At 58.9% G+C, this 47,584-nt stretch carries 44 protein-coding genes, 1 other RNA gene and 1 riboswitch (1 of these 46 only partly in view); of the genes, 25 read left to right on the plus strand and 20 right to left on the minus strand.

What is annotated here, in order from left to right; all coding sequences use genetic code 11:
* Nucleotides 1-107, plus strand: partial view of a dipeptidase gene (locus DXT96_RS14750; protein ID WP_153515325.1) — the 3' portion only. The gene continues 1,285 nt to the left of window position 1, outside the view; the window shows 107 of its 1,392 coding nt (coding positions 1,286-1,392); its start codon lies beyond the left edge, outside the window; the stop codon is at nt 105-107.
* Between the two features lie 408 nt (nt 108-515).
* Here DXT96_RS14750 and DXT96_RS14760 read toward each other — a convergent pair whose 3' ends face one another.
* Nucleotides 516-725 (minus strand): cold-shock protein, encoded by a 210-nt coding sequence (locus DXT96_RS14760; RefSeq protein ID WP_153515326.1) that lies wholly within the window; start codon nt 723-725, stop codon nt 516-518.
* A gap of 477 nt (nt 726-1,202) precedes the next feature.
* On the opposite strand from DXT96_RS14760, the gene DXT96_RS14770 reads away from it, so the two are divergent.
* The 3 genes from DXT96_RS14770 (at nt 1,203) to DXT96_RS14780 (ending at nt 5,130) form a co-directional block, all read left to right on the plus strand.
* Complete coding sequence (locus DXT96_RS14770; RefSeq protein ID WP_153515327.1) at nt 1,203-1,661, plus strand: YbaK/EbsC family protein; 459 nt, start codon at nt 1,203-1,205, stop codon at nt 1,659-1,661.
* 145 nt (nt 1,662-1,806) lie between these two features.
* Nucleotides 1,807-4,110 (plus strand): transglycosylase domain-containing protein, encoded by a 2,304-nt coding sequence (locus DXT96_RS14775; protein WP_153515328.1) that lies wholly within the window; start codon nt 1,807-1,809, stop codon nt 4,108-4,110.
* A 291-nt stretch (nt 4,111-4,401) separates the two neighbouring features.
* Nucleotides 4,402-5,130, plus strand: coding sequence for a sugar transferase (locus tag DXT96_RS14780; protein ID WP_153515329.1), 729 nt, complete (start codon nt 4,402-4,404; stop codon nt 5,128-5,130).
* A 78-nt stretch (nt 5,131-5,208) separates the two neighbouring features.
* Here the strand turns inward: DXT96_RS14780 and DXT96_RS14785 are convergent, their stop codons facing one another.
* Entirely contained in the window at nt 5,209-5,784 is a 576-nt protein-coding gene (locus DXT96_RS14785; RefSeq protein WP_153515330.1) for a cytochrome c family protein, read from the minus strand.
* 150 nt (nt 5,785-5,934) lie between these two features.
* On the opposite strand from DXT96_RS14785, the gene DXT96_RS14790 reads away from it, so the two are divergent.
* Together DXT96_RS14790 and DXT96_RS14795 are read left to right on the plus strand one after the other, a co-directional pair.
* A complete protein-coding gene (locus DXT96_RS14790) occupies nt 5,935-6,690 on the plus strand; it encodes a 3-deoxy-manno-octulosonate cytidylyltransferase (RefSeq protein WP_153515331.1) in 756 nt (251 codons plus the stop codon).
* Nucleotides 6,691-6,701: 11 nt separating this feature from the next.
* Complete coding sequence (locus DXT96_RS14795; RefSeq protein WP_153515332.1) at nt 6,702-7,577, plus strand: prephenate dehydratase; 876 nt, start codon at nt 6,702-6,704, stop codon at nt 7,575-7,577.
* A 17-nt stretch (nt 7,578-7,594) separates the two neighbouring features.
* Here DXT96_RS14795 and nudC read toward each other — a convergent pair whose 3' ends face one another.
* Nucleotides 7,595-8,554 carry an NAD(+) diphosphatase gene (gene nudC / locus DXT96_RS14800; protein ID WP_174374190.1) on the minus strand — a complete coding sequence of 320 codons (960 nt, stop codon included), beginning with the start codon at nt 8,552-8,554 and terminating at the stop codon, nt 7,595-7,597.
* Between the two features lie 2 nt (nt 8,555-8,556).
* Nucleotides 8,557-8,985, minus strand: coding sequence for an HIT domain-containing protein (locus DXT96_RS14805; protein ID WP_188355931.1), 429 nt, complete (start codon nt 8,983-8,985; stop codon nt 8,557-8,559).
* Between the two features lie 65 nt (nt 8,986-9,050).
* Between DXT96_RS14805 and ffs the strand changes: the two genes are divergently transcribed.
* The 3 genes from ffs to DXT96_RS14820 all read left to right on the plus strand — a co-directional run bounded on the left by ffs (nt 9,051) and on the right by DXT96_RS14820 (nt 11,450).
* Nucleotides 9,051-9,147, plus strand: an RNA gene (gene ffs / locus DXT96_RS14810) — signal recognition particle sRNA small type.
* A gap of 77 nt (nt 9,148-9,224) precedes the next feature.
* The gene (locus tag DXT96_RS14815) at nt 9,225-11,099 is read left to right on the plus strand and encodes a DNA polymerase III subunit gamma/tau (RefSeq protein ID WP_153515333.1); all 1,875 of its coding nucleotides are present in this window, start codon (nt 9,225-9,227) and stop codon (nt 11,097-11,099) included.
* Nucleotides 11,100-11,126: 27 nt separating this feature from the next.
* Nucleotides 11,127-11,450 (plus strand): YbaB/EbfC family nucleoid-associated protein, encoded by a 324-nt coding sequence (locus DXT96_RS14820; protein ID WP_149898194.1) that lies wholly within the window; start codon nt 11,127-11,129, stop codon nt 11,448-11,450.
* A 9-nt stretch (nt 11,451-11,459) separates the two neighbouring features.
* On the opposite strand, the gene DXT96_RS14825 is transcribed toward DXT96_RS14820, so the two are convergent.
* Nucleotides 11,460-12,095, minus strand: coding sequence for an MOSC domain-containing protein (locus DXT96_RS14825; RefSeq protein ID WP_188355930.1), 636 nt, complete (start codon nt 12,093-12,095; stop codon nt 11,460-11,462).
* Between the two features lie 37 nt (nt 12,096-12,132).
* On the opposite strand from DXT96_RS14825, the gene recR reads away from it, so the two are divergent.
* Both recR and DXT96_RS14835 read left to right on the plus strand, forming a co-directional pair.
* Nucleotides 12,133-12,738, plus strand: a complete 606-nt coding sequence (gene recR / locus DXT96_RS14830; protein ID WP_149898193.1) for a recombination mediator RecR — start codon at nt 12,133-12,135, stop codon at nt 12,736-12,738.
* A 38-nt stretch (nt 12,739-12,776) separates the two neighbouring features.
* On the plus strand, nt 12,777-14,045 hold the full coding sequence (locus tag DXT96_RS14835; RefSeq protein ID WP_153515334.1) for a lytic murein transglycosylase: 1,269 nt from the start codon (nt 12,777-12,779) through the stop codon (nt 14,043-14,045).
* 21 nt (nt 14,046-14,066) lie between these two features.
* Here DXT96_RS14835 and DXT96_RS14840 read toward each other — a convergent pair whose 3' ends face one another.
* Nucleotides 14,067-15,695 carry an MFS transporter gene (locus DXT96_RS14840; RefSeq protein ID WP_149898191.1) on the minus strand — a complete coding sequence of 543 codons (1,629 nt, stop codon included), beginning with the start codon at nt 15,693-15,695 and terminating at the stop codon, nt 14,067-14,069.
* Nucleotides 15,696-15,981: 286 nt separating this feature from the next.
* Here DXT96_RS14840 and rimP point away from each other — a divergent pair, with 286 nt between their 5' ends.
* From rimP to DXT96_RS14885, 9 genes are all read left to right on the plus strand, one after another.
* The gene (rimP, locus tag DXT96_RS14845) at nt 15,982-16,578 is read left to right on the plus strand and encodes a ribosome maturation factor RimP (RefSeq protein WP_149898190.1); all 597 of its coding nucleotides are present in this window, start codon (nt 15,982-15,984) and stop codon (nt 16,576-16,578) included.
* A 65-nt stretch (nt 16,579-16,643) separates the two neighbouring features.
* Nucleotides 16,644-18,260, plus strand: coding sequence for a transcription termination factor NusA (gene nusA / locus DXT96_RS14850; protein ID WP_153515336.1), 1,617 nt, complete (start codon nt 16,644-16,646; stop codon nt 18,258-18,260).
* Entirely contained in the window at nt 18,257-18,958 is a 702-nt protein-coding gene (locus DXT96_RS14855) for an RNA-binding protein (protein ID WP_149898188.1), read from the plus strand. Before nusA ends, DXT96_RS14855 begins: the two co-directional genes overlap by 4 nt.
* A gap of 101 nt (nt 18,959-19,059) precedes the next feature.
* Nucleotides 19,060-21,822 carry a translation initiation factor IF-2 gene (infB, locus tag DXT96_RS14860; protein WP_153515337.1) on the plus strand — a complete coding sequence of 921 codons (2,763 nt, stop codon included), beginning with the start codon at nt 19,060-19,062 and terminating at the stop codon, nt 21,820-21,822.
* A gap of 75 nt (nt 21,823-21,897) precedes the next feature.
* Entirely contained in the window at nt 21,898-22,314 is a 417-nt protein-coding gene (gene rbfA, locus DXT96_RS14865; protein WP_149898186.1) for a 30S ribosome-binding factor RbfA, read from the plus strand.
* A 3-nt stretch (nt 22,315-22,317) separates the two neighbouring features.
* Nucleotides 22,318-23,265 (plus strand): tRNA pseudouridine(55) synthase TruB, encoded by a 948-nt coding sequence (truB, locus tag DXT96_RS14870; RefSeq protein ID WP_153515338.1) that lies wholly within the window; start codon nt 22,318-22,320, stop codon nt 23,263-23,265.
* 154 nt (nt 23,266-23,419) lie between these two features.
* Nucleotides 23,420-23,689: a 30S ribosomal protein S15 gene (gene rpsO, locus DXT96_RS14875; RefSeq protein WP_149898184.1), complete on the plus strand. Its 270-nt coding sequence runs from the start codon at nt 23,420-23,422 to the stop codon at nt 23,687-23,689.
* Nucleotides 23,690-23,955: 266 nt separating this feature from the next.
* The gene (pnp, locus tag DXT96_RS14880) at nt 23,956-26,103 is read left to right on the plus strand and encodes a polyribonucleotide nucleotidyltransferase (RefSeq protein ID WP_153515339.1); all 2,148 of its coding nucleotides are present in this window, start codon (nt 23,956-23,958) and stop codon (nt 26,101-26,103) included.
* A 75-nt stretch (nt 26,104-26,178) separates the two neighbouring features.
* Nucleotides 26,179-27,195 carry a class I SAM-dependent methyltransferase gene (locus DXT96_RS14885; protein WP_153515340.1) on the plus strand — a complete coding sequence of 339 codons (1,017 nt, stop codon included), beginning with the start codon at nt 26,179-26,181 and terminating at the stop codon, nt 27,193-27,195.
* Nucleotides 27,196-27,212: 17 nt separating this feature from the next.
* On the opposite strand, the gene DXT96_RS14890 is transcribed toward DXT96_RS14885, so the two are convergent.
* The gene (locus DXT96_RS14890; protein ID WP_153515341.1) at nt 27,213-28,157 is read right to left on the minus strand and encodes an AEC family transporter; all 945 of its coding nucleotides are present in this window, start codon (nt 28,155-28,157) and stop codon (nt 27,213-27,215) included.
* A gap of 488 nt (nt 28,158-28,645) precedes the next feature.
* Between DXT96_RS14890 and DXT96_RS14895 the strand changes: the two genes are divergently transcribed.
* Nucleotides 28,646-29,638 (plus strand): adenosine kinase, encoded by a 993-nt coding sequence (locus DXT96_RS14895; protein ID WP_046799104.1) that lies wholly within the window; start codon nt 28,646-28,648, stop codon nt 29,636-29,638.
* Here the strand turns inward: DXT96_RS14895 and DXT96_RS14900 are convergent.
* Entirely contained in the window at nt 29,631-30,164 is a 534-nt protein-coding gene (locus DXT96_RS14900) for an SH3 domain-containing protein (protein WP_174374029.1), read from the minus strand. The two genes, DXT96_RS14895 and DXT96_RS14900, sit on opposite strands and share 8 nt — an antisense overlap.
* Nucleotides 30,165-30,345: 181 nt before the next feature.
* Here DXT96_RS14900 and DXT96_RS14905 point away from each other — a divergent pair, with 181 nt between their 5' ends.
* Both DXT96_RS14905 and DXT96_RS14910 read left to right on the plus strand, forming a co-directional pair.
* Complete coding sequence (locus tag DXT96_RS14905; protein WP_149898179.1) at nt 30,346-31,350, plus strand: D-glycerate dehydrogenase; 1,005 nt, start codon at nt 30,346-30,348, stop codon at nt 31,348-31,350.
* Between the two features lie 49 nt (nt 31,351-31,399).
* Entirely contained in the window at nt 31,400-32,089 is a 690-nt protein-coding gene (locus DXT96_RS14910; RefSeq protein WP_153515343.1) for a hypothetical protein, read from the plus strand.
* Nucleotides 32,090-32,163: 74 nt separating this feature from the next.
* Here the strand turns inward: DXT96_RS14910 and DXT96_RS14915 are convergent, their stop codons facing one another.
* The 3 genes from DXT96_RS14915 to recF are packed head-to-tail and all read right to left on the minus strand — an operon-like array spanning nt 32,164 to nt 34,551.
* The gene (locus DXT96_RS14915) at nt 32,164-32,640 is read right to left on the minus strand and encodes a GNAT family N-acetyltransferase (protein ID WP_153515344.1); all 477 of its coding nucleotides are present in this window, start codon (nt 32,638-32,640) and stop codon (nt 32,164-32,166) included.
* A complete protein-coding gene (locus DXT96_RS14920) occupies nt 32,637-33,404 on the minus strand; it encodes a molybdopterin-synthase adenylyltransferase MoeB (RefSeq protein ID WP_153515345.1) in 768 nt (255 codons plus the stop codon). Before DXT96_RS14920 ends, DXT96_RS14915 begins: the two co-directional genes overlap by 4 nt.
* Nucleotides 33,405-33,426: 22 nt before the next feature.
* Entirely contained in the window at nt 33,427-34,551 is a 1,125-nt protein-coding gene (gene recF, locus DXT96_RS14925; protein WP_153515346.1) for a DNA replication/repair protein RecF, read from the minus strand.
* 152 nt (nt 34,552-34,703) lie between these two features.
* Between recF and DXT96_RS14930 the strand changes: the two genes are divergently transcribed.
* The gene (locus DXT96_RS14930; protein ID WP_153515347.1) at nt 34,704-35,807 is read left to right on the plus strand and encodes an alpha/beta hydrolase; all 1,104 of its coding nucleotides are present in this window, start codon (nt 34,704-34,706) and stop codon (nt 35,805-35,807) included.
* Between the two features lie 29 nt (nt 35,808-35,836).
* Here DXT96_RS14930 and nrdF read toward each other — a convergent pair whose 3' ends face one another.
* From nrdF to DXT96_RS14970, 8 genes are all read right to left on the minus strand, one after another.
* Complete coding sequence (gene nrdF, locus DXT96_RS14935; protein WP_153515348.1) at nt 35,837-36,811, minus strand: class 1b ribonucleoside-diphosphate reductase subunit beta; 975 nt, start codon at nt 36,809-36,811, stop codon at nt 35,837-35,839.
* Between the two features lie 16 nt (nt 36,812-36,827).
* Nucleotides 36,828-39,017, minus strand: a complete 2,190-nt coding sequence (gene nrdE / locus DXT96_RS14940) for a class 1b ribonucleoside-diphosphate reductase subunit alpha (protein WP_153515349.1) — start codon at nt 39,015-39,017, stop codon at nt 36,828-36,830.
* Complete coding sequence (gene nrdI, locus DXT96_RS14945) at nt 39,005-39,403, minus strand: class Ib ribonucleoside-diphosphate reductase assembly flavoprotein NrdI (RefSeq protein WP_153515350.1); 399 nt, start codon at nt 39,401-39,403, stop codon at nt 39,005-39,007. The genes nrdE and nrdI overlap by 13 nt, the downstream gene beginning before the upstream one ends.
* Before the next feature lie 12 nt (nt 39,404-39,415).
* Complete coding sequence (gene nrdH, locus DXT96_RS14950) at nt 39,416-39,637, minus strand: glutaredoxin-like protein NrdH (protein ID WP_046799096.1); 222 nt, start codon at nt 39,635-39,637, stop codon at nt 39,416-39,418.
* 258 nt (nt 39,638-39,895) lie between these two features.
* A riboswitch (cobalamin riboswitch) is annotated at nt 39,896-40,120 on the minus strand.
* 133 nt (nt 40,121-40,253) lie between these two features.
* The gene (locus DXT96_RS14955; protein WP_153515351.1) at nt 40,254-40,883 is read right to left on the minus strand and encodes a nucleoside triphosphate hydrolase; all 630 of its coding nucleotides are present in this window, start codon (nt 40,881-40,883) and stop codon (nt 40,254-40,256) included.
* Nucleotides 40,880-41,662, minus strand: coding sequence for an ATP-binding cassette domain-containing protein (locus DXT96_RS14960; protein WP_149898169.1), 783 nt, complete (start codon nt 41,660-41,662; stop codon nt 40,880-40,882). The genes DXT96_RS14955 and DXT96_RS14960 overlap by 4 nt, the downstream gene beginning before the upstream one ends.
* Complete coding sequence (locus DXT96_RS14965) at nt 41,662-42,744, minus strand: ABC transporter permease (RefSeq protein ID WP_153515352.1); 1,083 nt, start codon at nt 42,742-42,744, stop codon at nt 41,662-41,664. The genes DXT96_RS14960 and DXT96_RS14965 overlap by 1 nt, the downstream gene beginning before the upstream one ends.
* A 224-nt stretch (nt 42,745-42,968) precedes the next feature.
* Nucleotides 42,969-43,991 (minus strand): sugar ABC transporter substrate-binding protein, encoded by a 1,023-nt coding sequence (locus DXT96_RS14970; protein ID WP_149898167.1) that lies wholly within the window; start codon nt 43,989-43,991, stop codon nt 42,969-42,971.
* Nucleotides 43,992-44,256: 265 nt separating this feature from the next.
* On the opposite strand from DXT96_RS14970, the gene DXT96_RS14975 reads away from it, so the two are divergent.
* Complete coding sequence (locus DXT96_RS14975; RefSeq protein WP_149898166.1) at nt 44,257-45,489, plus strand: ROK family transcriptional regulator; 1,233 nt, start codon at nt 44,257-44,259, stop codon at nt 45,487-45,489.
* Between the two features lie 57 nt (nt 45,490-45,546).
* On the opposite strand, the gene recQ is transcribed toward DXT96_RS14975, so the two are convergent.
* Complete coding sequence (gene recQ / locus DXT96_RS14980; protein ID WP_371418870.1) at nt 45,547-47,355, minus strand: DNA helicase RecQ; 1,809 nt, start codon at nt 47,353-47,355, stop codon at nt 45,547-45,549.
* Nucleotides 47,356-47,584 lie beyond the last annotated feature (229 nt).

The raw sequence follows: 47,584 nt of genomic DNA on the forward strand, positions 1-47,584 counted from the left end.
TTACCGACGACCGCATTCATTCGCCCAATGAAAAATACGACCTGCAGTCCTTCCACAAGGGCATCCGCTCCTGGGTCCGCATTCTCGACGCGCTGGCGGCGAAATAATCAAAAAAAGAGGAGGCGTCGGCTACCCGGCTCCTCCCCCCTTTTGTTTGGTGCTCAAAAACAAAAAGGCCGGGGCAAGCCCGACCTTTCCATCCGTTTTCGTCAATGCCAGTACATCCGTGGTCAAAGCGTTCAACGGTCTGATGCTTCAGAGCGCGTCGATCATGTCGACGCTGCTTTCACGATCAGGATCAGCTGTTTCGGTTAATCTTTGGTTAACACGACAACAACGGCACTATTAAAATGCCCGCCTGACAGTTTTCATCCGAAACACTGTTGAACGCTATATTGGTATGCGATCCGTTCTTTTCAAGGCCGGCCCGTTCAGGACCATCCTTCAAAAGAAAAAGGCCGGAAGAATCCGGCCTTTCCATTCATGTCAGTGGCCCGTGGGGGCCAGAGCGCTTATCAGGAAACGACGAGATCGCTTGCGGACATCTTGCCCGAGCGGCGATCCTGCATCAGCTCGTAGGAGAGCTTCTGACCGTCGTTGAGGGCGGTCAGACCAGCGCGCTCAACAGCGGAGATGTGCACGAATACGTCCTGCGAACCGTCGTCAGGCTGAATGAAGCCGTAGCCCTTGGTTGCGTTGAACCACTTTACTGTACCAGTCGCCATAACGATTTCCTTCCGTTGGCAAATTGTATTTGCACTGCAGGCAGTGCGGTCTTGGGTCGAATTTGAAGGAAAGATCGTCGTGTGCACCCGAAAAGGCGCCGAAGCTCTGGTCGTCAAACAAATATCGATGCGCGAACACCTAGGTTGGCAAGGGCTAAAAGTCAAGTTTCTTTGAAAACAGCGTGATCTTTGTGAAGCACGAGCACACCGAAGCCGCTGAAAACAGGGCCTGAAACAGCAAAAACCCGGCGCGGGAGGAGGTGCGCCGGGTTCTTGAAACTGACTGACAATTGGGAGGAGGAGTATTGTCAGTCCAATCGGGCGACGCTGGGAGGAGGAGTGCGTCGCTTCGATGGTTTGAACATACAGGATATCAGCTCAAAAAACAGACACTTCATCGCAGCGCAGCATTGCATAAAATGCATAGCTATCTCCTGGTGTCTTGAAGCTCGCTCGGTTACCGCCTAATAAATACGCATGACTATCGAATCCGTGAGAGCCTTCTTCACCGAGAAATTGCCGGAAGTGACCGTTATCGAAACGGAGGCCAGTTCGGCAACCGTCGCGCTGGCCGCCGAAGCACATGGCGTCGCCCCCGACCAGATCGCCAAAACTATATGCCTGAAGGCTGGCGACACCATTCTTCTCGTCGTCGCCGCGGGTACGAAGCGGCTCGATAACCGGAAATTCCGCGATCATTTCGGCACCAAGCCGCGCATGCTGGGGCCGGAAGAGGTCGTTGCGGTGACCAGCCATCCCGTCGGCGGCGTATGCCCTTTCGGGCTGCCCTCACCTCTTCCGGTGTTTTGCGACATATCGCTGAAAAATTATGATGAAGTGGTGCCGGCGGCCGGCGCCACCAATGCGGCGGTGCGGATTTCGCCCGATGCCATGGCTGAATTGACGGGAGCGAAATGGGTCGACGTCTGCCAATGACGGCGATTTGATCCCGTCTGAACTTAACCCCGCCTTAAATTGCCGCATTTAAACTCTTCATCCTGGATTAAGGATCGCGCCGGCATAGAAGCCTGAAGGTCATATGGGTGCGCGGCGTCGTGAATTAAGGAGCAATTTCGGCTGGATGGCAGGCAAGGGCAAATCACGCGATCGGGTAGAACCTTCCTTCGGGGATTTCCACGAGTCCGGTGATGATCTGCGCCTCGATGCGAGCGAGCGCATCAGCGGGACCGCAAAACAGCCCGCCAGAAAACCAAAGGCCACCGCTGGGCGCGCCAAATCGCAGAAAAAAGAAAAGCGCATCCGCAATTCCTCCGGCCGCGGCGCGACGGGCATTGTCCGTTCGTTGGTTTACTGGTGCGTCGTACTCGGCATCTGGGGCGGTATCGGCGTTGCCGGCCTTGTCCTTTATTATGGCGCACGCATGCCCAGCGCCAGCAGCTGGTCCATTCCCGAACGCCCGCCGAATGTGAAGATCGTTTCGGTCAATGGCAGCGTGCTTGCCAATCGCGGCACGACAGGCGGCGAGGCGCTCGCGCTGGAAGACATGTCGCCTTATATTCCGCAGGCCGTCATGGCGATCGAGGACCGGCGGTTTTATTCGCATTTCGGCATTGATCCGCTCGGTCTCGGCCGTGCGATCGTGACGAATGTGCTGACGGGGCGAACCGTGCAGGGCGGCTCGACGCTGACGCAGCAGCTGGCGAAAAACCTGTTCCTCTCTCCCGACCGGACGCTGGAGCGCAAGGTTCAGGAAGTGCTTTTGTCCTTCTGGCTGGAACATGAATTCACCAAGGACCAGATTCTCGCGATGTATCTCAATCGCGTCTATTTCGGGTCCAACGCCTATGGCGTCGAGGCGGCTTCCCGGCGTTACTTCAACAAATCCGCGCGTGACGTCAATCTGGGCGAAGCGGCGATGCTTGCCGGGCTTCTTAAAGCGCCCTCGCGCCTTTCACCGGCACGGGATCCGCAGGCGGCGGAAGAGCGGGCGCAGGTGGTGCTGCAATCGATGCGCGATGTCGGCTTCATCACCGACGATGAAATCAAGACGGCCATGTCGCAGCCGCCGACCAAAGCCAAACGTTTCTGGTCCGGGGCCGAACATTACGCTGCCGATATGGTTCTGGAGGAGGTGCGTAGCCTGGTTGGCGACGTCAAGCAGGATATCGTTGTCGATACGACCATCGACCCCAATCTCGAGCGTGACGCCGAAAAGGCGCTGACCCATGTGTTAAAGGGTGATGGCAAGAAGCAGGGCGCATCGCAGGCGGCGCTGGTTTCCATCGACGGCACGGGCGCGATCCGGGCCGTGGTGGGCGGGGCGGATTATGCCGAAAGCCAGTTCAACCGTGCCGCCAAGGCGAAACGGCAACCCGGGTCGGCATTCAAACCCTTCGTATACGTGGCCGCGCTTGAATCGGGGCTTACCCCCTACACCATCCGCAATGACGGGCCGGTCCGGATTGGAAACTGGACCCCGGAAAACTACGAGAAGAAATATCGCGGCGAAGTCACGCTTGCCACCGCGCTTGCCAACTCTCTGAACACGATCGCCGCGCAACTGGTTATGGAAGTTGGCCCTGACCGTGTGACGCAGGTGGCGCATCGCATGGGCATCGAATCGGAGTTGCAGAACAACGCCTCCATCGCTCTCGGCACCTCGGAAGTGTCTCTGATGGAGCTGACCGCTTCCTACGCACCCTTCATGAATGGCGGCTACAAGGCGACGCCGCATATCGTCAAGCGTATTACAGACGCCGACGGGAAGGTGCTTTACGAAAACAAATACGACAATCCGCCACGTGTGCTGAGTGAGGAAATCGCCGCGATGATGAACGGCATGCTGTCGCGCGTCATCACCGAAGGCACGGGCAAGGCCGCACGCCTGCAAGGCTGGCAGGCGGCGGGAAAATCCGGCACCACCCAATCCTTCCGCGACGCACTTTTTGTCGGCTATACAAGCAATCTGACCACGGGCGTCTGGTTCGGCAATGACGACGGCACCTCGATGAAAAAGGTGACCGGCGGCGGGCTTCCGGCAAGGGCCTGGAAAGATTTCATGACCGCCGCCCATTCCGGGCTTTCGCCTTCGCCGCTCTTCGGCCTTGGCGCGGGTGCCGTGCCGCCGCTTGGGGAAATGCAGCAACCGGCGCCCGAAAACGCACCTTCCTCCATCGGCGACATCATATCCAATGCGCTCGGCGGCGGCGCAACGAACACCCGAGCCTATCCCGAAGCGCCGGTTTCACCGAACCCTGCTCAGCCGGGCGTCGCTATGCCGCCCGCAAATATCCCGTCCCGCGACATCGAACCCGGCTATGCGGCCGGCAACGGACCCGTTCCACCTGCCGATATCGGTGGTGAGGCGTCTCCGAATTCCAGGCCAAAACAGACGACCCTGCTTGATATTCTGATGGGTAATTAATCGCCTTTTTGGTAGCCGTCCGATCAGTTAGGTGGCGAACGGTAGGGCGCGTCGATCCTGCTATCTTCTCCACGACGCCATCCGTTTTCCAGCCGCTTAATCACCTGCTTTCCACAGCCGGCAGCGGACGTGGCATTGGCGCCGCAACATATGCGTGCATCTGCGTTAACCGTAGATTGCTATTTGCGCAGTGATAGCTAAATTTCAGATGACTTTTACGGTAAATGAATTATTAATCGATCATATAAATTAATTTTCTTGTTTCAAAATAACTTTTCAGGGTTCCATATTATGCTGGGTACTAAAGGCTCATCGCATGCCGTTTTTTACGGTGCTCCCTATCCTGCGACCGCCAGTTTCGAACCGGCGGAAATGCAAACTTTCATTTCGGAAAAAAGCCCATCAACGCTGCAGCGCGGCCAGTTCGCGCTCAAAAGAACAATCGACATTGCAGGGGCGTCCATCGCCCTTGTCGCGCTCGCTCCCGTATTGCTGACGGTTGCGGCGCTGGTCAAATTCGATAGCAAGGGGCCAGTCCTGTTCTCGCAGGTCCGCTGGGGCATGAACGGGCGTAAAATCCGCGTCTATAAATTTCGCTCCATGCAGACCGAACTGGGCGACGCCACCGGCGTGGCGCAAACAGTGAAGAACGACCCGCGCATAACCCGTATCGGCGCAGTTCTGCGCCGCACGAACATCGATGAATTGCCACAGCTTATCAATGTACTGAAGGGCGACATGTCGCTTGTCGGCCCGCGCTGCCATGCCATCGGCATGCTGGCGGCCGGCCGACCTTACGAAGAGCTGGTTCCTCATTATCATATGCGGCATCAGATGCGGCCGGGTATTACCGGCCTTGCACAGATGCGAGGGCTGCGCGGCCCGACGGATCGTAGTGACAAGGCGCGGGCGCGGATTGTCTCCGATCTTTATTACGTCGACAATTTCTCGGTCTGGCTGGATATCAGGATCATGGTCGGAACCGTGATTTCCGAATTGCGCGGCGGCAAGGGCTTCTGATCTTTTAAGAGCGGACATGCCGTAGAATGAAAAAGCCCGGCATCACTGCCGGGCTTTTTCATGAATCAGATTTTTTCTTCAGTTCGTCGGCGCGGGAGCAGCTGTCGGATCCGGCAGCGGCGCAGGGTTCGCCGACAGCGTGCGCAGATAAGCGATCAGATCGGCTCTTTCCGTTTCTTTCTTCACACCCGCAAAGCCCATGGCCGTTCCGGGAACGTGTTTCTTGGGAGATTCGAGGAAGAAGCTGAGATGATCGTAATCCCAGTTCACGGAACCGCCCTTGGAGAAATCCTTCATGCCCGCGGAATAGCTGAAACCTGCATGGCTGGCGATCGGCCGGTTGACGATATCGAAGAGATTGGGGCCGACCTTGTTTGCACCACCACTCTCTCCGGTATGACAGCTCGTACACTTCTTGAAGACCGTTTCGCCCTTGGCAGCGTCGGCGCTCGCAAGCAATTGCGCGATTGGTGTCGCTGCGGCAGCGGCTTCTCCGCCGGCTGCTTCACCGCCGCTTTCTGCAGCAGCAATAGCATAACCTTCCTTCTCGGGCGTGGGCGCATGAAAAATGCCCTCAGACGCAATTGACACCGACATCAGGACAAAAACCGTACCCAGCAACGCCCCAACGCCCATATTTACATAAGAATTCATCTATATGCGCTCCCTCGCATCCGCTCCATATAACCGGGCATCTTGAAATTACTCGAAAGCTATGGCTTTTGCACAGCCTGCGCAACTTGAATAATGGTCCCCACTCCGTGACGTTTTGACACTTTTCGGAGGGGATTTGAAGGGTGTCGGATGAAGAATCGGGATTTCGAGAAAGCTGTCGTCCTCATACCGGCACGGATGGCATCCACACGCCTGCCGGGCAAGCCGCTTGCGGATATTGGCGGCAAGCCGATGATCGTTCAGGTGGCGTTGCGTGCACGAGAAGCAGGTGCGGAACGAATCGTCGTTGCGGTGGATGACGAACAGGTTTTTTCGGCCGTTCAAACCGCCGGTTTCGACGTGATGATGACGCGGGACGACCACCAGTCCGGCTCGGACCGCATTTTCGAAGCGCTGCAAAAGGCCGATCCTTACGGCAACGCCGAATACGTCATCAATGTGCAGGGCGATCTTCCGACCATCGAGGCGGAGACGATCCGCGCCTCTCTGCGCCCGCTCGAGAACCCCGCCGTCGACATCGCCACTCTAACGGTGGAAATCACTGACGAAGACGAAAAAACCAATCCGAACGTCGTGAAAGTCGTGGGCAGCCCGCTCTCCGAAACTCGGCTGCGCGCCCTTTATTTTACGCGTGCGACCGCGCCTTCTGGCGACGGCCCGCTTTATCACCATATCGGGCTTTACACCTATCGCCGCGCCGCACTTGAGACATTCGTGAGCCTTCCGCCCTCACCGCTGGAGAAACGCGAACGGCTGGAACAGTTGCGCGCGCTGGAAGCCGGCATGCGCATCGATGCGGAAATCGTTCGCTCCGTGCCGCTCGGCGTCGACACACCGCATGATCTCGAAAAAGCCCGCACCATTCTTGCAAGCAGAACCTTTTAACGGAAAATTTCATGACCTTGAGCACAAATCGCATTGCCTTTCAGGGCGAATTCGGCGCGAATTCCGACATGGCCTGCCGCGACATGTTCCCGGATATGGAGCCTCTGCCATGCCCCACTTTTGAGGATGCATTCAACGCCATTGAAAATGGCGAAGCCGATCTCGGCATGATCCCGATCGAGAACACGCTGGCCGGCCGCGTCGCCGATATTCACCATCTGCTGCCGGAATCGCGCCTGCATATCATCGGTGAATATTTCATGCCGATCCGCTTCCAGCTGATGGTGATGCCGGGTGTGAAAAAAGACGAGATCCGCACCGTCCATAGCCACATTCATGCGCTTGGCCAGTGCCGCAAGATCATCCGCTCCAGCGGGTGGAAACCGGTTATCGCCGGCGATACGGCGGGTGCGGCCAAGCAGGTTTCGGAAAAGGGCGACCGCAGCATGGCGGCCTTGGCACCGCGCCTTGCGGCCGATCTCTATGGTCTCGATATTCTGGCCGAAAATGTCGAGGATTCGGAGAACAACGTCACCCGTTTCGTCGTGCTGTCGCGTGATGAAAACTGGGCCAAACGTCAGTCTGACGACAATTCTACCGACGAAATCATCGTCACGACCTTTGTTTTCAACGTCCGCAACATTCCGGCCGCCCTCTTCAAGGCCATGGGCGGCTTTGCCACCAACGGCATCAACATGACGAAGCTGGAAAGCTACCAGCTGGGCGGAAAATTCGTCGCAACGCAGTTTTATGCCGATATTGAAGGCCATCCGGATGACGAACCGGTGCGGCATGCGCTGGACGAACTGCGCTTCTTCTCAGAAAAAGTTCGCATTCTCGGCGTCTACAAGGGCCATGCAATGCGCGGCAAGCTCAACCAGAGCTGAGCCTGCCGCAACGCGTTTCATTTCGTCCATTCCACCCAGTCGCGCATCAGCCGGTGCGCGATGGCGCCGCCCGGAGGGGCGGAAAAGCCGTCGCCCGTCGCTGTCTCCAGCATCGTGGCCACCTCAGTGCGCGTAAACCACCGGCAATCCTCCAGTTCGATCTCGTCACGGGCGATATCGAAAGAGAGCGCTTCAGCGTAACAGCCGATCATCAGCGTATGCGGCATCGGCCACGGCTGAGAGGCGTGATAACGCACGCGGCCGATGTCGACACCGGATTCCTCATGCGTTTCGCGGCGGACGGCCTGCTCGATGGTTTCACCCGGCTCAACGAAGCCGGCAAGGCAGGAATACATGCCCGGCGCAAAATGGGCGCCACGACCAAGCAGGCAAAGATCACGCTCGATATCGATTGTCATCATGATGACGACAGGATCGGTTCGCGGAAAAATAGTGTGATTGCAGGCAGCGCAGATCCGCTTGTAACCGCCGATCCGCAGCTCCATGCTCCCGCCGCATTTTCCGCAAAACCGGTTGTCGGCATTCCAGTGGGTCAGGCTGACAGCCTGGGCAACCTCGCTGAGTAACTCCTCATCGAGCAGATGATCGCGATAAAGCGTGCGGGCGTCGGCGAGCTTGTAGTGGCTTGCCAGATGGTCTTCGGCGACGGCAACCGGCACCGCGATTCTCGGTTCGCCGGTTTCACGGTATCCCAGCAACACGGCATTGTCGAAATCCGGCTGCAATTCGGCCAACTCATAGGCGGAGAACAGGGGATCGATGACCTGATCATCGTGCTTCAGGACAAGCCGGTTACCCGAGAAGGCAAAAATATGGGTGCCGTCGATTTTCAGCGCATCGGCAACGCACTCTTCCGTCCGCTTTTCGGCGAAACGGTCGAGGGCATTTTTTGAAAAGGCTGTCAGCAGGCTTGCTTCGGGATGGGGAGCGTTGGTTTCAAAAATTGTCATTGACATCATCAGAGCGCGCCGGAGATTTTTTTCATGAAAGTTTCCTTTTCGCCCACCGCATAGGGCACCGCCGTTCCGTGACCCCAGATGGGGCCGGGCCAGCAGGTGTCACCTTCATTGCGGGCGATAATATGGACGTGAAGTTGCCGGACGATGTTGCCCAGCGCACCGACATTGATCTTGGTGGCCCCCGTGACATCCTTTAGCGCGGCGGCGACGAGATTGGTCTCAAATGTCAGCATAGCCTGATCGAGCGGGGTCAGATCAAACAATTCGCTGACACCTTCTCGCTGGGGCACCAGCACCAGCCAAGGCCAGCGGTTATCGTTCTGCAAACGCAATTCACATAGTCCCAAACGCGTTACAAGCACACTATCGCGCGCCAGCCTGTCGTCCAGCCGGAATGTCTCCAAGGTGTCCTCCCTGTTTGTTTTCATCGTGATAGCAGTTTTTTGAAGGCTTGGCTTGCATTTGCTGTCGATATTGCCGATATGTGGCCCCGGGAGGTTGGTGGTGGACGAGCCACTCGCCAACCGGGTCAGGTCCGGAAGGAAGCAGCCCTAACGAGCCAGGCACGGGTCGCCGTGCCAGCCTCCCACCTTTTTCAAAATGCCGCTCAGCTTTCGCCGGGCCAGTTCAGCCCCGAAACAAACTGGCAAAACAAACTGGCGAGGCGATGAGCGATACCGTACCCACCACAACAAGCGAATCCCAGAGCGGGACCGGCTACCGGGTACTGGCACGCAAATATCGCCCGAAGGATTTTTCCGATCTGATGGTCGGCCAGGAGCCGATGGTTCGCACGCTGACCAACGCGTTCGAGACCGGACGCATCGCGCAGGCCTATATGCTGACCGGCGTTCGCGGCGTGGGCAAGACGACGACGGCGCGCATTCTCGCCCGGGCGCTGAATTACAAGACCGACCTGATCGACAAGCCGACCATCGACCTGCGCATTCCCGGCGAGCATTGCCAGGCGATCATGGAAGGCCGACATGTCGATGTCATCGAGATGGACGCCGCCTCCCACACCGGTATCGACGACATTCGCGAGATTATCGAGCAGGTGCGTTATCGTCCGGTCTCGGCGCGCTACAAGGTCTATATCATCGACGAAGTGCACATGCTTTCGACGCAGGCCTTCAACGGTCTTTTGAAGACGTTGGAAGAGCCGCCGGAGCATGTGAAATTCATCTTCGCAACCACCGAAATCCGCAAGGTGCCGATTACCGTGCTGTCGCGGTGCCAGCGCTTCGATCTGCGCCGCATCAGCGCCGCCGATCTCGTTGGCCTGTTCACGGCTATTGCCGGCAAGGAAGGTTTTGAGGCTGAGCCACAGGCGCTGTCGATGATCGCCCGTGCGGCCGAGGGTTCGGCCCGTGATGGCCTTTCCCTGCTCGATCAGGCGATTGCCCATGGCGGCGGCCGCGTGGAGGCAGAAGCGGTGCGCGGCATGCTCGGCCTTGCCGACCGCGCGCGCATCGTCGATCTCTTCCAACACGTTATCAAAGGCGATGTCGCCGCCGCGCTTTCAGAATTCAACGGGCAATATGAGGCGGGCGCAAACCCTGTCGTGGTGCTGAACGACCTTGCCGATTTTACCCATCTCGTTACCCGCATGAAATATGTACCTGATGCGGCGGAAGACCCTTCGCTTTCCGAGGTCGAACGCGTGCATGGTGCGGAATTTGCCGAGACGATTGCGGTGACGGCGCTATCACGCATCTGGCAGATGTTGCTGAAGGGCATACCGGAAACGGAAAATGCCTCGCGTCCGGCAGGTGCTGCCGAAATGGTGCTGATCCGCCTTTCGCATGCCGCCAATCTTCCGGCACCGGAGGATGCGGCACGGCGCCTGCTCGAACTTTCTGCCGGCGATGGTGGCTATGCCAACGGCGCGCCTTCGGGCGGCGGCAATGGCGGCGGCGCACGAGCCTATTCGTCAGCGCAGACCGTGGCTGCCACAAGACCTGTCGATCTTCCGGCCCAGCGCCCGGCGACGCCGCAAACGTCTGCCATACTGCGCGCCGTTCCCGACAGCCGCCCGCACGACATGCAGGTCGTCACGCCGAAGACCGAAGAGCGGCCCGAGCCAAAGGTTCCAGTCAACTCCCTGCAGGATATTGCCGACCTTTGCCAGAAAAACCGCGACCCCGTCATGCGGGCGAAGGTGCGCAATTTCGTACGGCTGGTTCGGCTGGAACCGGGCCGGCTCGATATGCGCCTCGGCGATGGCGCTCCCGGCTCCTTGCCGGGTGAGCTTGGTGTGAGGTTGAAGGAGTGGACCGGTATCCACTGGATCGTCAGCCTCAGCAAGGAAGAGGGCCAGCCGACGCTGGTGGAGGCCGAGGGCAATGCCCGCGACGCCCGCCTTGTTGATGCCAGACAGGACCCGGATGTCGTCGCCATTCTTCAGCAATTCCCCGGCGCAAAAATCACCGACGTGCGCATCAGAGCTGTAGAACAGGACGAGGCAGACGAGATCGCCCCACCATCGGTCGCCGAATCGAGCGACGGCGACATCCTTCCCGGCGACGACATAGAATTCTAATATATAACAAAAACAGGAGTTTGGCACATGCGTGACATCATGGGTATGATGGGCAAGGTCAAGGAAATGCAGGCTAAGATGGAAAAGATGCAGGCGGATATCGCCGCGCTTGAAGTCGAAGGCAAATCCGGCGGCGGGCTCGTGACCGTGAAGTTGAACGGCAAGGGCAGCCTGCTGGGCCTGAAGATCGACCCGTCGCTGTTTAGGGAAGACGACGTCGAAATTCTCGAAGATCTGATCGTTGCCGCCCATAATGACGCCAAGGAACGTGCCGAGGCCATCACTGCCGAAAAGACCAAAGAAATCACAGCCGGCCTGCCGATTCCGCCCGGCATGAAGCTGCCGTTCTGATATTGGCGCTCATACCTCCAGCATGGCGCGGAAGCGGCTTGCAAGCGGTGTGTCGAGATAGGCAGCGCGTTCCTCCTGCGTCAATTGCATGGGGCGGAAGCGCTGCAAAATAACCGGTATGGGCAGTTTCGTTCCCTCATAAGGTTCGAGGGCGATGTCCTCACCGGTGGCAAGCATTCCGCCTTTCAGCACCCTGCAATAGAAACCCGGCTGACCGGCCTGGCGAAAGCGCGGTGCGAAGCCGGGGTCGCCGAGCCGGGCTGACAGGGTGGCGCAGGGAATGCGGGCGGCGGTCACTTCCAGCACCACTTCCTTTGCCAAAAACCTGTCGCCCACATGCAATTTGGCGCTGTCGACACCCTCCAGAACCAGATTTTCCCCGAAAAACCCGGGGTCGATGACAAAACCGAGTGTGCGGGACCAGAAATCCAGATCGACCGTGCCCATGACGTAAATCGCCTGATCCGGCCCGCCGTGATGTTTGCGATTGCAGACGGCATCACTGACGATGCCTTCCCCATCCACCATGACCGGGCCTTGCACGGCATATTTGAAAATACCCGTCTTCGTTGTCTTTCCCGGCAAAGACTTTGCCTCACCGCGGCATACCGCCCGTATTTTCATGGACTGCCCTTCGCGCTTCATGATTCCCGTTTCCCGATTTATGCAGTAGAAAGCGCTCATGGCAAAACGAGTCACCGGTCCCGAAATCGAAAAACTGATCCAGCTTCTGGCAAAAGTGCCGGGGCTTGGCCCCCGCTCGGCGCGGCGGGCGGCGCTGCATCTCATCAAGAAGAAGGAGCAGCTTCTCGGGCCGCTGGGCCATGCCATGGGCGAGGCCTATGACAAGGTGAAGATCTGCTCCTGCTGCGGCAATGTCGATACCATCGACCCCTGCACCGTCTGCGCCGACGACAGGCGTGATCAGTCTATCATCATCGTGGTGGAAGACGTGTCTGATCTTTGGGCGCTGGAGCGGGCAAGCGCCATGAACACCGCCTATCATGTGCTGGGCGGCACGCTGTCGCCGCTGGATGGCGTCGGGCCGGAAGATTTGAATATCAAGGGATTGATCGACCGCGTCAGCGCCGGTGGCATTCGCGAACTTATCATCGCCGTCAATGCGACGGTGGAGGGGCAGGCAACCGCCCATTATATCACCGATCGGCTGGCCGATCTCGGCGTCAAGATCACCCGGCTGGCGCATGGCGTGCCGGTGGGCGGCGAGTTGGACTATCTGGACGAAGGCACATTGACGGCCGCACTTCGGGCGCGCACGACGATTTGACGCCTTCCCCACTCCGCACGACCCAAAGAGGAGACCGAATGCGAAACCGATTTGCACCCACGGCGGCGCTAGCCGCCATTCTTTCCGTATTTTCAGCGACGGCAGCCTTGGCGCAATCCGTGCCGACAGGGGCGACTGCTGCCCGATACGACGCCGAATTCAATACGTGGCTGAAAAAGGAAATCTGGTCGGAAGCGCGCAAGGCGGGCATTTCGCAAAAGACGCTCGAAGCGGCTCTCGGCGGTCTCTCCATCAACTGGAAGCTGCCTGATCTCATCATCCCCGGCCAGAAACCGCCGAAGGAACAAAGCCAGAGCCAGGCGGAATTCTCTTCACCGGGCGCCTATTTCTCCGAGAAGCGATTGCAGGGGCTTGCCGGCACCGGTCGGTCGCTTGCAGCAACACATGCCGCCACCCTTCGCCGCATCGAAGCGAAATATGGCGTGCCCGGCGATATCATCGTGGCGATCTGGGGCCGCGAATCCGGTTTCGGCCGTGCGAAACTGCCGTATTCCGTAGTCGATGTGCTGGCCACGAAGGCCTATATGTCAACTCGCAAGGAGATGTTCCGCACCGAGCTGATTGATGCGCTAAAGATCATCGAGAGCGGCGATATTGCAGCCTCGCGCATGATGGGCTCCTGGGCCGGCGCGCTCGGTCAGCCGCAATTCATGCCGTCGAGCTACCTCAAATATGCGGTGGATTTCGATGGCGACGGCCGGCGGGATATCTGGAATTCCGTACCGGACGCGCTGGCATCCATAGCGAACTATCTTTCTCAGCGCGGCTGGCAGCGCAATCGCGACTGGGGCTTCGAAGCCTCGATCCCGGCCAATGTCTCCTGCGCGCAGGAAGGCCCTGACCTTGCCCGGCCGGTGGCCGACTGGGCGAAGATGGGCATCACCCGTATTTCCGGAAAAGCCTTTCCGGCCAATGACCTTACTGCCGATGGCATGATGCTGGTGCCGGCCGGACGGCACGGGCCGGAATTCGTGGTGACGCCGAATTTCTACGTCATCAAGGAATATAACAATTCCGACCTCTACGCCCTGTTCATCGGTAATCTCGCCGATCGCATCGCCCACGGGGCGGGGCCGTTCGAGGCGGAATGGGGCAGTGTCGGATCGATGCTGCGATCGGATGTTCTGGCCATGCAGAAGGCGCTGGTTGCCAAGGGTTACGATGTCGGCAAGGCGGACGGTTTGGCCGGCTTCAAGACACGCCGGTCGCTCGGCGACTGGCAGGCGAAAAATGGGCTGGCCCCGACGTGCTTTCCCGATGCGGGGTTGAAGGCGAAGCTGAAATAATCTGCTTTTAGCCCTCGCCCCTCAATGCTGATCGGTATGGGGTTTGTGGAAGATATCGTCAGTCGGTGGAATTGTCTGCCGCTCGATCATCCGGTGCACACGCGGCCGTGTCTTGCCGCGATGAAGTTCCAGCAGTCGGTCCCAGGCCTCCGCATCCGCCTGGGTGCGACGGTGGTTGTGGCGGACATATTCCACCCATGTCGGCACGTGGTAGCTTTCGGTCCAGATATCCGGGTTTTCGAGATCACGCATCAGGTTCCAGTTGCGCGCGCCATCGCGGATGCGGATGCGGCGGCGTTCGGCCATCAGCGGCAGGAATTCGCCGAGGTCTTCGTCGTGGATTTCATAGTCGATGAGAATGGCGATCGGGCCGCTGCGCGGTTTAACGTCCAGTCTCAGCGGCGGTTCGACGAAACGGTTGAGCGGATCGAGATTGAGCGAGGCGAAGGCCGGCATGGCGAGCTTGAAGCCGACGACGACGCCGAGCAGCATCAGCACGCAGGAACAGAGAAGCGAATAGGAAATGCCGTAATCTTCCGCCAGTTCACCCCAGAGCCAGCTGCCGACGGCGATGCCGCCGAAGGTAAGGGTCTGATAAAGCGACAGCGCCCGGCCCACCACCCAACGCGGGGTGGACAGCTGGACGATGGTGTTGAACAGGGACAGCGCCAGAACCCAGCAGGCGCCGGCAATCGTCAGGACAAGCGACGTGACGATGGCGCTCGTGCTGATCGCCGTCATGCCGGAGCTGAACGCGAACCCCATAAAAGCGACACGCACGATCCATTCACTGGACATGACTTCCCGCAACCGGGCGCTGATCAACGCGCCGCCGATGGCACCGACGCCAAATGCACCCAGCATGACGCCATAGGTCAGCGGACCGCCCTCAACCAGATCGCGGGCAACGATCGGCATCAAAGCCAGGATGGCGCTGGCGGAAAGGCCGAAAAGAAAGCCGCGCACCAGCACCTTGCCGATATTGGGCGACATGGCCACATAGCGCATCCCGGCGGATATGGCGGCGAGAAGCTGCTCGCGCGGCAAGGTCGAGGCGTATTTGGGCGGCTGCCAGCGAAACAGGGCGTAAAGCAGGGTGAAATAGCTCAGCGCGTTGACGAAAAACGCGGCGGCAGCCCCTGCGGCGGCGACGATGATACCGCCGATGGCGGGGCCGACGCTGCGGGTGATGTTGAAGCCGACGCTGTTCAGGGTCACGGCGGCGGGCAAATCCTCGCGCGGCACCATTTCGCCGACGGAGGCCTGCCAGGAGGGATTGTTAAGCGCGGTGCCGCAGCCGATCATGAAAGTGAAGAACAGCAGCAGCCAGGGCGTGAGCCAGCCGCACCAGGCAAAAACCGTCAGCAGTACGGAGGCCGTCAGCATCAGGAGCTGCGCTGAAATCATGATGCGTCGGCGATCGAAACTATCGGCCAGCGCGCCTGAAATCAGCGAGAACAGCATGATCGGCAGAGAGGTGGAGGCCTGCACCAGCGCGATCATGTTTTCCGAACTCGACAGCGAGGTCATCATCCACGCGGCGCCCACCGCCTGGATCAGCCCACCGAAATTCGAGGCAAGGCTGGCGATCCAGATTCGTCTGTAAGTCAAATGCCTTAAAGGCGCGAGCGGCGATTTACGGTCAGGCACGATCAGTCCACTTGATGCAACTGCGATCTATCAAACGGCAACTATAGACAGTGCCGGAAATCATGCCAGCCTTTCCGACACGGGGAAGGTGAAAATGTGGCTACCATCGCCATTGAAGCAGGAGCGCCGCGAAAACCTTGCAATCCTGCCCCGATGGGTCTATATGACCCCTGAAATTCTTGATCGCTTGATGAAGAGTGGGGCCGCAAGGCTCCGCTCTTTTTCGTTAGGCGAACCGGAAACCACGGGCCAGGAGCCCGGTGAAAATCAAAGACCGGAAGGCCAGATGGCAGACACCGCACACGAACCGCGACTGATAACCGAAACGGGCATCGACCAGCGCATCGCCGAGATCATCGAGCCTGTTTTGACGGGCATGGGATATCTTCTGGTGCGCGTGCGGCTCTCCAACCAGAACGGCATGACGTTGCAGGTGATGGCCGAGCGCGAAGACGGAACGATGAACGTTCAGGACTGTGAAGCCATCTCGATGGCGATTTCACCGGTTCTTGATGTGGAAGATCCGGTCGAAAAAGCGTATCATCTCGAAGTTTCCTCGCCCGGCATCGATCGGCCGATGGTTCGCAAACTGGATTTCACCCGCTGGCAGGGCCATCTGGTGAAGGTCGAAACCTCCATTCTGGTCGAGAACCGCAAGCGGTTTCGCGGCAAGATCGTTGAGGTCGATGCGGACGGCTTCAAGCTGGAACGTGACCAGATCGCCTATGGCGAAGAACCGACAGTCACCGTTCCGTTCAGCGCGCTTTCCGATGCGAAGCTCATTCTGACGGACGATCTTATTCGTGATGCGTTGCGGGCAGACAAGGCGGCAAAGGCCGCCGCCGCAAACCAGAACGACGAAAACGAAGCAGACGAAGACTAATTGAAACGTAAAAAGGCCCGAAAACGGGCCATCCCCGCAATTATGCGACTTACGGAGACATAAAAATGGCAGTGAGTGCTAACCGGCTTGAGCTTCTACAGATCGCCGATGCTGTGGCGCGCGAAAAGGTCATCGACCGCGAAATCGTGCTTGCCGCAATGGCCGACGCTATCCAGAAAGCCGCCCGCTCGCGCTATGGTTCGGAAACCAACATTCGCGCCGACATCAACTCCAAGACCGGCGAAATCCGCCTGCAGCGTCTTCTGGAAGTGGTGGAAGCAGCCGAAGACTATTCGACCCAGATCCCGCTTGAGCTGGCCCGCGACCGCAACCCGGACGCCAAGCTCGGCGACTTCATCGCCGATCCGCTGCCGCCGATGGATTTCGGCCGTATCGCCGCGCAGTCCGCCAAGCAGGTGATCGTGCAGAAGGTGCGCGAAGCCGAGCGTGACCGCCAGTATGACGAGTTCAAGGATCGCATCGGCGAAATCGTCAACGGCACCGTCAAGCGCGTCGAATACGGCAATGTCATCGTCGATCTCGGCCGTGGCGAGGGCATCATCCGTCGTGACGAGATGATCCCGCGCGAAAACATGCGTTACGGTGATCGCGTGCGCGCTTATGTTTACGACGTTCGTCGCGAGCAGCGCGGCCCGCAGATTTTCCTGTCGCGTACCCATCCGCAGTTCATGGTGAAGCTGTTCACCATGGAAGTTCCGGAAATTTACGACGGCATCATCCAGATCAAGTCGGTTGCCCGCGACCCCGGTTCGCGCGCCAAGATCGCCGTTATCTCGAATGATAGCTCCATCGATCCGGTCGGCGCCTGCGTCGGTATGCGCGGTTCGCGCGTTCAGGCCGTCGTCGGCGAACTTCAGGGCGAGAAGATCGATATCATTCCGTGGAGCCAGGATCCGGCTTCCTTCATCGTCAACGCCCTGCAGCCCGCTGAAGTGGCCAAGGTCGTTCTGGATGAAGAGTCCGAGCGTATCGAAGTGGTGGTTCCCGACGAGCAGCTGTCGCTCGCCATCGGCCGTCGCGGCCAGAACGTGCGTCTGGCATCGCAGCTGACCGGCTGGGATATCGACATCATGACCGAGCAGGAAGAGTCCGAGCGCCGCCAGAAGGAATTCAACGAGCGCACGGCGCTGTTCATGGATGCTCTCGACGTCGACGAGATGGTCGGCCAGGTTCTGGCCTCCGAAGGCTTCGCGCAGGTTGAAGAACTTGCCTATGTCGATCTTGGCGAAATTTCCTCGATCGACGGTTTCGACGAAGACACCGCCGATGAAATCCAGACCCGCGCCCGCGAATATCTGGAACGTCTGGAAGCCGAAATGGACGCCAAGCGCAAGGAACTCGGCGTTGCCGACGAGCTGCGCCAGATCGACGGCCTGACCTCGCAGATGATGGTTGCGCTGGGTGAAGACGGCATCAAGACGATCGAAGACTTTGCCGGTTGTGCGGCGGACGATCTGGTCGGCTGGAGCGAGCGCAAGGACGGCGAGACGAAGAAGTTCGAAGGCATCTTCTCCAAGCTCGACGTTTCGCGCGTCGAGGCTGAGAACATGGTGGTACAGGCCCGTCTTCTGGCTGGCTGGATCACGGCCGAAGACCTCGCTTCCGAACAGGAAGCCGATGCTGAAGCTACCGAGGAGGCGGATACCGCCGAACAGGAATGACATCGCAGGCGCATGAGCCAGACGAGTTGCCCGAAACCGATGAGGACGGGCGGCTGGAAGGCAACGTCAATGGACGTATGTGCATTGTGACACGGCAAAGTGGATCGCCGGATGAGCTGATCCGCTTCGTCGCAGGCCCGGACGGCAGCGTCGTGCCGGATCTGAAACGCCAATTGCCGGGGCGCGGCTGCTGGGTAACACCCGAGCGCGCCCTGATCGAGAAAGCCATTGCGAAGAAGATCTTCGCACGGGCACTCAAACGCGACGTCAAGGCCGGACCGGAGCTTCTTGCTCTCCTCGACCGGCTGATGGCGCAGCAGCTTGCCGGAATGATGAACATGGCGCGCAAGGCGGGCCAGTTCATCAGCGGTGCAACGAAGGTCGATGCCGCCGTCCGGTCCGGGAACGCGATTGCCGTGTTCCACGCAACCGATGCCGCGGCAGACGGCGTTCGAAAACTGGACCAGGCCCGCAGGGCCTGGGCGTTCGGCAGCGATGCCGGCAATGAAATTCCGTCCTTCCGGCTCTTCAGTAGCGCCGAAATGGACGAGTTGATGGGCCAGAATGCTTTTATCCATGCTTGCGCGCTTGCGGGGCAGGCGGGTGAGGGTGTAGTGAAGCGCGCAACGATGCTTGAGCAGTACCGCCTTGGCGGTCGATCTCAGGCGGAACGCGACGCTGCCCGGACAGAACAATGACGCGGTTAACCGATATGAACGGTCGCCGCGTTCCGATGCAGCAATTGAACGACGAGACCTGATGGACGTCATCCGGTTCTCGTCCGAAGGAACGGGAACGAATGACCGACAACAACGACGACAAGACACTTAACGCGCCGGCCAAGAAGACTCTCACCCTCAAGCCGGGCGGGATGAATCAGGGCACCGTGCGGCAGGATATGGGTCGAGGTCGCACAAATGCGGTTGTCGTGGAAACACGCAAGCGCCGCCCCCTACGTCCCGAAGACGAGAAGCCGGTTCAGCCCATCGTGGCAGCAGCACCAGCACCAGCGCCCAAGCCCGCGGCACCTGCCCCTGCCCCCGTAGCAGCGCGTCCGCAGGCTCCCCAGCCGCGCATTCATCAGCCAGGCGGCCAGCAGCAGCGTCCGGGTTCTTCCCAGTCGCAGCAGCGTCCCGGCTCGTCCGCACCCCAGCAGCGCCAGCCTGACCGTCCGCGCGGCAACGTTCTGCACGATCTTTCCGCCGGCGAGATGGAAGCCCGTCGCCGTGCGCTGATGGAAGCGCAGGCTCGTGACGTGGTGGAAGCCAAGCAGCGCGCCGAAGACGAAGCCCGCCGCAAGGTCGAGGAAGAACAGCGCATCGCGGCCGAAAAGGTCGAGGCCGCAAACCGCGCTGCCGAAGAAGCTGCGGCTGCCAAGGTGGCGGCAAGCCAGCCGGCCGTTGCTGCGAAATCCGAACCGACCGGCGAAAGGCCGGCTGCGGCCTTTACGCCGGCGCCACGCACCGACGCCCGTCCTCAGTCTGCCGCGGCTGCTCCCCGTTCCGCTCCCGCCACGCCTGACGCCGCTGCTCCGCGCGGACGTCGTACCGGTGGTGACGAAGAGGAAGATCGTGGTGCCGTGCGTCGCAGTAGCAGCCTTCCGGCTCGCGGCAAGGTCGCGGCTCCGGTTCCGGCCAAGCCCGCTGCCCGCCTCAAGACAGAAGAAGAGCGTCGTCGCGGCAAGCTCACCGTCACATCCAATCTGGAAGAAGACGGCACCCAGCGCGGCCGCTCCATGGCATCCATGCGCCGCCGCCAGGAGAAGTTCCGCCGCAGCCAGATGCAGGAAACCCGCGAAAAGGTTATGCGTGAAGTCATCCTGCCGGAAACCATCACCATTCAGGAACTGTCGCAGCGCATGTCCGAACGCGCCGTCGACGTTATCAAGTTCCTGATGAAGGAAGGCCAGATGATGAAGCCGGGCGACGTGATCGACGCCGATCTGGCGGAACTGATCGCCGTCGAATTCGGCCACACCGTCAAGCGCGTTTCCGAATCCGACGTGGAAGAAGGCATCTTCAACCAGGCGGATGACGCAGGCGAAATGGTTTCCCGTCCGCCTGTTGTCACGATCATGGGTCACGTCGACCACGGCAAGACCTCGCTGCTCGACGCCATCCGTCAGGCAAATGTCGTTTCCGGTGAAGCCGGTGGCATCACCCAGCATATCGGCGCCTATCAGGTTGAGAAGAACGGTCACAAGATCACCTTCATCGACACCCCCGGCCACGCCGCCTTTACGGCCATGCGTGCCCGTGGCGCACAGGCGACCGACATTGCCGTGCTGGTTGTTGCCGCAGACGATAGCGTGATGCCGCAGACGATCGAGTCCATCAATCACGCCAAGGCTGCCGGTGTTCCGATCGTCGTTGCGATCAACAAGATCGACAAGCACGAGGCAAACCCAGAAAAGGTTCGCCAGCAGCTGCTGCAGCACGAAGTTTTCGTGGAATCGATGGGTGGTGAAGTTCTTGATGTCGAGGTTTCGGCCAAGAACAAGCTCAACCTCGACAAGCTGCTCGAAGCGATCCTGCTTCAGGCGGAAATCCTTGATCTGAAGGCGGATCCGAGCCGTACCGCAGAAGGCACGGTCATCGAAGCCGAACTCGACCGTGGCCGTGGCTCGGTTGCCACCGTTCTGGTTCAGAAGGGTACGCTGAAGCCCGGCCAGATCATCGTTGCCGGTGATCAGTGGGGCCGCGTGCGCGCGCTCGTCAACGACAAGGGCGAACACGTCAAGGAAGCCGGTCCGGCCATGCCGGTCGAGGTCCTCGGCCTTTCCGGCACGCCTTCGGCCGGTGACCGTTTTGCGGTCGTCGAAAACGAAAGCCGCGCCCGCGAGATTTCCGAGTATCGCCAGCGTCTGACACGCGACAAGGCTGTCGCCCGCCAGACGGGCCAGCGCGGTTCGCTGGAACAGATGATGAGCCAGCTACAGTCTTCGGGGATGAAGGAATTCCCGCTGCTGATCAAGGGCGACGTGCAGGGCTCGATCGAAGCCATTGCCGGCGCACTCGACAAGCTCGGCACCGACGAAGTTCGTGCCCGCATCGTCCATTCGGGCGCCGGCGGTATCACGGAATCGGATATTTCGCTTGCCGAAGCATCCAACGCCGCGATCATCGGCTTCAACGTGCGTGCCAATGTGCAGGCCCGTCAGGCGGCTGAACGCGCCGGTATCGAAATCCGCTACTACAACATCATCTACGATCTGGTGGATGACGTTAAGGCGGCCATGTCGGGTCTTCTTTCGCCGGAACGTCGCGAGACCTTCCTCGGCAATGCCGAAATCCTCGAGGTGTTCAACATCACCAAGGTCGGCAAGGTCGCGGGTTGCCGCGTCGTCGAAGGCAAGGTGGAACGTGGTGCGGGTGTGCGTCTGGTACGCGACAACGTCGTCATCCACGAAGGCAAGCTCAAGACCCTCAAGCGCTTCAAGGACGAAGTCAACGAAGTGCCTGTTGGTCAGGAGTGCGGTATGGCATTCGAAAACTACGAAGACATCCGCGCCGGCGACACCATCGAGTGCTTCCGCGTCGAGCACATCACGAGAACGCTCTAAGCGTCTCGTCGCAAAACAGGACTTTACTGTCGGGCGCCGGCTTAACCGGCGCTCGCTTTGTTTGAGGCATTACCCATGGCAAAAGCAACATCATCGGCCCCTTCGCAACGCATGCTGCGCGTTGGCGAACAGGTGCGCGCCGCACTGACGCAAATTCTCCAGCGCGGCGAAGTCCGCGACGATCTGATCGAAAGCGCCGTTATTTCCATCTCGGAAGTGCGCATGTCGCCCGATCTCAAGATCGCGACCGCCTATGTGACGCCGCTCGGCGTTGCCGATCACACCGACATCATCAGCGCGCTGAACCGCCACGCGAAATTCATGCGCGGCCGCCTCGGCCCGCAACTGCGGCAAATGAAATACATGCCGGAACTGCGCTTTCGCGACGATACCAGTTTCGACAATTACCAGAAGATCGACGCACTCCTGCGGTCACCGGAGGTGCAGCGCGATCTTGGACCTTCAAACGAAAAAGACGACGAACAGAACTGAAGCATGTCCAAACCACGCAAACAGCAGCACCGCAAACCCAAGGGCCGCCCGATCTCGGGCTGGCTCATTCTCGACAAGCCGCTCGATTTCGGTTCCACCGAAGCCGTTTCCAAGATCAAGTGGCTGTTCAATGCCCAGAAGGCGGGCCACGCCGGCACGCTCGATCCGCTGGCTTCCGGCATGCTGCCGATTGCGCTCGGTGACGCCACCAAGACCGTGCCTTACGTCATGGACGGCCGAAAAATCTACGAATTTACCGTGACCTGGGGCGAACAACGCGCGACCGACGATCTGGAAGGCGAAGTGATCAACTCCTCCGACCAGCGTCCGGACGAACAGGCAATCCGCGATATTCTGCCCAACTACACCGGTGTGATCGAGCAGATACCGCCGCAATTTTCCGCCATCAAGATCGCTGGCGAGCGCGCCTATGATCTGGCGCGCGAAGGCGAGACGGTGGAAATCCCGGCGCGCGAGGTGGAGATTCATCGCCTGACGCTGCTCGCTTGCCCCGACGCCAATACCGCGCATTTCGAAGTGGAATGCGGCAAGGGAACCTATGTGCGGGCACTGGCGCGCGACATGGGTCAAGATCTCGGCTGTTTCGGCCATATTTCGCAGTTGCGCCGCACCATGGTCGCCCCCTTCGGCGAAGACATGATGGTGCCGCTTGAGACGTTGACAGCGCTAGAGGCCATCGAAGACCGCGACGAGCGGCTCGAGGCGCTGGATGTCTATCTGATCGACACGGCGGAGGCGCTTTCGTCGCTTCCTCATTTGATCATCAACGACGATCAGGCACATCGGCTGAAGATGGGCAATCCGATCCTGCTGCGTGGGCGCGATGCGCCGGCCAATCATCCGGAAGCCTATGCCACCGTGCAGGGCAAGCTCGTCGCCATTGGCGAGATCGGCGAAGGAGAGTTTCGGCCGAAGCGGGTTTTTGGCTGAAACGGCGCAGTCAATCGCCTCTTTCAATTGTACCCGGAATAGTTTATAGGCAGCGCCAGCTTGGGCTTTGCCTATGCTACTGAATGGCCAGAGCTGGACGACATCCCGGCTCTAGGCGTCCCCGTTTTTCCTTAAAACAAGAAAGGATCGCACGATGTCGATTACTGTAGAGCGCAAAGCCGCCCTCATCACGGAATATGCCACCAAGGAAGGTGACACTGGTTCTCCGGAAGTTCAGGTCGCAATCCTGACCGAGCGGATCAACAACCTGACCGGTCACTTCAAGGATCACAAGAAGGACAACCACTCCCGTCGTGGTCTTCTGACGCTGGTTTCGACCCGCCGTTCGCTTCTCGACTATCTGAAGAAGAAGGACGAAGGCCGTTACACCAAGCTGATCGGTGCTCTCGGCATCCGCCGCTAAAATTTTATCCGGCGGGTTTCACAACGATACCCGCCGGTTTTTATATCGGGCCTTTTGAAGCCCACGAATTTCCGGGCGGTTGCTGCAAATGCGGCCCACCGGGCGATAAGGTAGAACCGGATGGGCCGGTGTCGCCTTTTCAACCGCAGACCTGTCATGGGGCAGGATTGCCGGATGCTTGCACCTCGAAAGCCTCCCGCTGTCTTGCCCGTGATCGCGTCGTTCTTTGCCCCCATAAGGCGGGCAAGTACAAACAAGGACAAGATATGTTCAATAAACACTCCGTGGAAATCGAATGGGCAGGCCGCCCGCTGAAGCTCGAGACCGGCAAGGTTGCCCGTCAGGCTGACGGCGCCGTCATCGCAACCTACGGCGAGACGATGGTTCTCGCGACCGTGGTTTCCGCAAAGTCTCCGAAGCCGGGACAGGACTTCTTCCCGCTGACGGTCAACTATCAGGAAAAGACCTACGCAGCCGGCAAGATCCCCGGCGGTTATTTCAAGCGCGAAGGTCGTCCTTCCGAAAAGGAAACACTGGTTTCCCGCCTGATCGACCGTCCGATCCGCCCGCTGTTTCCTGAAGGCTACAAGAACGACACGCAGGTTGTCGTCACCGTCATTCAGCACGATCTGGAAAATGACCCGGACGTTCTGTCGATGGTTGCCGCATCCGCGGCCCTCACACTGTCCGGCATTCCCTTCATGGGCCCGGTCGGCGGCGCGCGCGTTGGTTACATCAACGGCGAATATGTTCTGAACCCGCATCTCGATGAGATGGACGAGTCGGTTCTGGATCTGGTTGTTGCCGGCACGCAGGACGCGGTCCTGATGGTTGAATCGGAAGCCAAGGAACTCAACGAAGACATCATGCTCGGCGCCGTCATGTTCGGCCATCGCGGCTTCCAGCCGGTTATCGACGCGATCATCAAGCTCGCCGAAGTTGCCGCCAAGGAACCGCGCGAATTCGAACCGGAAGATTTCTCCGCGCTCGAAACCGAAATGCTCGGCCTGGCTGAAACCGAACTGCGCACTGCCTACAAGATCACCGAAAAGGCTGCCCGTTACGCCGCCGTCGATGCCGTGAAGGCAAAGGTCAAGGCCCACTTCCTGCCGGAAGAAGGCGAAGCCAAGTACAGCCCGGAAGAAATCGGCGCCGTCTTCAAGCACCTCCAGGCCAAGATCGTTCGCTGGAACGTTCTCGACACCAAGAGCCGTATCGACGGCCGCGATCTGTCGACCGTTCGTCCGATCGTCTCTGAAGTCGGCATTCTGCCGCGCACGCATGGTTCGGCACTGTTCACCCGCGGTGAAACGCAGGCGATCGTTGTTGCCACCCTCGGCACCGGCGAAGACGAACAGTATGTCGACAGCCTGACCGGCATGTACAAGGAGCGCTTCCTGCTGCATTACAACTTCCCGCCCTACTCGGTCGGTGAAACAGGCCGCATGGGCTCCCCGGGCCGCCGCGAAATCGGTCACGGCAAGCTCGCATGGCGCGCTATTCGCCCGATGCTGCCGACTGCGGAACAGTTCCCCTACACGCTGCGCGTCGTTTCCGAAATCACCGAGTCCAACGGCTCCTCGTCGATGGCAACGGTTTGCGGCACCTCGCTCGCCCTGATGGACGCTGGCGTTCCGCTGGCTAAGCCGGTTGCCGGTATCGCCATGGGTCTCATCCTCGAAGGCGAGCGCTTTGCGGTTCTCTCCGACATCCTGGGTGACGAAGACCACCTCGGCGACATGGACTTCAAGGTTGCGGGTACGGCTGACGGCATCACCTCGCTGCAGATGGACATCAAGATCGCCGGTATCACCGAAGAGATCATGAAGATCGCTCTGGAGCAGGCACAGGGTGGCCGCAAGCACATTCTCGGCGAAATGGCCAACGCCATCACCGAGAGCCGTGGTCAGCTTGGCGAATTCGCACCGCGCATCGAAGTCATGAATATTCCGGTCGACAAGATCCGTGAAGTCATCGGCTCCGGCGGCAAGGTCATTCGCGAAATCGTCGAAAAGACCGGCGCGAAGATCAACATTGAGGATGACGGCACCGTCAAGATCGCTTCTGCTTCCGGCAAGGAAATCGAAGCGGCCCGCAAGTGGATCCACTCGATCGTTGCTGAACCGGAAGTCGGCGCCATCTACGAAGGCACGGTCGTCAAGACCGCTGACTTCGGCGCATTCGTCAACTTCTTCGGCGCGCGTGACGGCCTCGTCCACATCTCGCAGCTTGCATCTGATCGCGTTGCCAAGACCTCCGACGTCGTCAAGGAAGGCGACAAGGTCTGGGTCAAGCTGATGGGCTTCGACGAGCGTGGCAAGGTTCGCCTGTCCATGAAGGTTGTCGATCAGACAACCGGTCAGGAAGTCGCTGCCGACAAGAAGAAGGAAGACGGCGAAGCCGCTGCCGAATAAGGCCGCGCCGCCAGACCCTATCGAGGCGCGGGTTTTGCCCGCGCCTTTTTTCTATTTCATCTTAAGGACGCTCCCATGAGCCGCGACGCTGTTAAAACCCTGTTCCACCCCTTTGCCGCAGAAATGCTCGACATGCCGAAAGAGGGCGAACGCGTTCTGTTTCTGGGAGCGGAGGCCGGCCCGAAGCTGGATGGTTTTGACGCGGAGATTATTGCCGCCCAACACCTTCGGCCGCTTTACCGGGCTCTGCAGGCGCAAGGCGCACAAGTCACCCCGGACATTTCAGGCGAAGATTACGATGCAGCGCTGTTGCTGTGCGGCAAACATCGTGGCGAGAACGAAAACCGTGTTGCCGAAGCGCTGTCGCGCGTGAAAGCCGGCGGCCTGATCGTCGCAGCGGGATCGAAGGAAGACGGTATCGTGACGCTGCGCAAGACGCTTGCGAAGCTTGGCATCGAGGCCAACTCCACACCTAAATACCACGGCGTCGCACTCTGGTTCCGACGCCCCGACGATGTGGCGCTTGCGGTCTCCAAACTTGCCCAAAAGCCCGTAACGGTTGAAGGGCGTTTCACCGCCCTGCCCGGCATGTTCTCGCATGACCGCGTCGATGACGGCTCGGAGCTTCTCGCCTCGCGTCTGCCGACCGATTTTGACGGCAATGCTGCCGATTTCGGCGCGGGCTGGGGTTATCTCTCGGTCATGCTGGCGGAAAAATCGCCGCGTACGGCCCGTATCGACCTTTTCGAAGCCGACTGGAACGCGCTGGAATTTGCGAAAACCAATCTTCTTGAAAACACGCCGCGACTGACGGCACGTTTCTTCTGGCAGGATCTGGCAAACGAGCCGCCGAAGGAAAAATACGATCTCATCATCATGAATCCGCCTTTCCATGCGGCGGGACAGGCGGCGGAGCCTGCACTCGGTCAGGCCTTCATCAAGACGGCGGCCGGCGCGCTACGCAGTGGCGGAAAGCTGCTGATGGTCGCCAATCGCGGCATGCCCTATGAGCCGGTGCTGGCAGCGGAATTCCGCACCAGCGCCGAGGTGTGCCGTAACGCCCGCTTCAAGATCCTCAGCGCCCAGAAATAATCAATTCGGCAGAGTCATCAGCTCAGCAGCCATGCCCACAGCGACACGGAAAGAACGCCGGTCGCCGTGGAAATGCTGATGGTGGAGGCCGCAACGCTGTGGCCGATGCCGAAGCGGTTGGCGATCAACCACGCATTCACCCCCGTCGGCACCGACGAGGTGAGCACAAGTGCCGCCGTCCATTCGTGGCTGAGGCCGAGAGCATGGCCCATGGCCCACACGCAGGCGGGCAGAAACAGCAGTTTGAACACCGTCATGGTGACGGCAATGCCCAAATTGCCGCGAATGGTATATTTCGTCAGCGCCATGCCAAGCGAGATGAGTGCCGCTGGCCCTGCCATCGAAGCAATCTGATCGACCACGGTTTTGAGGATGGGCGTCAGCGTCACACCTGAAACATTGGTCGAAAGCCCGATCGCCAGGCCGATCACCAGCGGATTGGTGACGAGATTACGACCTACCTGTTTGAAGACCGCAGCCATGCTTCGCTTTTCGCCGCCGACCGCCTTGTGCGTGGCGTTCTCCATCAAGATCGTGCCGGCGATCATCATGACCGGCAGGTGGATGGCCAGCAGGATGGAGAGAGCCACCAGCCCCTCATCCCCCACGGACCGACCGACGAGCGGCAGACCGATGAAGATATTGTTGGCAAAGGCCGAGGAAATCCCGGCAATCACAGCGATACGCACATCCTGCTTGAAGGCGTAACGGGTGACGATATGTCCGATTGTCCAGGTCACGGCCACGCCGGCGAAATAGGTGATCCAGAGCCGGAAAGGCGATGCACCGTGAAAATTCGCTTCCGCGAGCGTGCGAAAGATCAAAGTCGGCACGGCGATCTTGAACACGAAATCGCTGAGAATCTCACCGGCATCGGCCCGGAACAGACCGGCCTTGACGGTGAGCCAGCCGATCAGGATGAGAATGAAAATTGGAGCGACGTTAGCGGCAACGGCAGACATGGAGGGAAAGCTTTCGCGGCTTTGCGGGAGATACCCCGCTTTAGAGCGTTTTCCACCGAAATGGAATCGCGAAAACGCCGCACTTCCTTGTTTTCGCCCAATTGCGGATTGCCTGCAACGCAGGCGACAGACCGATTGAGCGCCTTCACCGAGAAGGCTCGCCGCTGCGTGCAAACGCATTCCGCGGTGTCACACCAAAAGAAAAAGCGGGGTTTCCCCCGCCTTTTATGTCCGTTATACGCCGCCAGTACATCCGTGGCGGTGATAACGGTTGAGCCAGAAGACCATCATGTCTTCCATTCCGGTACGCATTCACACACCTTTTGCTCTGAAAGGAGCAATAGCTTAACCACATTACAGGCAAATGACGTGTTTCGTCTTCTTGGGGGGAGAACCGCATATTTTCCCTTTGGGCTTTTCTTGCCGCCAGAAATGTTTAAGACCGTTTAAAAAATACGCACACACCTCGTGTGAACCGGATAGGGCCTATGACGAAATTCGACGTACTGACTGTCGGCAATGCCATCGTCGACATCATCTCTCGCTGCGATGATCGCTTTCTCAACGACAATGCCATTACCAAAGGCGCGATGAACCTCATCGATGCGGAACGGGCCGAGCTGCTTTATTCGCTGATGGGGCCGGCTCTCGAAGCCTCTGGCGGAAGTGCCGGCAACACGGCCGCGGGCGTCGCGAATTTCGGCGGCAAGGCCGCCTATTTCGGCAAGGTCGCCGAAGACCAGCTCGGAGAAATCTTCCAGCACGATATCCGCGCGCAGGGCGTCTATTTCGAAACGAAGCCGGAAGGCACGTTTCCGCCGACCGCCCGTTCGATGATCTTCGTCACCGAAGACGGCGAGCGTTCGATGAACACCTATCTTGGCGCTTGCGTCGATCTTGGCCCTGAAGACGTCGAAGACGACGTCGTGGCGCAGACCAAGGTCACCTATTTCGAAGGTTACCTGTGGGATCCGCCGCGCGCCAAGGACGCCATTCGCGAATGCGCCCGCATTGCGCATGAAAACGGCCGCGAAGTTTCCATGACGCTGTCCGACAGTTTCTGTGTCGGCCGTTACCGCGAGGAATTTCTCGACCTGATGCGCTCCGGCACGGTGGACATCGTTTTCGCCAACAAGCAGGAAGCGCTTTCGCTTTACGAAACCGACGATTTCGAGCTGGCGCTGACGAAAATCGCCGCCGATTGCAAGATCGCGGCGGTGACGATGAGCGAAGAAGGTGCTGTTATCCTGCGCGGCACTGAGCGTGTGAAGGTAGAGGCCTATCCCGTGCATGATGTGGTCGATACGACAGGTGCAGGCGATCTTTTCGCCGCCGGTTTCCTGTTCGGTTATACGCAGGACCGATCGCTCGAAGATTGCGGCAAGCTCGGCTGCCTTGCGGCCGCCGCCGTCATTCAGCAGGTCGGGCCGCGCCCGATGTCATCGCTCAAGGCGCTTGGCGCAAAGCACGGCCTTATTTAAAGGCCTCTCCGGGATAAGCACCCCAGATTTCGCCCTGTGATACCCAGCCCGAGGCCTGACCGGCCTCGGCACGGCACCAGTCGCCATTGCATTCGCCGATCCTGAAGACGACGCCCGGCTCCAGCCTGGCAATGACCGAAGCGCCCGATTGCGCATCGCGGCGCATGTTGACGTAAACGTCCTTGCCCTTGCCGCGCATCCACGGCGCGGCAACGGCCGTACGCTCGCCCGACAGCAGCGCCTGGTTGACCCAGCCTTCCGTGCCATCGGCGTCACGGATGCGCCGCCAGTTTTCATATTCCTGGATGATTTCGACCGGCATTCCCGATTTCATATACATCCACGACACGGCATAATCCGTGCTGGGGCCGATGCGCATATTGACGCGCCTGGATTTCAGGCTGACAAAACGCGGCAAGGGCAAGCCGCTTGCGCCCTTGGCGGCACCCTGCGCCATGGCTTCGGTTGCCGTACCAAAGAGGCCCAAAGACAATGCAATGCAAACGATAAAAACCACACTGCGCATGCCCATTTCCGTTTCCCGCCTTCTGCAAACCGGATGATATTTTAAGGAGGCTCGTTTCCACATGCCTCGAGCCTCGGCGAGTTTTGTTTGTCTTCGCCGGCGGGTCTGGTAGAAACGCCCTGATTGAGAGAAATTATCGCTCTTTCTGGTTAATGACTTCTGAACAAGGCAGCGGCAAACGATGACCCACAAGAAGAGACCGACAGTTTATATCACCCGCAAATTGCCTGACGTCGTCGAAACCAGAATGCGCGAACTTTTCGATGCCGAACTGAATATCGACGATACGCAGCGCAACGAGGAAGAGCTTGTCGCCGCCATGCAGCGGGTCGATGTGCTGGTGCCGACCGTGACCGACCGCATCACTGCCGCCATGATCGAGAAGGCCGGGCCGCAACTGAAGCTGATCGCCAGCTTTTCCAACGGCATAGACCATGTGGATGTCGATGCCGCCGCCAGAAAAGGCATCACCGTTACCAATACCCCGAATGTGCTGACCGAGGACAGCGCCGACATCACCATGGCGCTGGTGCTGGCCGTGCCGCGCCGCATGATCGAAGGCACGCGCGTGCTTGCCAATGGCTCGGACGAATGGCTGGGCTGGTCGCCGACCTGGATGCTCGGGCGGCGCATTTCCGGCAAACGCATCGGCATTGTCGGCATGGGTCGCATCGGAACCGCGGTTGCGCGGCGCGCCAAGGCCTTTGGGCTTTCCATTCATTATCACAACCGCAAACGCGTCAGCCCGGCGACGGAGGCGGAGCTTGAGGCAACCTATTGGGACAGCCTCGACCAGATGCTGGCGCGGGTGGATATCGTTTCCGTCAATTGCCCTTCCACGCCTGCGACCTATCACCTGATCTCGGCGCGGCGCCTGGCGTTGATGCAGCCGACCAGCTACATCGTTAATACCGCGCGCGGCGATATCATCGACGAAGCGGCGATGATCCAGTGCCTGCGCGAGGGAAAGATCGCCGGCGCCGGCCTCGATGTCTATGAGAACGAGCCTGCGGTGAACCCCAAGCTCATCAAGCTAGCCAAGGAAGGCAGGGTCGTGTTGCTTCCGCATATGGGCTCCGCGACCATCGAAGGCCGCATCGAGATGGGCGACAAGGTCATTATCAACATCCGCACGCTCTTCGACGGACACCGCCCGCCGAACCGGGTGCTGCCGGGGCGGAGTTGAGCTGGCCAAGGCAAGCGTTGTCCGATTTTCACGTGTGAGGGAGAATTCCATGAGAATTCAGGCGAAGTTTTTGCTGCTCATATCCGTCCTGCTCGTTCTGGTCAGCGGCCCGGCCCAGGCGGCTTCGCCCTCACCCGAAGAAACCGCGGAACTCTATTATCGCGCCTGGCTGAATTTTGATCGCGCCAGCATGGTTCGCCTGAACAAGGAATGGGAAGCTTCGGGCAATGGCCCGCGCTACATCGACATGGATCTGGTTACCAATCCGGTCGCGTGGCAGCGCAAATACAAGGGCATGCACGCTCCCAAGGGAACCACAAACGAGCAGTCCGACCAGTTTGCACGGCTCTGGGTGGCGAGCACGGAGCGGGTGCGCTGTGAGGCCGAGCCTGCGCGTATCGGTTCCCAATCGCCCTCGGGCCTCTTTGTGGCGCGGATAAAGATGAACTGCTCCCTGCCGGATGTCGGGCCTGCGTTCCAGCGGCTGAAGGCCAACGCAAATGCGGACGATATTGGCGATAAAACCCGCATGCCTTCCGCGAAACTTATGAAGCAGATGGTCGAGGCCACGAAGGCGGCTCCACTCACCTACAAGGTCACGACGGAAATGCAGCTCTTCAGTGGGCCGGATAAAGGCGTCTGGCGGGTGGGGTCAGCCGAAGTCCAACCGCAGACGGGCGCTGACCGCGTCTCTTCTGTCTTTCTCTCGCAGATGCTTCAGTCCGGCCTTTTACGATAGGGGCGTCATGCCTCTATCCACGGGCTTTTTCGGCTGTCCCGGACCGGATTAGCGCAGGGTAGAATTAGGCAGCCTCAGCCAAGAAATTTAGTCATTTCAATCGAAGTTATTCGATCATAACCGGCATGGGCATTTTCAGCGGTCCTGACGAAACCCCAGGCGGCGAATTTGGCATGATTGGCACCAAGTTCGATGCGTGTTTCCAAGCGTAGCGTCGGCAGTGCCAATTCGCTGGCCAATGCTTCGGCTCTTCCAAGCAGCATCCTGCCAATGCCCTTTCCCTGCGCTTTCGGGGAAACACAAAGCTTGCCGACATAAAGGCAGGCCGGCGGCTCCGGCCGGCAAAACAGGCAGCCCAGCAGCTCATCACCATCCAGCACCACGAAAGCAATCTCCGCCCTCGCTTTTTCGGCAAGATTCTCCAGTGTCAGACGATCGGCCGAGGATGGCGGGTCGATAACGCCATCCATATAGGCAAAGGACGCCATGATGAGCGCCAGCAATTCCCGCCAGCGATCGAATTCTTCCCCAACCCTTGCGATCTCGATCATGGTTTCTTTCCGGCCGGCCGGCGCTTGTAACGCACGGTTTCAAAACGGGCCGACAGCGCGTCATAGAGCAGCAGGCGACCAATCAGCGGCTCACCAGCACCAGTGATCACCTTGATCGCCTCCATGGCCATGATGGTGCCGATAACCCCGGTCAGCGCGCCGACGATGCCCGTTTCCGCACAATTGGGAATGAGGCCCTGCGGCGGCGGTTCCGGAAACAGATCGCGGTAACCCGGCAACAGAGTGCCTTCCGCGTTGGTCTCATAGGGCTTCAGCACCGTGACCGACCCATCGAAACGACCGACCGCGCCCGTCACCAGCGGCCTTTTCGCAGCTTCCGCCGCATCGGCGGCGGCATAACGCGTTTCAAAATTGTCCGAGCCGTCGATCAGGAGATCGAAGGATGGCAGGTGGTCATGCGCCCAGACCTGCGAAAAACGTTCCTCATAAGCCAGCGTGCGGACCTGCGGGTTGAGCCGGGCAATGGCCTTGCGGGCGCTTTGCGTTTTCAGCTCACCGATCGTGCCGGTATCGTGGATCACCTGCCGCTGGAGGTTGGACAGGGAGACCACATCGTCGTCGATCATGCCGAGCGTGCCGACACCCGCGGCGGCAAGATAATGAAGGACGGGCGCTCCGAGCCCACCTGCTCCAATGACCAGCACGCGCGCTGCCTTCAGCCGCTGCTGACCGGCACCGCCGATTTCGGGCAACAGGATGTGGCGTTTGTAGCGTTCGATTTCTTCCGGGCTCAGCGGGTCCATGTCGTCCTCCATCTCTTAGCCGTCATACTGTGACGCTCCCGTGGGAAACATTGAAGAACTGCGCCCGCTCACCAAGGGCGGAGAACATGGCCGCATCCGTTCCGGTCATGAAACTCTGGCCGCCGAGCGCGTGGATGAGATCGAACAAAGCGGCCCGCCTGCCCTCGTCCAGATGGGCGGCGATTTCGTCCAGGAGCAGAATGGGCGCATGTCCGGTCATATTCGCGGTCAGCTGCGCATGGGCAAGCACCAGCCCGACAAGAAGCGCCTTCTGCTCCCCCGTTGAACAGCGTTCGGCTTCCATATTCTTTTCCGCATGGCGCACGAAGAGATCGACGCGATGCGGGCCGTCCAACGTGCGGCCTGCCGCCGCGTCCCGATACCGGCCCTCCCGCAGCATTAGACCATATTCGTCTTCCAGATCGACGGCCGGCCGATGAAGCCCGTCATCCATGAAGCCGGAGAGCGAAAGCGCCGCAGAGGGGAAAGCTGCGTTGCCGGCCCGGCCCTCAATCAGGGTCTTCAACAGGCCAAGCATTTCATAACGGGCAACCGCCATGGAAATGCCGAGTTCGGCCATCTGTTTTTCGATGCCGTCCAGCCAGACCGGATCAAAACGGCCTTCCGACAGCAGGCGATTGCGGCCGCGCATGGCCTTTTCGAAATCGCTTGCCCGCCTGCCATGGGCGGGATCGAGCGACAGCACCAGCCGGTCGAGAAAACGCCGGCGGTCCGATGACGAGCCGGTGAAGAGGCCGTCCATGGCGGGCGTCAGCCACAGCACGCGCAGATGATCGGTCAGTTCGTCGACGGATTTTACCGATGTGCCGTTCAGCCGCAAGCGACGCGACACCACGTCGCCATCACCTTCAATCCCGGTGCCGATGGCCACTTCGCCATCCATGCCTTCGACATCGGCGAAGATCGAGAACCCGGCGTCCGCGCCGACGCGGGTAACATCGGACAAGGTGGCCCGGCGAAGGCCCCTGCCGGGTGAAAGAAACGAGACGGCCTCCAGCAGATTGGTCTTGCCTGAGCCATTATCGCCGGTCAGCACAACATGGCGATCATCAAGTGTGAGCGACGCCGCCGTATAGTTGCGGAAGTCCGTGAGTTTCAGCCGTAAAAGCGACACCTTGTTCGTCATCTGTACGGCCTAAAACGAACATGGCCGGATGGCAAGCAGTGGAATGTCCATCCGCGTCGAAGACCGTCACAGCAAGGCAATTCATTCTCCAGTAGCAACTTTTCGGACGGCCGGTTATTTATGAGCCGTTCCTTATCATCGGTAGCCCATTCATGCGCCTGATCTTTTCGCTGCTTCTCACTCTCGGTCTTCTTTCATCCTGTGCGGGCAGGCCGGGGGCGGACGTGCTGCAGGCCGTAAACACCAAGGCTCACGGCACGAAAATCGTGACGGCCTATGTGGTGAGCACGCGGGAGAAAAACACCGACGCGAAAAAGGGGTTTGGCACGGAGCGGGCAATGGAGCCGAATTATGCAAGCTTCGACATTTCTATTCCTCCTACTCATAAAAGTGGAAAAATCGAGTGGGCCAGCGGCAAGCCGGATCCGAACAAGGATTTTGTCGTTACCCGCGCCGATATGCTGACGAAGCCGAGCTTCAATGCCGATCTTGGCGACGTCGCCCGGTCCGGCAAGCAGATCGCGCTTTTTGTGCATGGTTATAATTACAGCTATCAGGAAGCCCTGTTCCGCGCCGCGCAAATGGCTGCCGATGCCAAGATGGATGGCGTGCCGCTGGTGTTCTCCTGGCCATCGCAGGCCAACGTCACCGGTTACGTGGCCGACAAGGAATCGGCGACCTTCTCGCGTGATGCGCTGGCGGGTGTGCTGATCGACCTTACCCGGCAGACCCCGCGAAAAAGCGTTGTTGTGTTTGGCCACAGCATGGGTGGCTGGCTGGTCATGGAGGCGCTGCGACAGTTGCGCTTGCAGGGCAGGAACGACGTGCTCGCCAAGCTGCAGGTGGTGCTGGCAGCACCTGACATCGACGCCGATGTGTTTCGCAAACAGATCGAGGTGGTCGGCCGGCTCAACCCGCCGCTCACCGTTCTCGTCTCCAAGGACGACCGCGCCCTGAAGGCATCCTCCATTTTGGGCGCGGATGTTACCCGCATCGGCGCGCTGGATGTGACCGACCCACAGGTACAGGAAGCCGCCCTGAAGGAGGGCGTACAGTTCATCGACATTTCCAATCTGGAGGCGTCGGACCCGCTCAATCACGACCGCTATGCCGCGCTGGCGTCAATGGTGCCGCAGCTGGAATCCAGCAGGCGCGGGGGCGATATCAACAGTGCGGGTGCCTTCGTTTTCGATGCGATCGGCGCAACCGTGTCCAGCCCCTTCCGCCTTGCAAGCCAGGTGGTGAACCCGCAGTAGCTTCTGCGGGTTCTTCCCGGCCTCTGGTTTCAGAAATCCCAGTCTTCGTCTTCGGTGGCAACAGCCTTGCCGATGACATAGGACGAGCCGGAACCGGAGAAGAAGTCGTGGTTTTCATCGGCATTGGGTGAGAGTGCCGAGAGGATCGCCGGGTTGACCCGGCAGGCCTCGGCCGGAAACAGCGCTTCGTAACCCAGATTCATCAAGGCCTTGTTGGCATTGTAATGCAGGAACTGCTTGACGTCCTCGGTCAGACCGACGCCGTCATAGAGGTCTTCGGTATATTTCGCTTCGTTGTCGTAAAGCTCGAGCAAGAAATCGAAGGCGAAGTCCTTGATCTCCTGTCTTTGTGCCTCGCCCAGACGATCCAGCGCCCGCTGGAACTTGTAGCCGATATAATAGCCGTGCACGGCCTCGTCGCGGATGATCAGACGGATCAGATCCGCCGTGTTGGTGAGCTTGGCGCGGCTTGACCAGAACATCGGCAGGTAGAAGCCGGAATAGAACAGGAAGCTTTCCAGAAACACGCTGGCGATCTTCTTTTTCAGCGGATCACCGCTGTCATATTCCCGCATGATGAGCGCGGATTTGCGTTGCAGGAACTCGTTTTCCTCCGACCAACGATAGGCATCATCGACGTCAGGCGTGGAGCAAAGCGTCGAGAAAATCGAAGAGTAAGAGCGAGCGTGCACGGCCTCCATGAAGGAGATGTTGGAAAGCACCGCCTCCTCATGCGGTGTTGCCGAATCCGCCATCAGCCGCACGGCGCCGACACCGTTCTGGATGGTGTCGAGCAAGGTCAGCCCGGTGAAGACACGGATCGTCAGCTTCTGCTCTTCCGGTTTCAACGTTCCCCATGAGGGAATGTCGTTGGAAAGCGGCACTTTTTCCGGAAGCCAGAAATTCGAGGTCAGGCGGTTCCAGACTTCAAGATCCTTGTCATCCTCAATGCGGTTCCAGTTGACCGCGCGAATGCGGGACGCGGGTTTTACGGCAATGTTCATTGTTTAGTCCCTCAATTCAGAGCGTGCAGGAGACGCAGCCCTGAACCTGCGTGCCTTCCAGCGCCATCTGGCGCAAACGGATGTAATAGATGGTCTTGATGCCCTTCTTCCAGGCGTAGATCTGCGCCCGGTTGATATCGCGTGTCGTCGCCGTATCGCGGAAGAACAGCGTCAGCGACAGGCCCTGATCGACATGCTGGGTGGCTGCCGCATAGGTATCGATGATCTTGTCAGGACCGATCTCGTAGGCGTCCTGATAATATTCGAGATTGTCGTTCGAGAGGTAGGAAGCCGGGTAATAAACGCGGCCAATCTTGCCCTCTTTACGGATTTCAATCTTCGAGACGATCGGATGAATGGAAGAGGTGGAGTGGTTGATATAGGAGATCGAGCCAGTAGGCGGTACGGCCTGAAGGTTTTGGTTATAAAGACCGGATGCCATCACATCCTGCTTCAACGCCGTCCAGTCCTCCTGCGTCGGAATGGCAATGCCGGCTTTTTCGAACAGCTCTCGGACCTTTTCCGTCGCAGGCAGCCATTCCCGGTCGGTATATTTGTCGAAATAGTCGCCGGAGGCATATTTTGAATTTTCAAAGCCCTTGAAGCTTTCGCCCCTTTCCGCAGCAATACGATTGCTGGCGCGGATGGCGTGATAGGTCACGGTGTAGAAATAGATATTGGTGAAATCGACGCCCTCTTCGGAACCATAAAAGATGCGTTCGCGTGCCAGATAACCGTGCAGGTTCATCTGGCCCAGCCCGATGGCGTGGCTGGCGTCATTGCCCTTTTCCACCGAGGGGACGGAGGAAATGTGGCTCATGTCCGATACTGCCGTCAGCGCCCGGATGGAGGTCTCGATCGTCTTGCCGAAATCGGCCGAATCCATCGCCGAGGCTATGTTGAGCGAGCCAAGATTGCAGGAAATATCCTTGCCCATATGGCTGTAGGAAAGATCGGCATTGAACTCGCTCGCCTCGCTGACCTGCAGGATTTCCGAGCAGAGATTGCTCATGCTGATGCGGCCGGCGATCGGATTGGCGCGGTTCACCGTATCTTCGAACATGATGTAGGGATAACCGCTCTCGAACTGGATTTCGGCGATCACCTGGAAGAATTCGCGCGCCTTGATCTTCTTCTTGCGGATGCGACTATCCGCGACCATCTCATGATATTTTTCGCTGACCGAAATCTCGGTCAACGGCACGCCGTAAACCCGCTCCACATCATAGGGCGAGAACAGGTACATATCCTCGTTGTTGCGGGCGAGTTCGAAGGTGATGTCAGGGATTACCACGCCGAGCGACAGGGTCTTGATACGGATTTTTTCGTCGGCGTTTTCGCGCTTGGTATCGAGGAAACGCATGATATCCGGGTGGTGGGCATGCAGATAGACCGCGCCCGCACCCTGACGCGCACCAAGCTGGTTGGCATAGGAAAAGCTGTCTTCCAATAGCTTCATGACGGGAATGACGCCGGAAGACTGGTTTTCGATCTGCTTGATCGGCGCTCCGAACTCGCGAATATTGGTCAGGGACAGCGCCACGCCGCCACCGCGCTTGGAAAGCTGCAGGGCCGAATTGATGGAGCGGCCGATGCTTTCCATATTGTCTTCCACGCGCAGCAGAAAACACGAAACCAGTTCGCCACGGCTTTTTTTGCCGGCGTTCAGGAAAGTGGGGGTCGCCGGCTGGAAGCGGCCGGAAATGATCTCGTCCATCAGATCGCGGGCAAGCTGTTCGTCGCCGCGCGCCAGAGCCAGCGCCACCATGCAGACGCGGTCCTCGTAGCGCTCTAGATAACGCTTTCCGTCGAAGGTCTTGAGCGTATAGGAGGTGTAATATTTGAACGCCCCGAGAAAAGTCGGAAAGCGGAATTTCCGGGTATAGGCCTCGTCGTATAGATCGCGGACGAAATTGAAGGAATACTGATCCAGCACCTCCTGTTCGTAATATCCCTCCGTCACCAGATAATCGATCTTTTCCCGTAGGTTATGAAAGAAGACGGTATTCTGGTTGACGTGCTGGAGGAAGTATTGTTTGGCCGCAAGGCGATCCTTGTCGAGCTGGATCTTTCCGTTCTCGTCATAGAGGTTCAGCATCGCGTTCAGCGCGTGGTAGTCCAGGCCCGCATCCAGCGGTTTCTGGGTTATGGCTGCCGGCTGTTTGGCGTCCTTGTTGAGCGCGGCGCTCGAGGTCAGCGTGTCCAAAATCGTTCCAATCCATGTTTGACGTTGGCGACATCTTCCTCCGTGCCGAGAAGCTCGAAACGGTAGAGAAACGGCACGGCGCATTTGCGCGCGACGATATCTCCGGCGGATGCGAAGGCTGCGCCAAAATTCGTATTTCCCGCCGCGATGACGCCGCGAATGAGATTTCGGTTGGAGGGCTCGTTCAAAAACCGGATGACCGGCTTCGGCACGGCCCCTTTGGTGCCGCCGCCCCCATAGGTGGGGGTGACCAGCACATATGGCTCAGACACATGAGGCACGTCCTCCTCGGCGCCGAGCGGCAGGCGAAACAATCGCCGCCCCAGTTTCAGAAGGAAACGATGCGTGTTTTCAGAGCGGCTGGAATAATAAACGATCAGCCCCATCACGCTGCCGCCTTAGCTGATCGCGCCGATCATATCCGGCCGGAAACCCGCCCAATGGCGTTCGCCGGCGACGACCACGGGAACCTGCATGTAACCGAGACCCCGGACATGATCGAGCGCATCCGCATCTTCGGAAATATCGACGATTTCATAGGGGACGCCGATGCGGTCCAGCGCACGATAGGTGGCGGTGCATTGGACGCAGGCGGGCTTGCTGTAAACGGTGACGGTCATAATTTCCTCTTTCGAAGCCGCTTTCACGCACGGCTCAACATTGCCGATTGCAGTCGCAATCGGCTGGCGACGGGTCTGTCATTCAGGTGAGGCGAACGGCCTGTAACTCAGCCGCAAAAAATCACTCTCTACGCCGACGAGCGCAGGAATTCAAAAAAATGCACTGGCATGACTTCACCCCGAAGCTTGTTCTGGAGGGGGCAGAAAAGGGCGAACGCAATTCATTTGCGCCATACCTTCCTTCCGGACACCCCGCCCGTGGACGTTTGCGCTCAAGGCAGGTCTCCTGACTTGCGGGTCACAACATCTATCCCGGCCTTCCCGGAGTTTTTGACTCCAGTGGCTCAAATCGGAACGATGCTCACCGCTTACAGTTGCGGGGGCAGTTTCGGCATTGCTCCACCATGATGGCGTTGCGCACCGAATTCCCGTCTTAGCTCCCAATCCTTGCGAATCGGAAGAACCTTGAACACCACATATAGTATATGAGGAAATTTTTGCGTCAATGAATAGACACACAAAAGCCCCACCCTGTGGATCAAAAAGATTCAACACATGGTCAACAAAGGCTTAACGGCAAATGCGCCTTGCCGCTGAAGGACGGAAAAGCGTTAATCTATTCCCAGATATCGATGTGAATATCAGCGGGGCGGGTGTTCTCGATCACCCTTTTGCCGTTCGGAAGATCGTTTTCAAACAGTTTGGCGTGGATCGCAGCCGCATCGAGACCGTAACCCTGCCATCTCTTCCGCAGCCTCTCTTCAAGGACTGCGACAGACGGCCCGACGAAAATGGTGAGGTCGAAGCTCTCGGAAAGCCTCGTCCACGGCGCCTCGTTCAGTAGCAGATAATTGCCTTCAGCCAGGATGAAGCGTGTCTCAGGTACGATAGCGCGGGCGGACGCAATGGCGATTTCCCGGGAGCGGTCAAAAACCGGAACAAGCACCTCCTGCCCGCCCTTGCGGACGGCGGAGACGATATCGAGGAAGCCACGCACATCGAAGGTTTCGGGCGCGCCCTTGCGCGACAGCAGCCCTCGCTCTTCAAGGATGCCGTTGTCCATATGGAAGCCATCCATGGGCAGCACGGCGGCCGTTTCGCCCCGCGCCAGCAAAGCATCACAAAGCGCATCCGCCAGCGTGGATTTGCCGGCCCCAGGGGGACCGGCAATGGCAATGATAAAACGGAATTTACCGTCTGCCCGCCGAAGAACGTCTTCGGCGATCGTCTCAAGCTTCAGCGTCATGCGGCAAGCGTTTCCTTCGGCGCTTCCTTTGCACCGGTCATGAAAGCGACGGCGTCGGACATGGAATAGTCCTTCGGATTGATGACGCACAGGCGCTTGCCCAGCCGGTGAATGTGGATGCGGTCCGCAACCTCGAACACATGCGGCATGTTGTGTGAGATAAGCACGATCGGCATCCCTCGCGAGCGCACATCGAGAATGAGTTCAAGAACGCGGCGGCTCTCCTTGACACCAAGTGCGGCCGTTGGTTCGTCGAGGATGACGACCTTGGAGCCGAAGGCCGCAGCACGTGCCACCGCCACACCCTGGCGCTGGCCACCGGAGAGGGTTTCCACGGCCTGATTGATGTTCTGGATGGTCATCAGGCCGAGTTCCGACAGTTTATCGCGGGCGAACTTCTCCATGGCCGGACGGTCCAGCGCCCGGAACAGGCTGCCCTGAATGCCGGGTTTGCGAAGTTCCCGGCCGAGAAACATATTGTCGGCTATGGAAAGCGCCGGCGACAGCGCAAGGTTCTGATAGACGGTTTCGATACCTGCCTTGCGCGCCTCGATCGGTGAGCGGAACTGCACGGTCTGGCCTTCAAGCTTTATCTCTCCCTCATCGGGCGTTACCGCACCGGAGATAGCCTTGATGAGAGAGGATTTGCCGGCGCCATTGTCACCGATCACGGCCAGAATTTCACCCGGATAGAGGTCGAAATCGGCACGGTCGAGCGCGGTCACACGACCATAGCGTTTGACGAGATTGCGTGCTGTGAGAATGGGTTCTTTTGTCATCAGCCTGCTACCTTTCTGATCCACTGGTCGATTGCGACAGCCATGATGATGAGGACGCCGATCAACAGATAGGTCCATTGTGGGTCGGTTCCGATGAGCCTGAGGCCGAGCGAAAAGACACCGACGATCAAGGCGCCAAAGATCATGCCCATGATGGAGCCGCGTCCGCCGAATAGCGACAGGCCGCCAATGACCACAGCCGTGATGGATTCGATATTGGCAAATTGACCGGCGGTCGGCGAAACCGAACCGATGCGGCCGATCAGCGCCCAGCCCGCGAAGGCACAGATGAGGCCGGACAGCGTGTAGACGGTCGTCAGCATGCGCTTGACGTTAACGCCGGCCAGTTCGGCGGCATCCGGGTCATCGCCCACCGCATAAAGATGGCGGCCCCAGGCGGTGCGGTTGAGCACATACCAGAGCAGAGCAACAAGCAGAACCATGGCGATGACACCATAGGTGAAAACGGCGCTACCGATACGGAGATTATAGCCGAAGAATTGCAGGATGGGTGCCTGCTGGGCGATATCCTGCGCGCGGATCGTTTCGTTTGCGGAATAGAGGAAATTCGTCGCCAGCACGATCTGCCACATACCGAGCGTGACGATGAAGGGCGGCAAACGCATGCGCGACACAAGTATGCCGTTGATAAAGCCACAAAATGCGCCGACGGCGAGACCACAGAGAATGGAAAGTTCCGCCGGCAGACCATAGCGGAAAGTAAATTGTCCCATGATCACTGAGGACAGAACCATGATCGCGCCGACCGAAAGATCGATACCTGCCGTCAGAATGACCAGTGACTGCGCTGCACCGACGATACCGACGATCGCGACCTGCTGCAGGATAAGGGTCAGCGTGAAGGCCGAGAAAAACTTGCCGCCAAGGGTAATGCCGAAGACAGTCAATGACAGAACCAACACGATCAGCGGCACGGCCGCCGGGCTGGAATGCAGAAAGTACTGGAATTTTTCCAGAATACTTTTGTCGTGCGTATCGAAAGCAGCGACCTGTGTCGAACTATCCGACAGCACTTTTTCGAATTCATTATGCGGCTGAGCCCGCACCGGCTGATCGCTCATGGATTTTCCTCCCGATCGCTCTATCGCATCCGCCCTGAAACCGGGTCTATCTCCAAAGAGAATGATGCGCAGATTCAAAGTGTTGTGAAGCGGGCCAATCTCGTGTCTGCGGGACGCGCGGCGCGCTCGTTTGTTCCTTTGTCCGATCCCCCGGATCGTCCCTGAAATTATTTCGGTCCAATGGCGGGGGCAAAAATGCCCCCGCGAGTTTCAACGCTAAAGCCTTAGCCCCAGCACTTGTTGAGACCTTCCTTCGTGTCGATCGAGTCGAGACCCTTGACCGGCTTGTCGGTTACCAGCGTCACGCCGGTGTCGACGAAGTTCTTGCCTTCGGTCGGCTTCGGCTTTTCGCCGGTGTCGGCAAACTTCTTGACGGCTTCGACGCCGAGAGCCGCCATCAGCAGCGGATATTGCTGCGAGGTTGCACCGATCACACCTTCCGCGACGTTCTTGACACCCGGGCAACCGCCATCGACGGAAACGATCAGAACGTCCTTCTCACGGCCAACCGCTTTCAGCGCCTCGTAAGCGCCGGCAGCCGCAGGCTCATTGATGGTGTGAACGACGTTGATGGTCGGATCCTTCTGCAGCAGGTTTTCCATGGCCGAGCGGCCACCTTCTTCGTTGCCATTGGTGACATCATGGCCAACGATGCGCGGATCGGTTTCATCACCGATCTTGTTGATGTCCTTCACGTCGATGCCAAAGCCCTTCATGAAGCCCTGGTTGCGCAGCACATCCACCGTCGGCTGGGAGGGGGTGAGGTTGAGGAAGGCGATTTTCGCGTCCTTGGCCTTGTCGCCGAGGGTGCCCGCGGCCCATTTGCCGATCAGCTCACCAGCCAGAAGATTGTCGGTGGCGAAGGTGGAATCGGCGGCATCGACGGGCTCCAGAGGAGTATCGAGAGCGATCACCAGAAGGCCAGCATCACGTGCCTTCTGCACGGCCGGAACAATGCCCTTGGTGTCCGATGCGGTAATCAGGATACCCTTGGCGCCATCGGCGATGCAGGTCTCGATCGCGGCAACCTGGCTTTCGGAATCACCGTCGATCTTGCCGGCATAGGATTTCAGCGTCACGCCAAGTTCTTTCGCTTTGGCGGTCGCGCCTTCCTTCATCTTGACGAAGAAGGGATTGGTGTCGGTTTTGGTAATGAGGCAAACCGATGTGTCTGCCGCGGATGCGACGGAAGCGAAAGAAACGCCAAGCGCAAGCGCGCCCAGAAGAGCGGAAACAGTAGTCTTCATGAGATCCTCCCAATGGATATTTGAGCACCGTGACGGTTACCCGACGATCTAGTCTCCTCCGAGAACAAATGATCGTTGGCCAGATGGAACCACCAAAGGAAACGTCTGTCAATAAATAAATCCGATTGAATTATTAATTCCATATGGCATTCTAATATGTGGCAGGGAGGAATATCGCCACCGCTGTTTACGTTGCGATAGCAAGATTGCCATAAAGCCTGCAAGTATCGGTCGTGAGGGATATAGCGGGCGGGAGGATGACATTATGAGACAGTCTGTCGAGACGGCGCCGCCTGCGCCGTCCACCATTATGGATATGAGCGGCGGCGCCAACCAGATCGGGGTCCGCGCTTATAATGAGCGGCTGGTACTGTCGCTCGTTCGCCGCCATGGCGGATTGTCGAAAGCCGAAATATCCAGACTTTGCGGCCTGTCGGCGCAGACAGTCTCGGTCATCATGCGTTCGCTGGAAAAAGACGGACTTCTCATTCGTGGTGAAAGGTTGCGCGGAAAAGTCGGGCAACCATCGACGCCGATGCGCCTCAATCCCGACGCCGTCTTCTCTTTCGGCGTGAAAATCGGCCGGCGTAGTGTCGATCTTGTGCTGATGGATTTTGTCGGCCGGATAAGACTGAAGCTTCGCAAGACTTACCCCTACCCCATGCCGGAATGGATATTGCCGTTCGTGATCGACGGCATAACCGAGATTGAATCGAAATTGTCCCCCGAGGAACGGCAAAAAATCACCGGAGTTGGCATTGCCGCCCCATTCGAGTTGTGGAACTGGGCCCAGGAAGTGGGCGCCCCGCAGGCCGAAATGGAACGGTGGCGGGATGTTGATATCCGCTCCAAAATTGCCGAAAGCGTCAGCTACCCGGTCTTTTTGCAGAATGATGCGACCAGTGCCTGCGGTGCAGAACTGGTTTTTGGCGCCGGCCAGAACTACGCCGATTTTCTCTATATCTTTATCGGCTCCTTCATCGGCGGCGGCGTCGTTTTGAATTCAGCGCTGTTTTCCGGAAAAACGGGTACTGCCGGTGCTATCGGCCCCCTGCCGGTACAGGGGCAGGATGGCAATACGGTTCAGCTTCTGAAAATCGCATCGATCTTCGTTCTGGAAAATATGCTCCGCGAAAAAGGTATAGATCCACGTCCCCTGTGGTTCTCACCCGACGAATGGATCGATTTCGGCGAACCGCTGGAAAGCTGGATCAACAAGACGGCCGCCGCCTTGGCGCAGGCCGTCATCGCCGCCGCCTCCATCATCGATTTTTCAAGCGTCATCATCGATGGCGGTTTTCCCGAATGGGTCAGAACGAGGATCGTCGTCGCCACCCGGCTTGCCCTCAAACACCACGATCTTCAGGGCGTCACGCTGCCGGAGATCATCGAGGGCGCGGTCGGCAGCCAGGCCCGGGCGATTGGCGGGGCAAGTCTGCCCCTGTTTTCCCGCTATCTCATCGATCAGAACGTTCTGTTCAAGGACACGACAGGCTGAGCTTTTACGCTTCACCTTACTATCCTGAAGTAACTCTTCGCGGAATTTATCTGTCAGTCACTCGCCAGCGGCGTGCTGCATGATCGCCTCCAGAAAGGCGGGGCCGTAGCGCTCCAGCTTGGTGTCCCCGACGCCGGGGATCTGTGCCATCTCCCTCGCCGAGGCCGGTTTTGCAGCAGCCAGTTCAATGAGGGTCTTGTCGTGGAAAATCACATAGGGCGGAACGTTCTGCGCGCGGGCAATTTCCATGCGCTTTGCACGCAGTGCCTCAAAGAGACCACGATCGGCCTCCGGCAAAGCTGTGGAAGCGGCCTTGCGCGGCGTCTGCTGCCGGGCCGAACGCGGCGCGGATGGAATTCTCAACATCAGAGACTGCTTTTCGCGCAGGAACCGCCTTCCCTCTTCGGAAATCGACAATCCGCCATGCCCGGACAGATCCACCTCGATCAGACGCAGCGCAACCAGCTGCCGCAAGATGGCGCGCCAGGTGCGATTATCATGCTCTTTGCCGATCCCGTAGGTAGTGATCTGATCATGCCCGAAACGCGAGATCCGCTCATCCTCAACTCCCAGCAAGACGCGGATAACATAGGCTTGACCGAAACGTTCCCCGGTGCGGTAAATGCAGGAGAGCAGCTTTTGCGCGGCTATCGCGCCGTCAAACAGATCAGGCGGCTCCGCACAGGTATCACAATTACCACAGGGCTCGCACCGGTCACCGAAATAGGAGAGCAGCACCTGCCGACGGCAACCGGCTGTTTCCGCAAGGCCGAGCAGTGAATCAAGCTTCTGGCGCTCCATATATTTGCGTTGGTCCGCGGCATCCGATTCTTCAATGAAGCGGTTGCGCAGGGCGATGTCTTCATAGCCGTAGAGCATAAGTACGTCGGACGGCAGGCCATCACGACCGGCACGGCCGGTCTCCTGATAATAGGCCTCGATGCTGCCGGGCAGATCGATATGGACCACGAAACGCACATCCGGCTTGTCGATGCCCATGCCGAAAGCGACGGTCGCGACAATGATGACTGCCTCACCGTGCTGGAAGCGGGTCTGGTTGTTCTCGCGCGCAGCCTTATCCATGCCGGCATGATAGGGCAGCGCATCCCGCCCCTCTTCCCGCAGCCACGCAGCCGTTTCATCCACCTTGCGTTTCGACAGGCAATAAACGATGCCGCTTTCATTTTCCCGGCCGTTGAGAAAACGTTTGAGCTGGGAGCGCGGATTGTCCTTTTCCATGATCGCGTAGCGGATGTTGGGACGGTCGAACCCGGCGATGAAAGCATCTTTTTCATCAATGCCCAGATGGCCGATTATCTCGGCACGGGTAGGCTCGTCCGCAGTCGCCGTCAGCGCCATGCGCGGTGTATCGGGGAAACGCTCGATCAGTGTGTCGAGCTGGCGGTAAGGCGGACGGAAATCGTGCCCCCATTGCGACAGGCAATGTGCCTCGTCGACCGCAATCAGCGACAGGTCAATGGATTGAAGCGCGTCTAGAACATCCGGCTTGAGAAGGGTCTCCGGCGCAGCATAGAGAATATCGACATTGCCGGCCCGCATATCCTGCCAGAGGGCGCGGCGCTGTTCCGGAGAGAGATCGGAATTGAGCGCCTCGGCCCGCACACCGGCCTGACGCAGGGCAGCCACCTGATCGACCATCAGCGCTATGAGCGGCGATACGATCAGTCCCATTCCCGCACGGGCAAGCGCTGGAATCTGATAACAAAGCGACTTCCCGCCGCCCGTCGGCATGAGGACAAAAGCATTGTTTCCCGCCATGACATGCTGGATGATCTCGCCCTGCCGTCCACGGAATGTATCATAGCCATAAATGGTCTTGAGTATCTGCAAAGGGTCGGCGGTCACGGCGGCCTTCTTCTGAACTGAGCGGTTTGCGCATCATGGCCAAATCCAGCTTCATCGCAATGTCGAAAGCTGGAATTCCCGCAGAAACACGATTGGGAATTGGACATTATGCTCACCGTGCCTCTACGGGGTTGAGTCACAATGCGCGCGCAAACGCAAAAAGCCCCACGAAGGGGTTTCTTTCATAGGACTTGGAAGATTTGGTTGCGGGGGCAGGATTTGAACCTGC

Source organism: Agrobacterium sp. ICMP 6402, from assembly GCF_009498615.1.
GTDB lineage: Bacteria > Pseudomonadota > Alphaproteobacteria > Rhizobiales > Rhizobiaceae > Agrobacterium > Agrobacterium burrii.

Coding starts and splice junctions, on each gene's coding strand:
- DXT96_RS14805 (WP_188355931.1), bottom strand. CDS start 8,985: ATGAAAACAAACAGGGAGGACACCTTGGAGACATTCCGGCTGGACGAC.
- DXT96_RS14760 (WP_153515326.1), bottom strand. CDS start 725: ATGGCGACTGGTACAGTAAAGTGGTTCAACGCAACCAAGGGCTACGGC.
- DXT96_RS14965 (WP_153515352.1), bottom strand. CDS start 42,744: ATGAGCGATCAGCCGGTGCGGGCTCAGCCGCATAATGAATTCGAAAAA.
- DXT96_RS14795 (WP_153515332.1), top strand. CDS start 6,702: ATGACCTTGAGCACAAATCGCATTGCCTTTCAGGGCGAATTCGGCGCG.
- DXT96_RS14900 (WP_174374029.1), bottom strand. CDS start 30,164: ATGCGCAGTGTGGTTTTTATCGTTTGCATTGCATTGTCTTTGGGCCTC.
- DXT96_RS14920 (WP_153515345.1), bottom strand. CDS start 33,404: ATGGACCCGCTGAGCCCGGAAGAAATCGAACGCTACAAACGCCACATC.
- DXT96_RS14915 (WP_153515344.1), bottom strand. CDS start 32,640: ATGATCGAGATCGCAAGGGTTGGGGAAGAATTCGATCGCTGGCGGGAA.
- DXT96_RS14770 (WP_153515327.1), top strand. CDS start 1,203: ATGACTATCGAATCCGTGAGAGCCTTCTTCACCGAGAAATTGCCGGAA.
- DXT96_RS14855 (WP_149898188.1), top strand. CDS start 18,257: ATGACATCGCAGGCGCATGAGCCAGACGAGTTGCCCGAAACCGATGAG.
- DXT96_RS14955 (WP_153515351.1), bottom strand. CDS start 40,883: ATGACGCTGAAGCTTGAGACGATCGCCGAAGACGTTCTTCGGCGGGCA.
- DXT96_RS14775 (WP_153515328.1), top strand. CDS start 1,807: ATGGCAGGCAAGGGCAAATCACGCGATCGGGTAGAACCTTCCTTCGGG.
- DXT96_RS14910 (WP_153515343.1), top strand. CDS start 31,400: ATGAGAATTCAGGCGAAGTTTTTGCTGCTCATATCCGTCCTGCTCGTT.
- DXT96_RS14785 (WP_153515330.1), bottom strand. CDS start 5,784: ATGAATTCTTATGTAAATATGGGCGTTGGGGCGTTGCTGGGTACGGTT.
- rpsO (WP_149898184.1), top strand. CDS start 23,420: ATGTCGATTACTGTAGAGCGCAAAGCCGCCCTCATCACGGAATATGCC.
- DXT96_RS14905 (WP_149898179.1), top strand. CDS start 30,346: ATGACCCACAAGAAGAGACCGACAGTTTATATCACCCGCAAATTGCCT.
- DXT96_RS14975 (WP_149898166.1), top strand. CDS start 44,257: ATGAGACAGTCTGTCGAGACGGCGCCGCCTGCGCCGTCCACCATTATG.
- DXT96_RS14815 (WP_153515333.1), top strand. CDS start 9,225: ATGAGCGATACCGTACCCACCACAACAAGCGAATCCCAGAGCGGGACC.
- recF (WP_153515346.1), bottom strand. CDS start 34,551: ATGACGAACAAGGTGTCGCTTTTACGGCTGAAACTCACGGACTTCCGC.
- DXT96_RS14780 (WP_153515329.1), top strand. CDS start 4,402: ATGCTGGGTACTAAAGGCTCATCGCATGCCGTTTTTTACGGTGCTCCC.
- pnp (WP_153515339.1), top strand. CDS start 23,956: ATGTTCAATAAACACTCCGTGGAAATCGAATGGGCAGGCCGCCCGCTG.
- DXT96_RS14820 (WP_149898194.1), top strand. CDS start 11,127: ATGCGTGACATCATGGGTATGATGGGCAAGGTCAAGGAAATGCAGGCT.
- DXT96_RS14825 (WP_188355930.1), bottom strand. CDS start 12,095: ATGAAGCGCGAAGGGCAGTCCATGAAAATACGGGCGGTATGCCGCGGT.
- rbfA (WP_149898186.1), top strand. CDS start 21,898: ATGGCAAAAGCAACATCATCGGCCCCTTCGCAACGCATGCTGCGCGTT.
- DXT96_RS14835 (WP_153515334.1), top strand. CDS start 12,777: ATGCGAAACCGATTTGCACCCACGGCGGCGCTAGCCGCCATTCTTTCC.
- DXT96_RS14890 (WP_153515341.1), bottom strand. CDS start 28,157: ATGTCTGCCGTTGCCGCTAACGTCGCTCCAATTTTCATTCTCATCCTG.
- DXT96_RS14790 (WP_153515331.1), top strand. CDS start 5,935: ATGAAGAATCGGGATTTCGAGAAAGCTGTCGTCCTCATACCGGCACGG.
- rimP (WP_149898190.1), top strand. CDS start 15,982: ATGGCAGACACCGCACACGAACCGCGACTGATAACCGAAACGGGCATC.
- nusA (WP_153515336.1), top strand. CDS start 16,644: ATGGCAGTGAGTGCTAACCGGCTTGAGCTTCTACAGATCGCCGATGCT.
- DXT96_RS14930 (WP_153515347.1), top strand. CDS start 34,704: ATGCGCCTGATCTTTTCGCTGCTTCTCACTCTCGGTCTTCTTTCATCC.
- DXT96_RS14895 (WP_046799104.1), top strand. CDS start 28,646: ATGACGAAATTCGACGTACTGACTGTCGGCAATGCCATCGTCGACATC.
- recR (WP_149898193.1), top strand. CDS start 12,133: ATGGCAAAACGAGTCACCGGTCCCGAAATCGAAAAACTGATCCAGCTT.
- nrdF (WP_153515348.1), bottom strand. CDS start 36,811: ATGAACATTGCCGTAAAACCCGCGTCCCGCATTCGCGCGGTCAACTGG.
- nudC (WP_174374190.1), bottom strand. CDS start 8,554: ATGTCAATGACAATTTTTGAAACCAACGCTCCCCATCCCGAAGCAAGC.
- DXT96_RS14885 (WP_153515340.1), top strand. CDS start 26,179: ATGAGCCGCGACGCTGTTAAAACCCTGTTCCACCCCTTTGCCGCAGAA.
- truB (WP_153515338.1), top strand. CDS start 22,318: ATGTCCAAACCACGCAAACAGCAGCACCGCAAACCCAAGGGCCGCCCG.
- nrdH (WP_046799096.1), bottom strand. CDS start 39,637: ATGACCGTCACCGTTTACAGCAAGCCCGCCTGCGTCCAATGCACCGCC.
- infB (WP_153515337.1), top strand. CDS start 19,060: ATGACCGACAACAACGACGACAAGACACTTAACGCGCCGGCCAAGAAG.
- DXT96_RS14970 (WP_149898167.1), bottom strand. CDS start 43,991: ATGAAGACTACTGTTTCCGCTCTTCTGGGCGCGCTTGCGCTTGGCGTT.
- nrdI (WP_153515350.1), bottom strand. CDS start 39,403: ATGGGGCTGATCGTTTATTATTCCAGCCGCTCTGAAAACACGCATCGT.
- DXT96_RS14960 (WP_149898169.1), bottom strand. CDS start 41,662: ATGACAAAAGAACCCATTCTCACAGCACGCAATCTCGTCAAACGCTAT.